50 protein-coding genes (1 of these 50 running past the window's edge) are annotated in these 57,671 nt (G+C 43.5%); 17 read left to right on the top strand and 33 right to left on the bottom strand.

Annotated features, from left to right (window positions below):
* The 3 genes from WJR50_RS11355 to WJR50_RS11345 all read left to right on the top strand — a co-directional run.
* Positions 1–667 carry the 3' portion of a hydrogen peroxide-inducible genes activator gene (locus tag WJR50_RS11355; RefSeq protein WP_341293392.1) on the top strand. 278 nt of this gene lie to the left of the window's left edge, so the window shows 667 of its 945 coding nt (coding positions 279–945); its start codon lies beyond the left edge, outside the window; it ends in the stop codon at positions 665–667.
* A gap of 72 nt (positions 668–739) precedes the next feature.
* Positions 740–1,189 carry a MarR family winged helix-turn-helix transcriptional regulator gene (locus WJR50_RS11350; RefSeq protein ID WP_341293391.1) on the top strand — a complete coding sequence of 150 codons (450 nt, stop codon included), beginning with the start codon at positions 740–742 and terminating at the stop codon, positions 1,187–1,189.
* Positions 1,190–1,262: 73 nt separating this feature from the next.
* A complete protein-coding gene (locus WJR50_RS11345) occupies positions 1,263–1,811 on the top strand; it encodes a YceI family protein (protein WP_341293390.1) in 549 nt (182 codons plus the stop codon).
* A 95-nt stretch (positions 1,812–1,906) separates the two neighbouring features.
* Here WJR50_RS11345 and WJR50_RS11340 read toward each other — a convergent pair whose 3' ends face one another.
* Positions 1,907–3,166 carry a glutamate-5-semialdehyde dehydrogenase gene (locus WJR50_RS11340; RefSeq protein ID WP_341293389.1) on the bottom strand — a complete coding sequence of 420 codons (1,260 nt, stop codon included), beginning with the start codon at positions 3,164–3,166 and terminating at the stop codon, positions 1,907–1,909.
* 109 nt (positions 3,167–3,275) lie between these two features.
* Positions 3,276–4,817 carry a SulP family inorganic anion transporter gene (locus WJR50_RS11335; RefSeq protein ID WP_341293388.1) on the bottom strand — a complete coding sequence of 514 codons (1,542 nt, stop codon included), beginning with the start codon at positions 4,815–4,817 and terminating at the stop codon, positions 3,276–3,278.
* Positions 4,818–5,110: 293 nt separating this feature from the next.
* Here WJR50_RS11335 and WJR50_RS11330 point away from each other — a divergent pair, with 293 nt between their 5' ends.
* From WJR50_RS11330 to cysM, 3 genes are all read left to right on the top strand, one after another.
* Entirely contained in the window at positions 5,111–6,328 is a 1,218-nt protein-coding gene (locus WJR50_RS11330; RefSeq protein ID WP_341293387.1) for a serine hydrolase domain-containing protein, read from the top strand.
* Positions 6,329–6,461: 133 nt separating this feature from the next.
* Positions 6,462–7,289, top strand: a complete 828-nt coding sequence (locus WJR50_RS11325; RefSeq protein WP_341293386.1) for a serine acetyltransferase — start codon at positions 6,462–6,464, stop codon at positions 7,287–7,289.
* A gap of 9 nt (positions 7,290–7,298) precedes the next feature.
* Entirely contained in the window at positions 7,299–8,177 is an 879-nt protein-coding gene (gene cysM, locus WJR50_RS11320) for a cysteine synthase CysM (protein ID WP_341293385.1), read from the top strand.
* Between the two features lie 24 nt (positions 8,178–8,201).
* On the opposite strand, the gene proB is transcribed toward cysM, so the two are convergent.
* Entirely contained in the window at positions 8,202–9,275 is a 1,074-nt protein-coding gene (gene proB, locus WJR50_RS11315; protein WP_341293384.1) for a glutamate 5-kinase, read from the bottom strand.
* A gap of 125 nt (positions 9,276–9,400) precedes the next feature.
* Here proB and WJR50_RS11310 point away from each other — a divergent pair, with 125 nt between their 5' ends.
* The 3 genes from WJR50_RS11310 to WJR50_RS11300 all read left to right on the top strand — a co-directional run bounded on the left by WJR50_RS11310 (position 9,401) and on the right by WJR50_RS11300 (position 11,754).
* Positions 9,401–9,745, top strand: coding sequence for a PadR family transcriptional regulator (locus WJR50_RS11310; RefSeq protein WP_341293383.1), 345 nt, complete (start codon positions 9,401–9,403; stop codon positions 9,743–9,745).
* Entirely contained in the window at positions 9,742–10,350 is a 609-nt protein-coding gene (locus WJR50_RS11305) for a hypothetical protein (protein WP_341293382.1), read from the top strand. Before WJR50_RS11310 ends, WJR50_RS11305 begins: the two co-directional genes overlap by 4 nt.
* A gap of 186 nt (positions 10,351–10,536) precedes the next feature.
* A complete protein-coding gene (locus WJR50_RS11300) occupies positions 10,537–11,754 on the top strand; it encodes an FG-GAP repeat domain-containing protein (protein WP_341293381.1) in 1,218 nt (405 codons plus the stop codon).
* 9 nt (positions 11,755–11,763) lie between these two features.
* Here WJR50_RS11300 and WJR50_RS11295 read toward each other — a convergent pair whose 3' ends face one another.
* The 14 genes from WJR50_RS11295 to WJR50_RS11230 all read right to left on the bottom strand — a co-directional run bounded on the left by WJR50_RS11295 (position 11,764) and on the right by WJR50_RS11230 (position 23,367).
* Positions 11,764–12,252, bottom strand: coding sequence for a hypothetical protein (locus WJR50_RS11295; RefSeq protein ID WP_341293380.1), 489 nt, complete (start codon positions 12,250–12,252; stop codon positions 11,764–11,766).
* A gap of 20 nt (positions 12,253–12,272) precedes the next feature.
* Complete coding sequence (locus tag WJR50_RS11290; protein WP_341293379.1) at positions 12,273–13,490, bottom strand: porin; 1,218 nt, start codon at positions 13,488–13,490, stop codon at positions 12,273–12,275.
* Between the two features lie 166 nt (positions 13,491–13,656).
* Complete coding sequence (locus WJR50_RS11285; RefSeq protein ID WP_341293378.1) at positions 13,657–14,406, bottom strand: MBL fold metallo-hydrolase; 750 nt, start codon at positions 14,404–14,406, stop codon at positions 13,657–13,659.
* A gap of 210 nt (positions 14,407–14,616) precedes the next feature.
* Complete coding sequence (locus WJR50_RS11280) at positions 14,617–16,161, bottom strand: twin-arginine translocation signal domain-containing protein (RefSeq protein ID WP_341293377.1); 1,545 nt, start codon at positions 16,159–16,161, stop codon at positions 14,617–14,619.
* A gap of 179 nt (positions 16,162–16,340) precedes the next feature.
* The gene (locus WJR50_RS11275) at positions 16,341–16,955 is read right to left on the bottom strand and encodes a hypothetical protein (RefSeq protein ID WP_341293376.1); all 615 of its coding nucleotides are present in this window, start codon (positions 16,953–16,955) and stop codon (positions 16,341–16,343) included.
* A 178-nt stretch (positions 16,956–17,133) separates the two neighbouring features.
* Entirely contained in the window at positions 17,134–17,592 is a 459-nt protein-coding gene (locus WJR50_RS11270; protein WP_341293375.1) for a hypothetical protein, read from the bottom strand.
* Between the two features lie 197 nt (positions 17,593–17,789).
* Entirely contained in the window at positions 17,790–18,563 is a 774-nt protein-coding gene (locus tag WJR50_RS11265; protein ID WP_341293374.1) for a hypothetical protein, read from the bottom strand.
* Positions 18,564–18,772: 209 nt separating this feature from the next.
* A complete protein-coding gene (locus WJR50_RS11260; RefSeq protein WP_341293373.1) occupies positions 18,773–19,192 on the bottom strand; it encodes a hypothetical protein in 420 nt (139 codons plus the stop codon).
* A gap of 188 nt (positions 19,193–19,380) precedes the next feature.
* Positions 19,381–20,070 (bottom strand): DUF4386 domain-containing protein, encoded by a 690-nt coding sequence (locus WJR50_RS11255; protein WP_341293372.1) that lies wholly within the window; start codon positions 20,068–20,070, stop codon positions 19,381–19,383.
* The gene (locus tag WJR50_RS11250; protein WP_341293371.1) at positions 20,070–20,702 is read right to left on the bottom strand and encodes a class I SAM-dependent methyltransferase; all 633 of its coding nucleotides are present in this window, start codon (positions 20,700–20,702) and stop codon (positions 20,070–20,072) included. The genes WJR50_RS11255 and WJR50_RS11250 overlap by 1 nt, the downstream gene beginning before the upstream one ends.
* Before the next feature lie 232 nt (positions 20,703–20,934).
* A complete protein-coding gene (locus WJR50_RS11245; protein ID WP_341293370.1) occupies positions 20,935–21,231 on the bottom strand; it encodes a hypothetical protein in 297 nt (98 codons plus the stop codon).
* A gap of 14 nt (positions 21,232–21,245) precedes the next feature.
* The gene (locus WJR50_RS11240; RefSeq protein ID WP_341293369.1) at positions 21,246–21,473 is read right to left on the bottom strand and encodes a DUF7660 family protein; all 228 of its coding nucleotides are present in this window, start codon (positions 21,471–21,473) and stop codon (positions 21,246–21,248) included.
* 176 nt (positions 21,474–21,649) lie between these two features.
* The gene (locus tag WJR50_RS11235; protein ID WP_341293368.1) at positions 21,650–22,237 is read right to left on the bottom strand and encodes a hypothetical protein; all 588 of its coding nucleotides are present in this window, start codon (positions 22,235–22,237) and stop codon (positions 21,650–21,652) included.
* A 413-nt stretch (positions 22,238–22,650) separates the two neighbouring features.
* A complete protein-coding gene (locus tag WJR50_RS11230; RefSeq protein ID WP_341293367.1) occupies positions 22,651–23,367 on the bottom strand; it encodes a DUF3667 domain-containing protein in 717 nt (238 codons plus the stop codon).
* Between the two features lie 452 nt (positions 23,368–23,819).
* On the opposite strand from WJR50_RS11230, the gene WJR50_RS11225 reads away from it, so the two are divergent.
* A complete protein-coding gene (locus tag WJR50_RS11225; RefSeq protein WP_341293366.1) occupies positions 23,820–23,996 on the top strand; it encodes a hypothetical protein in 177 nt (58 codons plus the stop codon).
* Between the two features lie 186 nt (positions 23,997–24,182).
* On the opposite strand, the gene WJR50_RS11220 is transcribed toward WJR50_RS11225, so the two are convergent.
* A complete protein-coding gene (locus WJR50_RS11220) occupies positions 24,183–24,923 on the bottom strand; it encodes a LuxR C-terminal-related transcriptional regulator (protein ID WP_341293365.1) in 741 nt (246 codons plus the stop codon).
* A 469-nt stretch (positions 24,924–25,392) separates the two neighbouring features.
* On the opposite strand from WJR50_RS11220, the gene WJR50_RS11215 reads away from it, so the two are divergent.
* Positions 25,393–25,971 carry a DUF4251 domain-containing protein gene (locus WJR50_RS11215; protein ID WP_341293364.1) on the top strand — a complete coding sequence of 193 codons (579 nt, stop codon included), beginning with the start codon at positions 25,393–25,395 and terminating at the stop codon, positions 25,969–25,971.
* 162 nt (positions 25,972–26,133) lie between these two features.
* Here WJR50_RS11215 and WJR50_RS11210 read toward each other — a convergent pair whose 3' ends face one another.
* From WJR50_RS11210 to WJR50_RS11175, 8 genes are all read right to left on the bottom strand, one after another.
* Entirely contained in the window at positions 26,134–27,846 is a 1,713-nt protein-coding gene (locus WJR50_RS11210) for a GMC oxidoreductase (protein WP_341293363.1), read from the bottom strand.
* On the bottom strand, positions 27,846–28,412 hold the full coding sequence (locus WJR50_RS11205; RefSeq protein WP_341293362.1) for a gluconate 2-dehydrogenase subunit 3 family protein: 567 nt from the start codon (positions 28,410–28,412) through the stop codon (positions 27,846–27,848). The genes WJR50_RS11210 and WJR50_RS11205 overlap by 1 nt, the downstream gene beginning before the upstream one ends.
* A gap of 168 nt (positions 28,413–28,580) precedes the next feature.
* Positions 28,581–30,872: a S9 family peptidase gene (locus WJR50_RS11200; protein ID WP_341293361.1), complete on the bottom strand. Its 2,292-nt coding sequence runs from the start codon at positions 30,870–30,872 to the stop codon at positions 28,581–28,583.
* Positions 30,873–31,054: 182 nt separating this feature from the next.
* Positions 31,055–32,080 (bottom strand): glycoside hydrolase family 43 protein, encoded by a 1,026-nt coding sequence (locus WJR50_RS11195; protein WP_341293360.1) that lies wholly within the window; start codon positions 32,078–32,080, stop codon positions 31,055–31,057.
* Between the two features lie 174 nt (positions 32,081–32,254).
* A complete protein-coding gene (locus WJR50_RS11190; protein WP_341293359.1) occupies positions 32,255–33,094 on the bottom strand; it encodes an Rpn family recombination-promoting nuclease/putative transposase in 840 nt (279 codons plus the stop codon).
* A 272-nt stretch (positions 33,095–33,366) separates the two neighbouring features.
* Positions 33,367–33,786: a hypothetical protein gene (locus WJR50_RS11185; protein ID WP_341293358.1), complete on the bottom strand. Its 420-nt coding sequence runs from the start codon at positions 33,784–33,786 to the stop codon at positions 33,367–33,369.
* 291 nt (positions 33,787–34,077) lie between these two features.
* Positions 34,078–34,296: a hypothetical protein gene (locus tag WJR50_RS11180; RefSeq protein ID WP_341293357.1), complete on the bottom strand. Its 219-nt coding sequence runs from the start codon at positions 34,294–34,296 to the stop codon at positions 34,078–34,080.
* A 176-nt stretch (positions 34,297–34,472) separates the two neighbouring features.
* Positions 34,473–35,141 carry a hypothetical protein gene (locus tag WJR50_RS11175; RefSeq protein ID WP_341293356.1) on the bottom strand — a complete coding sequence of 223 codons (669 nt, stop codon included), beginning with the start codon at positions 35,139–35,141 and terminating at the stop codon, positions 34,473–34,475.
* A 909-nt stretch (positions 35,142–36,050) separates the two neighbouring features.
* Between WJR50_RS11175 and WJR50_RS11170 the strand changes: the two genes are divergently transcribed.
* From WJR50_RS11170 to WJR50_RS11155, 4 genes are all read left to right on the top strand, one after another.
* Complete coding sequence (locus tag WJR50_RS11170) at positions 36,051–36,701, top strand: PQLLE family protein (protein ID WP_341293355.1); 651 nt, start codon at positions 36,051–36,053, stop codon at positions 36,699–36,701.
* Positions 36,702–37,027: 326 nt separating this feature from the next.
* Positions 37,028–40,258 carry a DUF1553 domain-containing protein gene (locus WJR50_RS11165; protein WP_341293354.1) on the top strand — a complete coding sequence of 1,077 codons (3,231 nt, stop codon included), beginning with the start codon at positions 37,028–37,030 and terminating at the stop codon, positions 40,256–40,258.
* Between the two features lie 6 nt (positions 40,259–40,264).
* Positions 40,265–41,719 (top strand): DUF1501 domain-containing protein, encoded by a 1,455-nt coding sequence (locus tag WJR50_RS11160; protein WP_341293353.1) that lies wholly within the window; start codon positions 40,265–40,267, stop codon positions 41,717–41,719.
* A 255-nt stretch (positions 41,720–41,974) separates the two neighbouring features.
* The gene (locus WJR50_RS11155) at positions 41,975–44,341 is read left to right on the top strand and encodes a TonB-dependent receptor (protein ID WP_341293352.1); all 2,367 of its coding nucleotides are present in this window, start codon (positions 41,975–41,977) and stop codon (positions 44,339–44,341) included.
* A gap of 333 nt (positions 44,342–44,674) precedes the next feature.
* Here the strand turns inward: WJR50_RS11155 and WJR50_RS11150 are convergent, their stop codons facing one another.
* Both WJR50_RS11150 and WJR50_RS11145 read right to left on the bottom strand, forming a co-directional pair.
* Positions 44,675–46,084 (bottom strand): SusD/RagB family nutrient-binding outer membrane lipoprotein, encoded by a 1,410-nt coding sequence (locus WJR50_RS11150; protein WP_341293351.1) that lies wholly within the window; start codon positions 46,082–46,084, stop codon positions 44,675–44,677.
* 7 nt (positions 46,085–46,091) lie between these two features.
* Positions 46,092–49,325, bottom strand: coding sequence for a SusC/RagA family TonB-linked outer membrane protein (locus WJR50_RS11145; RefSeq protein WP_341293350.1), 3,234 nt, complete (start codon positions 49,323–49,325; stop codon positions 46,092–46,094).
* Positions 49,326–49,768: 443 nt separating this feature from the next.
* Between WJR50_RS11145 and WJR50_RS11140 the strand changes: the two genes are divergently transcribed.
* Positions 49,769–51,421 (top strand): gamma-glutamyltransferase family protein, encoded by a 1,653-nt coding sequence (locus tag WJR50_RS11140; protein ID WP_341293349.1) that lies wholly within the window; start codon positions 49,769–49,771, stop codon positions 51,419–51,421.
* Here the strand turns inward: WJR50_RS11140 and WJR50_RS11135 are convergent.
* Positions 51,415–52,206, bottom strand: a complete 792-nt coding sequence (locus tag WJR50_RS11135; RefSeq protein ID WP_341293348.1) for a DUF817 domain-containing protein — start codon at positions 52,204–52,206, stop codon at positions 51,415–51,417. The two genes, WJR50_RS11140 and WJR50_RS11135, sit on opposite strands and share 7 nt — an antisense overlap.
* A gap of 15 nt (positions 52,207–52,221) precedes the next feature.
* Positions 52,222–52,554, bottom strand: coding sequence for a hypothetical protein (locus WJR50_RS11130; protein ID WP_341293347.1), 333 nt, complete (start codon positions 52,552–52,554; stop codon positions 52,222–52,224).
* 523 nt (positions 52,555–53,077) lie between these two features.
* Between WJR50_RS11130 and WJR50_RS11125 the strand changes: the two genes are divergently transcribed.
* The gene (locus WJR50_RS11125; protein WP_341293346.1) at positions 53,078–54,271 is read left to right on the top strand and encodes a hypothetical protein; all 1,194 of its coding nucleotides are present in this window, start codon (positions 53,078–53,080) and stop codon (positions 54,269–54,271) included.
* Between the two features lie 47 nt (positions 54,272–54,318).
* On the opposite strand, the gene WJR50_RS11120 is transcribed toward WJR50_RS11125, so the two are convergent.
* The 3 genes from WJR50_RS11120 to tnpA form a co-directional block, all read right to left on the bottom strand.
* Positions 54,319–55,761, bottom strand: a complete 1,443-nt coding sequence (locus tag WJR50_RS11120) for an alpha-L-fucosidase (RefSeq protein WP_341293345.1) — start codon at positions 55,759–55,761, stop codon at positions 54,319–54,321.
* Between the two features lie 72 nt (positions 55,762–55,833).
* Positions 55,834–57,150 (bottom strand): L-fuconate dehydratase, encoded by a 1,317-nt coding sequence (locus WJR50_RS11115; protein ID WP_341293344.1) that lies wholly within the window; start codon positions 57,148–57,150, stop codon positions 55,834–55,836.
* A 323-nt stretch (positions 57,151–57,473) separates the two neighbouring features.
* A partial coding sequence (gene tnpA, locus WJR50_RS11110; protein WP_341293343.1) for an IS200/IS605 family transposase occupies positions 57,474–57,671 on the bottom strand: 198 nt, incomplete at its 5' end.

Below are 57,671 nucleotides of genomic sequence, written 5' to 3'. Positions count from 1 at the left end.
CAAAGTGGGAATCATCCCTACTCTTGCACCTTACCTTCTCCCTCTGTTTGTAAGACAATTCAATGCAACATACCCTGAAATTGAGCTTCATATCACAGAATTGACTACTGAAGAAATTCTAAGCCAAATCAGGGATGGCAATATAGACGCAGGAATTATTGCTACTCCCGTAAGTGCCAGCGGACTAATATTTGAGGTATTGTTCTACGAACGTTTCTTCATCTACCTTTCTGAAGACCATCCCTTATATACACAAAAAAACATCTATCTGGATGAGATTAGCGGCAGGGACTTATGGCTGCTGAAAGAAGGGAACTGCTTCCGTAACCAGATCAATGATATCTGCCATCTGGGTAAAAAGACAGCGCAGGAAAAATTTACTTACGAAAGTAGTTCTATTGCCTCTTTGATGCGCATCGTAGAGCATCAGGGAGGGATTACTTTCATTCCTGAGTTGGCAACATTAGGTGTAGGAGCTATGCAGGAAAATATGCTCAGAGACATTAGCGGGCAGAAAGTAGTCAGAGAGATAAGCCTGGTGCATAGCCGTTTTCACTATAAGCAAAACATTTTCAACAAGCTAAAAGATAGTATATTGCAAAATATTCCTCAGCATTTACGGACTGCCGGAAAGTATGAGATCGTGGATTCTTTTATCCGTATGTGAAATTTTTTTTGTGAAAAATAAACCCTTTAGTTATATTAACCGTTGTATATACAACAAAAGTAGAGACAAAACATGAAGCTTGAGGAAGTAATAAAGCAGGACCAGTTTAAAAACCCATATTACAAAGCAATACTGAACATAAGGGTAACTGAAAGTTGGCTGTCCAGTCAGATCAATCAGCGTTTAAAAACTTTTGGTATTTCTCAGGAGCAGTATAACGTATTGCGCATTCTGAAAGGACAACATCCTAATCCTTCATCTTTACTTCTCATCACCGAGCGCATGGTCAACCGTATGTCCAATGCCACACGCCTGGTAGAAAAGCTTAGAAAAGGTGGGTATGTCACCCGTAAAGAATGCCCCAGTAATCGCCGAAAAGTAGATATCCTGATAACAGATAAGGGTTTGGAATTATTAGACCAGATAAAGCCTGAACTGGATGAGAGTATGGACAATATGAAGAACCTAAGTATAGAAGAAGCTAATCTTTTGAATGATTTGCTAGACAAATTCAGAGGGTAGCCATCCCAGCTAAAATTTTTTATCTAATTAATTGTATAGACAAATATTTTATAAACAACTAAATTCAATAATTATGGAAAATGTAGCAGAAAAAAAAGCAAGCTGGGTTTTAGATCCCATGCACTCAGAAATCCAGTTCAAAGTAAAGCACCTGGTAATTTCCACCGTTACGGGTAGCTTTGGTAAGTATGAAGCCAGCTTCAATAGTGAAAAAGAAGATTTCTCTGACGCTCAGATTAGTTTTTCAGCAGATGTCAACAGCATCAGCACCAATAACGAGCAAAGAGATGCGCATTTGAAATCTGATGATTTTTTTAATGCTGAACAATATCCTAAACTTAGCTTTACATCTAAAGAATTAAAGAAAACCGGAGATGGAGCGTACAAATTAGCAGGAGAGATGACCATCCGCGATATTACAAAACCTGTAGAGTTGGATGTAGAATATGGCGGAACCATGGTAGACCCTTATGGCAATACCAAAGTAGGTTTTGAAGTAAGTGGAAAGATCAACCGTAAAGAGTTTGGCTTAAGATGGGATGCCGTTACCGAAGCCGGAGGTGCAGTAGTAAGTGATCAGGTAAAGATTATTGCTAACGTGCAGTTCGCCAAGCAGGGATAATGTTGTAGTAATAAGCCGGAAGTGGGAAGTCCGAAGCTGGAAGTTGAAAGTAAACTTCGGTCTTCAGACTCCCGACTTCGGTCTTCTAATCTTACTTATCCCCTCACCTGTCCTTCACCGTATATTTGCCACTTGTAGCTGCAAAGCTCCGGTAGAGCCATTGGTCCACGAGCGTGTAATTTTTGTGTACTGATTCCAATTTCAGCGCCCATACCAAACTGAGCACCATCGGTGTAGGCAGTAGAAGTATTGGCATAAACCGCCGCGGCATCTACTGATTGCATAAATTCTTCAACCGTCTTTTTATCCTCAGCGATGATGGCTTCACTATGCTTGGAGCTATATTTCGCAATATGACCTAAAGCTTCCTCCAGGTTTTGTACAGTTTTGATGGACATTTTGTGTGCTAAAAACTCTGTTCCGAAATGCTCTGGCTGAGCCTGGTGTAATAGAGCTACCGGGTACTTGTTTTCCAATTGCGCATAGCTTTCCGCATCAGCAAATATTTCCACCTCTTTGGTGATTAGCTCATGCGTGAGTTCTTCCAAATCTTCTACTCTATCCCGATGAATAATAAGGCAGTCCAGTGCGTTGCAGACACTTACACGTCGTGTCTTGGCATTAAAGATGATTTTCTTACCTTTTTCCAGATCTCCACTTTTATCAAAGTAGGTATGTACGATGCCCGCCCCGGTTTCTATCACTGGCACTTTGGCATGATCACGTACAAAATTTATCAACCCTTGGCTTCCTCTGGGAATGATAATGTCTATAAAACCCACAGCTTCCAGCATCACCTGTGTGGCCTCCCTTCCCGCTGGCATGAGGTAAAGCATGTGCTCGTCAATCTGATGCTTTTTAAGAACCTCATGGATGATCGCAACAATTGCGATATTGGAAAATTCAGCATCACTTCCCCCTTTCAGTACACAGGCATTACCGGATTTTAGGCAAAGTGCAAATACATCAAAAGTAACATTTGGACGTGCTTCATAAATGATCCCTACCACCCCCATAGGAACGCTTATCTTACGCAACTGCAAACCGTTTTCCAAAGTCTTCTCTTCCAACACTTTTCCTAAGGGGGAGTCTAGCTTAGCCACATTACGCATATCAGCCGCAATGCTTTGAATACGTTCCAGAGTGAGCATGAGGCGGTCATACTTTGGATCATCGGCATCCATGCGATCCAAATCTTTCTGGTTGGCTTCCAGAATAGCTTCAAATTGTTTAACCGCCTGATCAGCTACTTCATTCAGTACCTGATTGATTTGTTTATCGCTCAACAGATAAGCCTTACGAGCAGCTTTTTGTACTGCCTTCAGATGTTCGTTGATATTCATTTCAGCAATCATACCCTAAAATTAATAAATCATAACTTACAAAGAAGCTTAGACCGGGGATATTGACTTATCTTTTTAAACAATCAAATAAAAAGGCCACTCCAAAAGAGCAGCCTCTGTTTTATATGGAATCTACCGCCAGACGGTATGTCGGGTCTTCAATGATATTGACATCAATAACTTTCTCAGCATTTTTGAGTAATACTCTGCAATCATTGCTGAGGTGTTTCAGATGAAGAGTTTTACCGGCTTTACGATAACGCTCCGTAATCTTATTCAATGCTTCTATTCCTGACATATCGGCTACCCTACTCTCAGCAAAGTCAATAATAACTTCCTGAGGATCATTCAGCACATCAAATTTTTCATTAAATGTAGCCACTGACCCAAAGAATAACGGACCATAGATTTCGTAGTGTTTCACACCCTGCTCATCAATATGCTTACGGGCACGAATACGTTTGGCATTCTCCCAGGCAAATACCAGCGCTGAAATAATCACGCCAATAAGTACGGCAAGGGCAAGGTTATGCAGGAATACTGTCACTAAAGTAACCAAAACCATTACGATAACATCAGATGTAGGCATTTTGCCAAAGCTTCGCATACTGGCCCATTCAAAAGTACCGATGGCTACCATAATCATCAGTCCGGTAAGTGCTGCCATAGGCAACTGCTCAATCATACTGGCACCAAACATGATAAAGAAAAGCAGCATGACCGAAGCCACAATACCCGAAAGTCTTGCGCGTGCGCCAGAAGATATGTTGATCAGGCTTTGTCCGATCATGGCACAACCACCCATACCCGAGAATAATCCCGATAGCATATTGGCTGCTCCCTGAGCTACACATTCTTTATTTCCCCTACCACGGGTTTCGGTAATCTCGTCAATCAGATTTAACGTCAGCAGGCTTTCTATCAGTCCTACTCCCGCCACAATTAGTGCATATGGAAAAATGATCTGTAGGCTTTCCAGATTAAAAGGGATTGCGGGAATATGGAAAGGAGGAAAGCTACCCTGAATAGAAGCAATATCTCCAACCGTTTTGGTTTCTATACCAAAACCAATCACAATGCCTGACACCACCAAAATGGCTGTCAAAGAAGCTGGAACTACTTTAGTCAGCTTGGGTAGCCCCCAAATGATGAGCATGGTAATCAGTACTAGGCCAAGCATCAGATACAATGTAGAGCCACTCATCCACTCCAGTGCGCCTGCTGCATTGATCACCTTAAACTGATCCATTTGAGAAAGGAAAATGACGATAGCCAGCCCGTTTACGAAACCAAACATTACTGAATGGGGCACCAGCCGGATGAACTTTCCGAGCTTCAATACACCAGCCAGCATCTGTATAACTCCTGCCAAGATTACTGTAGCAAAGATATATTCTACACCATGCGATTTGACCAGACTTACCAAGACCACCGCTACAGCTCCGGTAGCACCGGAGATCATACCGGGCCTCCCTCCTAGTACAGACGTAACCAAACCCATCATAAAAGCGGCGTACAAACCGGTGAGCGGTGACAAACCAGCAATCAGGGAGAAAGCCACGGCTTCTGGAATTAAGGCCAGCGCTACGGTTAGTCCTGATAAAATTTCGGTTTTGTAATCTACCTTTTGGGTTAAATCAAATAACTTAAAATACTGTTTCATAACTTTGATAACAGGACTCCCCTGCCAGGGGCATCCTCTGGTACTTTCAATTAATAATTTCAATGGAAATTCAGATCGGAATGACCTGTAGGTTGCTATTAGCGTTTCTTCGCAAATAAGTCGCAAATGTACGCATTTATTCAAAGAAATAAATGCAATTATGAAAAATTCACATTATGCAGGATAATTTTTTGTGAAAGACACAAACCAATAATCCCGCCAATAAAGTTCAGACTTGAAAGAAAATAATTAGTGTTATTTTAGAAAAATTTTTCAATACCAAACAGCCTACTATGAGCCTTACCATTAAAAATTTATTCCTACCGCTACTATTATTCGTCAGCTTCTCTCTCCATGGACAGGAGCTTCCTCCCATTGATATTCAAAAAGCAGGTTTTTCTGAAGAAAGAATCGCTCGCTTATCCGCCTACCTCAATCAGGAGATTGAAAAAGGAGACTTAGCCGGTGCAGTAAGCCTGATTGTAAGAAATGGAGTGACCGCCCACTACCAGAGCTATGGTTTAAGCCACTTATCAGAAAGTGATCCCATGCAAAAAGACCAGCTCTTCTTTATACAATCCATGACCAAGCCCATCATCAGTGTTGCTTTTATGATGCTGTATGAAGAGGGACATTTTGACTTAAATGACCCGCTGGAAAATTACTTACCTGCCTTTGCCGATATGCAGGTACAATCTTCAGAGAATGAAACCGATAGTTTAAAAGAGCCTATCCGTATCTGGCATCTGCTCAGCCATACTGCTGGCTTATCCCATGGACTCGGTAGTAGTGAGCTGGACAAAAAATACCGCGAATCACTTTACATGCAGCAACATCAAAATATAGAAGACAGAGTAAACGTATTACCTAAACTTCCATTGGTAGGTCAGCCCGGTGAACAATGGTATTACAGTGCTGCTCCTGATGTATTGTCTTTGCTGATTGAGCAGTTTTCTGGTATGAATACTGCCGAATTTTTACAAACACGTATTTTTGATCCATTGGGCATGCAAGATACCGGCTATAATGTAGCGGAAGATAAAAAAGAGCGTGTAGTGGGTTTGCATATCAAAAATCAAGCAGGCGAACTGAGCCTAAGTGAAAGGCAAACACCTACTACCGGAAATACTATTTACGGCGGAACGCATGGGCTTTTTTCAACAGCAGAGGACTATATGCGTTTTTGCCGGATGCTGCTCAATAAAGGTGAACTGGGTGGAAAGCAGTTACTAAGCCCAAAAACCGTAGAATTGATGACCATCAACCATGTAGGAGATTTTTTCGGAGATGGTTATGGCTTTGGGTTGGGCTTTTCTGTACGGACTGAGCTGTCTGAGCCAAAAGCATTGGGGTCGGTGGGGACCTTCGGCTGGTCGGGTGCTTATAACACTTACTTTTTCATTGATCCACAGGAAGAGCTGATAGGCATCCTCATGACTCAGTTTGCCCCCTACACAGATTTCTACAGTAAAAAATTTCAACAACTTGTATATCAGGCTATTATTGAATAAGATAATATGTAATTATTTTCAATTGCTTAAGCATCAGAAATTTCTTTGCTTATGCAGAAGCAGATAATCAAACTTTTTACAAATTCAGGTCGTATTCAGAGTGACTAGTATTCTTTCTTACATTTATTAGCGTATGGACTCTTCATTTGCCAAAAGGCTTTATCGTTCACATCAGGAGTGTATCAAATGTCCTTCTACCAAAGCTATCATTACTTTTTACCATGAGTTGATGGGGATACTCTTCCCTCCCTATGCCCAGGAAAATGTAGGCTCTTTTGATGATTTTGAAGAAAGAATACGGGCAATGAAGCTGGATATGGGTAAAATTCTGTATACTAACTTAATACATGAAAGTGATCAGCCGGAAAATATAGCAAATGCTTTTTTTCAGGCTATACCCAAAATTTATGATGACCTGCAGAAAGATATTGATGCTACCTTTGAAGGTGACCCTGCAGCGCAAACCAGAGATGAGGTAGTCCGCACATATCCAGGTTTCTACGCCATTGCTGCCTACCGAATAGCTCACAAGCTTCACCATTTAGGGGTAAAAAGTATCCCCAGATTGATCACTGAGTATGCCCACAGTATTACCAGCATAGACATCCACCCTAAGGCAACCATCGGAGATTACTTTTGCATAGATCACGGTACCGGTGTGGTAATCGGGGAAACAACAGTTATTGGTAATTATGTAAAAATCTATCAGGGAGTAACATTAGGGGCATTGAGCGTGAATAAGGAAGATGCCAGTGTCAAGCGCCATCCTACTATTGAGGATCACGTTGTGGTGTATTCCGGGGCTACCATTCTGGGAGGCAATACGGTGATAGGCCATCACTCTATAGTTGGCGGTAATGTATGGCTTACCCGCTCCATTCCGCCTCACTCCAAAGTGTACTATCAGGCCCAAATGCATAATAGTGAACAAGGACAAACCGATTTAATTATTTTTAAATAACCCATACCCATGACCCTTTTTGACCTGATTGGCAATACTCCTCAAGTTAAACTGGAGTACATCCCTAACTATAAAAACATTGCTATTTACGGAAAACTGGAAGGACAGAACCCGGGGGGAAGTGTAAAAGACCGCGCAGCCTATGGGATGATCAAAGGAGCGCTTGATCGGGGAGAAATCAAGAAGGGAGATAAACTGGTAGAAGCAACCAGCGGCAATACAGGTATCGCTCTGGCGATGATTGCTCAATCTATGGGAGTCCACATGACACTGCTCATGCCAGAAAATGCTACTCAGGAACGTATTCAAGCCATGAAAGCTTACGGGGCTGAAGTTATGCTTACCCCTGCTGACAAAACGATTGAATATTCACGTCAGCTTGCTGAGGAGATGGCTGCCAATCAAGGGTATTATATGCTCAACCAGTTTGCCAACCCGGATAATTATGGGATGCACTACAAGACCACTGGTCCGGAAATCTGGCGAGATACAAAAGGTAAGGTAACACATTTTGTATCGGCTATGGGCACTACCGGAACGATTATGGGCGTTTCCCGATATCTGAAAGAACAAAACCCCAACATTCAGATAGTAGGAACGCAACCTACCGAAGGTTCCAGCATACCGGGCATCCGGCGTTGGTCGCCAGAATATCTGCCCAAAATCTTTGAACGTGAGCGTGTTGACAGAATTATTGATGTGAGCGAAGATGAAGCCCGAATCATGGCCCGTCGTTTGGCCAAAGAGGAAGCAATACTTTCTGGCATGAGCAGCGGCGGTGCTTTGCAGGCTGCTCTAAAATTGGCCGAAGAACTGGAAGAAGGCGTAATTGTCTTCATCGTCTGCGACCGGGGCGACCGTTACCTAAGCTCTGATCTTTTTGATTAGGTTGTTGCTTAGAGCCATTGTGTATTAAGGAAACAAATACAAATAATCGTAATGCACCAGAGGCCTCTGTCCCTGATTACCCATGAGTTGTTTAGCGCTTTCTGCATCATATTGGGCTTTGCCCAGTCCAAAAGTATGGCCTGACTCATCTTTCAGGTTAACAATATCATTTTTTTCAAACTCCCCTTCTACCTTCACAATACCAATGGGTAATAAGCTGGTGGCTTGGCGTGAATCTACCAATGCCCTTTTGGCTCCGGCATTTACATAAACATTACCGCTGGCATATCCCATCGCATGTCCGAGCCAACGTTTTACTCCAGTTACTTTCTTTTCCGGTATAAAGCGGGTACCTACTTCTTCTTCCCTGACAATACGCTCTATGATTCGCTCCATATGCCCTCCGGCAATATGAACACTGATCCCCATATCTGCCAGTTTCTGTGCCATGGCTGCTTTAGTCAGCATACCTCCTCTGCCAAAATCTGATTTTTCCATGCTTATCATCTGGCTCAGATCCATCCCTCGGTCTACTTCTTTAAGTAATTGCGCCTCAGGCTCTTTAGGATTACGATCATAAATACCGGCTACATTGGAAAGAATAATTAACTTAGGCGCATCTACCATGGCAGCTACAAGACCCGCCAGCTCGTCATTATCGGTAAACATCAGCTCGGTGACAGACACCACATCATTCTCATTGATAATCGGGATTACTCCATGAGTCAGCATACCTTCCAGACAGTTGCGCATGTTCAGGTAATGCCTGCGGTCTCTGAAATCTTCTTTGGTGACCAGTACCTGAGCACAAGTCAGTTGATGTTCCATCAGGATGCGGCTGTAAATATTCATCAGATGAGTTTGCCCTACCGCTGCCAATAGTTGTCGCTGTGTAACCGGATCTGTTTTTTTCTCCAGAGTAAACCGCCCTCTGCCGGCTGCCACTGCACCGGAAGAAACCAGAATAGGTGAAAACCCTGACTGATGCAGGCTGGCTAACTGACTGCAGAGCGACTGCAACAGCTCAGTATTGACTTCTCCCTGGGCACGGGCAATCACATTTGATCCAATCTTGACGACGACTTTCTGTTTACTCAAGGCATATGGGTTTTATCAAAGCAAAGGTATAAAGAATCGTTTTTTTGCAAATGCAAATCCATGCATTAGCTAAAAATTTAATACATAGAATTTTGATGTATTTTAATTCTTTGTATATTGTGCTTATGAACTCTAGCGAACTGATCAAAGGCACACTCACTACCATTATCCTAAAGCTTCTGGCCGATGAGGGTAAAATGTATGGCTATGAAATCACGCAAAAAGTGAAGGAAATCTCTAATAATAAGATACTGATCAAAGAAGGTTCGCTGTATCCAGCCCTGCACAAGCTACTGGATGATGGACTGGTAGAAGTAGAAAAGGTGCATATCGGCAAACGCGTACGCAAATATTATCAACTTACCCAGCAGGGAGAGGTGCAGAAAGAAGTACAGTTCGCTGAATTGCAGGAGTTTCTGAAAACCATCCAGCACATAGTCTTCCCTCAGTTCAACACTTTCACTTCATGAGACTGAACGAAGAGCAGGTTATACATATCCAGAAAAAGATAGAGGAAGCAGGCATCACTATGGAAAGCCTGAAGGAGGACCTGTTGGATCATATTTGTTGCGTGATTGAGCATGAAATAAAGAAGGGGAAAAGCTTTGATGCTGCTTACGATAAAGCTATCGTTCAACTTAGCCCTAATGGGCTAAATGAGATACAAGGGGAAACTGTATTTCTGTTAAACTTTAATAAAATTATTCGTATGAAAAAGATTATGTATGCCATCGGTCTGCTGGCTTCTATGAGTGTAAGTATTGGCTATTTGTTCATTATTTTGCGCTGGCCCGGAGGACCTAATATGTTTAATTACGGAATTCTGGCATTCGTATTAATTTTTTTACCACTGCTGGCAATTGACCGTTATAAAGTAAATATCAGTCAGGCATTATCGGAAAAGATTAGGCTTATTCTTGGCTTTTCCAGTGCCTTTTTAACAGGTTTATCAGTAGTCTTTAAATTGTTACATTTACAAGGTGCCACCATATTAATAATATTGGGAGCTATGCTCTTCGCCTTCGGATTTCTTCCCTTTCTGTTCTTCAGAATGTACAAAAGATCTATTGAATAGCATTTATCCGTATGCTGAAGGTCATAGGATTAGCTTAATTCGTACTTTTTTATAGATTAGTGATAAACGAATTTTTTTAACTAAGTAAGTACGTTTATCACCATGAACAAACAACAACCAATCAACACAAAGACTAATTTTGTAAAAGTTTCTACTTCATTTTTTTCGCTCCTATCCGTTGTATGTATGATTTCCTCTTGTGAGGCTCCGGCATCTACTACTCAAGCTACTGCTGAATATATAAGCACTGAGCCTTCTGAGATTGAAACTGAGCATGTCATCATCGGGCACCTTGGAGCACAGCATCTGGCCAATCTGGTCTATCGCAAAGGATCGGATGGCGATAAGCTGGTGGGCTGGGGACGTACACCCATCACTGAGTGGCCTATCGGTTCAGCATCAAAAAAAGTAGTGGTAGAGGAAAACCCTGAGCATAGATATTCCAATGGAGGCTGTGCCATGGATCTGGATGATGATGGTGTGGATGAAATCGTAGTTGCTCGCGGACATATTTCAAATCTCAGAGATGCCAGTTTGATGTGGTTTGATGAAGTGGAGGGTGAACAATACTGGAAAGGATACGAAATTGCGAGTCTCTGGGAACAGGGCTTTTCCGCACCTCATGACATTGAGCCTTTCATCTTTGAAAACTCAGATGGAAAACTGACAAAAGCAGTTATCGCCAATAAGTCCAGAAGAGATATGTATATGTTTATAGTTCCGGAAGACCCAACACAGGAATGGACTACTTATCACATAGGTACTTTTCCCCACAGAAATCAGTCGGGTATGGAAATTATTGACATCAATGGTGATGGAAGAGAGGATATCGTGAGTGGTATGTTCTGGATAGAAGCACCTGAAAACCCAGCCCAGGAAAACTGGGAGTTTCATCAGTTTGGTGACTGGGAAAATAGTGAGTGGCGATGGGCAGGCATGAACAAACACGGTGTGGCTGATTTTGATGGCGATGGTACTTTGGAAATAGTCGTTTCCGAAGCAGAAATTCCTGACGCTCGTCTAAGTCTTTTTGACCCTGAAACCGGAAACATGGAAAATACTTGGCGTCAGTACCCTATTGACAGTGGACTGGATGCACCTCACAGTCTGGTAGTACTAGACTTGAATGAAGACGAAAAGCCAGACTTTCTGGTAGGTGAAATGACTGCCGGAGGCTGGGATTTTCCTTATAACCCCAATCCCAAAATTTACGCCTACATCAATCAGGGCAACAGGCAGTTTAAAAAGGCTGTGTTTTCAGAAGGCTGGGGGGTACACGAAATGCGTTTGTTACCCAAAAAACTGGATGGAAAAACAGTAGTCTATGCTGCCGATGAAATTCAGCCTCAGAAGTTTGATGCCATGAATACGCACGTGAGTTACTGGAAAATTGCTTCTCCCTGATACTTCATTTTACATGCTTTTCAAATGAGTACAGTGAAAGGCAAACTGCTCATTGGTAGAACTATATTCCTGCGCAGGTTTTGATACTACTATTAGCTGCTGAAAAGGCACATTTTCAGTTACTCTTTTTCTGATGATACCCCCTTTTTCTTCAAGTTCAATCGGTGTGCGCTGAAAGAGCAGTAACATACTGTCCGGGCTATCAATTTCATCTTCTCGTAGCCAGTATCCGCCAAACTGGAGTACCACTACATCCTGGGTGCGGGCTGCTCCGGGCACGCCCGAAGGAAAGTTTTTAAGGAAAGCTGCTGCCGGCCACACATTGCGTGAAATATACGTCAGCACTTCTTTGTTCTGAATCCTATAGATGTCAATCTGCTCAATACCGGCAGATTTGATACTGCTGGCAAAAGGTGACCAGCTCTGCAAAAAAGCATCTTCCTCTAATCCGGTCTGAAATCCTACATACTGTATGATGTAAGGTTGTGGATAATCCATAAATATCTTTTTGTGCAAATTTAAAAGGAAACTTCATACTGTACCCTAAATCGCCAGCTTTGAAGAGAATCTCCTAGGTCTCCTTCTTCAAATTCAAAATAGGTGACATCCGCGGTGAGCTTATTGGCATGCTCATTAAAGAAGCAGTTGAGAGCCAGAGCAAACTCTTCTCTTGCATATTGAGGAAAACCAATTGATGGTTGGAAAATCGCATAACGAAATGCCGGTTCAAATAATGGCTTGCTGGTGGCAGATTCATGGTTTAGTACATAGCCTGCCTGCCAGAATCCTCCTCTTAGCCGGGTAAATGTTTGATTCACATGATCATGAATGTTTTTCAGGTGCATTTCGCTATGCCAGCTGAATGAACGGTACATAAAAGCTGTCTCAAACAACCACTGATTGATCGTATACTGCCCAGGTTCACCTTCTTCAAAACCGAATAGACTTCCTCCCCCAGAAGAAGAAAACCTAGTATACCGGCTTCTGTTACTTGCTCCGGCCAATGCTACCGAAGCCAGAGGATCTTCACGGTCTTCCAGGTCTGAGCCTACCATAGGTACTGCTTCTCCTAAAAAATTCCACTGCACACGGGCAACGTACATCAGGTTTTCATCATCATTTTCCCGATTATTGATACCCGAACCGGTAAGCAAAGCCAGGTTATAATTAAAGTCAGCAATTTTGGATTTTTGGATATGCCCGTACACCGAGATACCTTGCTGCCGGTCTAAGGTGAAAGGACGATTAATGATAGAACGCTCCATCATTTGCTGTCTGCCACTGGAAATCACCCTTTCTCGGGTATATTCTGTCTTCCATTGCCCCAATTTGAAATTTAGCCAGGGCCACTTCTCTATCATTACCCTAAAGTCTAGTAATCTTGATGCACCTAATTCATATTCAAAATAGTATTTCAACCAGGGCTGAAAGGTATGGCCTCCTACCTTCAAACGTGCGCGGTTGATTTTAAAAACCGTTTTACGTTCAGGATCAAAATCTTCAAAGGTAATAGGGTCCTGATCATTAGGCGTGGCAAACCTGAACTGAAGCCTGCCGCCAATCTGCAACTGAAATTTATTGTCAGGCGCAGTAAACTGAAAACCCCTGGAGGTGTACTCAATCTGCGTGTCTAGCGAATCTTTTTCTATGCTTTCCTCTTTTTGAAAAGCCTGGGCAAAGTGAACTGTACCTATACAAAAAGTGCATAGTAAGGTTGTTCGTAGTTTGTTAAACATGTAATGGACGTAAATAATAGTTATGCCTATGCTATCTTCAGGCAAAAAATAAAAAAGCTGAGTTTTGAGATGTTGCTCAACACCCAGCGGGATATCCCCATTCTGCTGGGGTAAAAATATAAATTTTTTAGCTGAATTCAGCAGTCCATTATCTAATTACAAGCACTTAATTGGCCGGATACCACTCCCCTAAACGGACTTCTATGTCTTCATCTCCTTCGTTAACCAGTCTTTTAAACTCTTCCACATCACTAAACTGTCCTCCGCCTCCACGGTAGTGAAAAGGGTAGACAATATCAGGTTTGAATTCCAGCACAGCATCGGCAGCCTGCTGCACATCCATGGTATAAGGCAAATTCATGCAGACAAAAGCTACGTCTATATTTTCAAGAGAACGCATTTCTGGAATGTCCTCGGTATCGCCGGAGATATATACACGCTTACCTCCCATAGTGAGTATGTAACCATTTCCTCTGCCTTTAGGGTGACGAGAATCATCAGTTTCCGGCAAGTTGTACATCGGCAAAGCTTCTACACCTATAGATTGCCAATCCGTTTCCTCTCCATTGGCCAGTGCATGGGTTTGCTTAAATTTCACCTCTCCCAACTGATCAATTACCGCCTGAGGCGCGATCAGTTCTGTATCAGAAAGGTCTAATGCAGATAGGGTTTCTGCATTCAGATGATCTCCGTGAACATCGGTAATCAGTACGAGGTCGGGCGCCTCAAATGAGGAAAAAGCTTCAGCTCCGCCATAAGGGTCAGTGAAGATTGTTTTGCCATCCCACTCCAGCACCATCGTACTGTGGAGAACGGGATTGATCGTAAGCGCTCCTTTATCGGTAGAAATTTTATCCTGGGCGATCAACAGACCGGAGATAAACATCAAGCTTGCTAAGCTGAAAAGTAATTTCATAGTTAGTAGTGTTTGGTTTAATGATTTTACAAAGACCTTTACATAAACACAATGTGCCTGATTTTGTTGGATATAACGCACTGTAGAATATAAAACTGGATTTGGCAGTCGTCTATCGTCAAATTTACAACAGCATGTATATATTTTCAATTAAATACATGGTGGAGCCTTCTCAGTTTCTATCTCATAGATTTATACTTACTCCTCATATTATTTCAGCTGACGTACCGCATCACCAAATGCTCGCAAACTGGAATATCTCATTTCATCATATTCTCGGGATGCAAGTAATCCACTAGCCCCGGCTTCCACAGCTTTGTAAACTGCTTTTTGCAGACGCACAGGGTCGGAAGGAAAAGGTTGTGGGTTACCATCCTTTCCATGCCACATCACATCAATACCTAATCCGGCCACTACTTCTGTTCCGTCTTGTATGCTATCTACACAGCGTTTTATTTCGCTATAAACATATTCGGGGCCCATTCCTTCCACAGCTAATTTATCCAGAGCAATCTGAGATTCAGGTGAATAACCCATGGTTTTGTAAAGGTAATTGAGCGTTTCCTCACGGGTAAAATCATTAAACATCCTTTGCTGCCACTCCTCTATCACCCACCAACGTAGCCGGGGGCCGTAGATATCATGGTAGAGAATAGGTTTGATGAAATCTGCGGACTTCGTCATCTCATCATAGCTGATAGCCGCACGATAGAAAGGATCCCAGCTGGACCTTTGATGGTCTACATGTCGGCCAACAACTACCGCTGAATTGATCTTCTTCACCCGATCGTAGATCTGCTGCTGGTTTTCTTCATCCGCCTGAAACCATTGATAGTTCCAGCCAAGGAGCTCAGGATACTGTTGCAGATACCTCCAGATATGGGTCATCACTGTTTCTGTTTTATCAGCAGTACCCGTCTCTACTTTCTTGATGTATTCATAAAGTAAACGATAGCCCTCCCGCGCACGCTCAGGATCAATACCCTTACTTCTGTTTCTTTGCTGACAATGTTCGCAAAAACAGGAAGGAACTTCTCCTTTGAAAAGTAATAGAGACAAAGGGCCGGTCCTTTCGGCACCATACTGTAAGCCGTCTATCTCATAAGCGTTAAACATATCTTCCATGGTGGCAAAGAGCCATTGCTGATAATCAGGATTATTCCAGCAGGCGATATCTCCTTTGTTGCCATAAATGTCTACTACTTTCACCATATCATAATTGATGATCTGGTTTTCACCTGCTCCTCCTCCTGATTCCAACATCCTCACATATATTTTCATGTTTCTTTCTCTGGCAGGCTTGAGTACTTCTTTGAATATATCTCTATGCTGATACTCCAGAGCCGGATCAGGTTTAGCATGCCTCAACTTTGTGTCTTTAAAGGCTTCTTCATTATGTTTTACCCAAACCGGCGGCAGCTTACGATCAATCAGATTTTTCGGGGGCTTGATATGATCTTTTGCCAGTACCTGATAAGGCTTATTGCCAATCCCGTAATAGGTATGACTATAAATCATAAGCGTATTGATCTCAGCTTCATCGGCAAGAAAATCCATTACTAGCGCTATGCCTTCATCAAACATACTATGCGCTGCCATCTGAATTCCTATGATACTTTGGTCTGTCAATCTGCCTGCCAATCCTGCTTTAGAAATATTGCCGGCATGTAAATGCGGCATCAGGCCCAAAGTTGTAGCTGCCAGTGCAGATTTTTTAATGAAGTCTCTTCTGGAGCTTTCCTGTAAGTTTCCCAAAATAAATTAAGGTTAGAAAGATGAAAATACCTTATGCCATAAGGCAAGTTTGGCTTGAATATATAAGACAAACCCTATGACATGCTTCTCACCTAAGATAAGCGAATTTTGGAGGTTTTAGAAGAATGTTTTGATAGAAAGCCTGAATCTATAACAAGCTGTACTGAGAATAGAAAAAATTACTTTGGAAAGTACATAGCGGGTATGGCAAATTCTGAAAAATCCAGTTCCACAGGATCAATCTGAGTAGCCTGAATGACCAATCCTTTGGTTGAGGCGGTAGCCTCTGACTGGTACTTCAATATGATGCCCTCCAATGAGCCATCTTTGATGAGAGTATTCCGGTATCCAAATATTTTGCCTAGTAAAGGTAAATTCTTTACTGCCAAATCTTCAGCTACCCACAAATAACTCCTCAACTTGGTTTGGGTATAAAAATCCAGTTGAAGCATTTCATATTTTTTACAGGGATAGCCCAGGAGAGTATCTTCGGCGTGAATAAAGTTTACTTCAAGGGGAAGATAAGCCTCAGAAGCAGCTTCCATGCCCAGGGATGTTTTTGTTCTTTCTCTATGATGTACACTAAAGCGGGAAGAGTCAGCAGTATTGACAATAATTTCGGTTAAATTCCTGCCATCCCTGCCTTCTCTGTCATGGAGGATGAATTTGTAAAAAGTGTCTTTATAAAAGTACTCCTGCTTTCCAATATATTTTGAAGGTACAAGCTTTCCATGTTCATCCTCACTCAAAGACTCGTAAATAATCCTTCCCTCAAAATAATCAGGCTGCTTCATTTGAAATGAAACTGCCAAAAAAAATATAAGAATCAGCTTTACATGATGCATTAAATTAAAAATCGTTAGCTTCAAAAAAACTTTGGTCTCCTGAAGAAGCTTATTCTTGCATGACATATTTGAAGCTAAATATATTCCAATGAATTAGACATAGCTAATTAGATTTTAGTAGCTCAGCTTATTCCTCTACCCTTTGGTACACCAGGCCCGGACCGTCACAGGCCCACCATGTGCCAATCAACTTATCTTCATTTTCCAGGTATAAAAACTCTTTGGCTTCTTGTGAACAGTTTCCGATCAGCTCATTATCTGAGGCATAGCTGAGCTCCAGGTACTCACCATCTTCAAGCACAACAAAAGCATAGGTTCCACCTGCCTGCTCTTCTACGCCACCCACGGTTCTGGATTTAAGGAAGGTACTATCAGTATACAATACATAATACTCCTGCCAGGGCATATCACTTCCGGTAGTGGGAGGTACATTGGCAATACTTCCCGACATCTGCACCAATTTCCATTTCTGCTCCACTTCTCCTGTATCAGATTCCTCAGGTGCGCTCTCCATATCCACACCATTTTCTAATGAGCAGGCGTTCAAACCCAGGGTGATGATTAGTGTCAATAGTAAATACTTCATACGTTCGTATTTTAGAATATCTTCTACCATCTCTGACACGCTGACAAGCCTGAAAGTTGGAAAACTCCAAATAACACCTCCTTTACTTGCTTTAGAGATGCTTAAATAGACAGCTCAGGCTTTCTTCCTACAAACCTGATAACAGCTCCGATTCCTTGATGATATTTACCTTCTTGAAGAATAACTTCCTGAAATTTTTATAGGTAAAATTGACTCAGGAAGCTTGGATTACCTCTTTCTTCCTCATAAAAATATATTCCTATCAACTGCTTTCTCTTTTCAGGATGAATATCTCCCCTGATATTCATTTGCTTTCCCCAAATACAGTTTTTGAGAATACTGATCAATTGAGCATCTACTGAATCGTTATAACCGCTTAGCACTTCTACATTTTTAATTGTCAAATCGCTATTAAAACTCATGGCGTATATGCCAAAACTTTTGTCTAATCTTAGACTTTTAAAACGATCAAGAGAATCCGAAAGCCCCCTGTTTCTTAATTCGTTATTCCAGAAGCTCAACTTGGGCGCACTGTTCAGGCCATTTGCCTTGAAAGTATTCAAAATCTGAAGCTCCTTTCTTTGTTTATCCAGCTGGATTACGCTTTTGTCATTCAAATATACCAGTCCTGAACACATACCTATACCGTACTTTCCTTCTTCGTTTTTACGTGCATATACAATTAATCTGGTATTTTCGGGAATAAATATAGCACAAGAGCTACCCATTTCTCCATCGCTACGACCATATACGTAAATTGACTTTAAAGCTTCTCCTTTATACAATTCGTCAATCTGAATATCTGACTTATAAGTCTCTGCTTCTCCTTCATTGCTGTACACTTTGGTGATCTTTGCCACTGCGACAAAATCAGCTTTCAGGTATTTTTCAATGATGCCCGGAGTATCACAACTACAGGCGAAAGATTTTACTGTGAACAGAAACGCTATGATAAAAAGACTACCTTTCATTTGTCTGTTGGTTATTTTCTATACCCGAGCAAGCGTCCGCTTGTGCCTCTCTAGCAGCTATTTTCATTTGATCTTTTCCATTTGTTGCAATACATCCGGATAACAATCGGCTATTATCATCTTACGGCTCTGCTTTTCTAAATAAGTTAAGATAATCTCTTTAAATGCTCATTATTCAACTGCTAGCCTGCCAAGCCAAGCTCATTTATTCAATTCACCGAAGGCTCTTTATTGTGCAGGCTGTTTGCTTTCCTCAATTCAATGACTACCAGGCCTAAGATAATCATTACTTCCAGCAGGAAATATGTGATTCCCAGATTGGTAAGTGCTGAGCGCAGATAAATCACCAGACCAATGGTAAGAAAGCAATACATTATGTTTGCCACGGCAATCCCTTTCAAAAAAAGTCTCCATTTCTCTTTTACTTTCAGAAAACAGACAAAAGAATACACACTGTAACTGAAGGCAAGCACTGATAATATATACAGTATTCTTGTAGGCACGCCAAACACATTTTCAAAGCTGGTCAGCACAAATCCCAACATCAAAGCAGTCAACAAAGCACCCATACTATCCATTAAGAAAAGGTTTTTGGGACTTACTCTTTTTACCAAACTATTGATAGGCATATCACTGTATTTATGTGTTTAATAATCGTCTTACACTTTTTGTTTCAGCCGTTGGCACAGAAAATAATAATAGCAGCATTTTACCCTTTATCGCTTCTTTCAAATGTCTCTCAACTGCACAAGCGTCCGCTTGTGCGCTCCACATGCTAATTTTCATTGACGGTATTCTTCAATACACAAGCTACGCTTTACGCTTCCTTCGCCAGCAATACTTTGCCATCAAAACCTTTTGTAAGCAGCCATATTGCTAAAATCAATTCCTGTAATGCAGTAGGCACATTCAACAGGATATAGGGAGTGCTGATAATATCCATGATTTGAAATAAAATCAATACACTAGCCACCACAGACAGGAGATTTCCTATTACACCCCATACCGCAAGCCAATTAGGAATTAATCTTGTCCGGATAAACAGTATATACAGTATGATATTGCCCGCACACAACACAAGTATCATAAACACGTGATTGATGTAGTCACGCGTGGCTTTGAGTACATTGCCTAATGCCTCCAGATATACAGGTGATTGCGGAAGATAGCGTGCATACTCCTGACTTAATGCCAGGATAGATAATAAGGCGATCGTTCCCACGATTACCAGTGTGGCGGCAATGATCCTAAAACTCAGAAAGCCAATCGCTAAGCTTCTATCAAAGCTTTTGAGGATGGGGTACAAGAAAATCCCGATTCCCATATAAGCCAGCGCCATGATAAACTGGAAAGAGGCTCCTATGCGCACCTGATGGGCGTTGGTTGCTGCTTCATTCAAGTATTCTGCTGAATCAACTTCCGGAACCACACTCAATACACCGGCCAGCATACCTGCTAAAAATAATGCGCCTACACATCTTATTTTCAGCTTGATTTTTTGCATCATTATCGGGAGGCAAGGACGAAATACTGATTGGAAGTGTTGGTCAAAAGCTCGCATCCCTCAATATGGAATCCTCCTCTAGAGATGAGGTTTTCCAGATCGGTGCGCTTAAACTTTTTGATGGGAGGCGTCATTCCAATACTGCTCAATACAGAAAACAAAGCAGCCTGAACAGGCTTTTCACCCATACAGGGCGTAACAGAGATAAAAATTCCTCCCGGCTTCAGCAGTGCATATAATCTTTGCATCACCTGCGCCGGATCATCCAGTAAATGAAGGAGATACAAGCACAGCACCACATTATAGGCCCCTGGCTTCAGCTGATCGTCAAAAACCGTAGCATGACGATAGTCAATATTATGGATCTGTTGTTTTTCCGCCTTTGCTCTGGCGATTTCAATCATGCTGGAGGAGATATCAATAGCATGAATCTCTGCTACTGCTGGGGCGAGAGTATTAGCTGCCAGACCGGTGCCGCAACCCACATCCAAAAGCAGATCGCTGGCTTTTAAATGACTTTTACTTCGTTCAATGATTTGCAGGAAGGTCTTCTGATCTCCTTCCTCTGCCCGGTCGTAATGGCTGGCCGTTCTATCCCAAAACCTTTCTGCTTTGGTGGGGATATCCATTTTCATTGGTACTGATCTTTGGGGTTAATGCTTTCTCTTACTGACTAAGATATGGAAAACTAATTTAAACTCCCCACGCCCTTTATACAAACCAACAAACCCACACAAGCTTCCTGCTTTCTTATCAAACCCACACAAGCTTCCTGCTTGTGATTCCCATACTCATTCTTATTAACGACATTCTTAATATTCAAGCAACGCGTTACGCTTCGCTAAACGCGCAGCAGTGGGTTCTTTATTAAATTATTTTCTCCTTGATCTCTTCAAACTTCTGATTTAATAAAAGCTGAAGGAGTTTTTCAACTTCGTTCCAGTCTGTTGCTTGATATTTGGTTTCTTCTCCATCAAAAACTACTGAAAGCGATAAATCCTTATTTACTTCAATTATATTTTCATCCTTGGTAATTATAGAAACCCAAAAAGCAGCATGCTCCTCCTCCATCTCTTGAATGTCTTGGATGGCTTTTTTTATATCCATTTCATCTATATCATCTTTCTGATATCCTGCAGCATATTGAATATAAGATTCAGTCATAAATTATTTTTATGTTATTCATATACTGAAGCACCCTCAAGAATTGTTTTAAAATTTTCCCATGTTGGAATATCTGCATTGATGTTTAAATTCATATTGTCATAAAAACCTTGAACATCTTTGGTATATGCAATCATTGCTTCTAAAAAATCCTCAAGCGTCTTATTTTCCCATTCAGTTTTGTTCATTTCTAAGTCGTTCAGAAATCCTTTTAAAAACTCTATGAATTCTGTTCTTGTCATTTTTCATTTATTTAAAATATAAAGTAAACAAATCCCCTAAACCCAGCGCAAGCGTCCGCTTGTGCGCCTCAAATACTCTTTGCCCCCTCCTTAGTGTCTTCACCATCGGGCTTAGACCTCTCAAATAGGAAACCGAACATATTTATGAAGACACAAACAGGAGCACATGAGTCTATTTATTCCACCACTGAGAGGGTTACATCATCAAAATATACTTCTCCCGTAGTACCGCCGGTGTATAATAAAAATATAAAGATCGTGTGTACATCGGGCTCAAGATCATTCAGTACAATGCTATAGTTTGTCCAGTCAAATGTACCTTTGATATCGGTATTGCCTTGCGTGGTCACAAATTGCCCATCTTCAGGGGACAAGCCTTCACGATCGGCTCGCATCACAATGGCAACTCCCTGTCCCTCTATTTCATTGCCTTTGATCATGGCCGAAAGCTCAACATCTTTGCCATGGGGGATATCCCCTTCATATACCTGCGCCCAAAAACCCCACACTTCTTCCTCAGCATTCTCATCATTGTCTTTGTAGATTTGTAATGACTTTGATCCCGATAAAGCCTCTTCTTCTGTCCAGATAAATTCCAGTGCTTCTCCCTCCACTTCATTGATTACCCATTCGGCAGGCCAGTTAGTGCCTTCCTCAATATCGGAGTTTAATAATAACTGAGGCCATGCCTCATCCTCATCTTCCTGGCATGAAATGAATAAGAGGGAAAGAAATACAGCGAAAAGTACTTTTAGAGTGCTCATAGGATTTGCCATTAGGTTGGTATTTTATTAGATTGGTTTGTGCCTGATGAGATAATACCTATTGCGAGCCACAACAGACACCTGTCTATTCCCTAAGATAAAAGAATTGCACATATTTCTGATAAAAAAATTCGTTTTTAACCTAAAGATGATGAGTATGAGTCTGCATTTCACTCAAACAGAACAGGTTTATGAAGATGCCGACATAGGCAAGGAGCTAACCTACACTAAACCCAGCGCAAGCCTCAGCTGGTGCGCCTCTAATACTCTTTGCCACCCACGCGCCCAAACCTCTTCATTTGAAAAATAAAATATGTTTATGAAGACACAAAGATAGGACAGCAAACAACAGCATGGACGAAGAGGTAAAGCCAGATTCAGTTAAGCTTAATTGGTTTATTGATCTGAGTTTATCATCTCATCAGGCTTTCAAGGATGAAACCTATGAGCATCGCCAGGAAAAAAAAACTTATGGTCCCGAATAGGTAGGACAACAGACCTTTCACGTAACTCATTAGCTTTCGTTGATCAAAAAACTGCCCAATTGCCCAGGAAGCGTATAAAGTACCAATTACGCCCCCTACATGAAACACCCTTAAACTGCTTAGTCGCTCAATAATCCCAAAAACCGAATAAATCAGCATCCCAATTCCCATCACAAAGAATATAAGTACAAGAATTTCAAAATAACTATACTTCCATTTTCGGAACAGAAGCTTGGTCCAGAAAGCAATAAAAAATGCCATGATGATATTTGCGTATCCGTAGTTTGCCTGAATCCACTTAAAGATCACTATAACTATAGCATCCTGGGCCGCAGTAGAGTATTCAACATACCCATCTTCAAAGTGCAATACCCCTTGGGCTATGCTGTAAATCAGGGAGCAAATGATGATAAAAATGATGGGCTTCACCAGCCTGCTTCTGTCTTCAAAAAGAAATGCTCGGATACTTTGATTGGGCCTCAGCAGCAGTTCCCGTACAGTCAGCAGAATTCCTTTGTCAAGGTTTAATACGCTTCCTATTTCTCCCCGTATGTATTTACCGTCTATTCTGGCCAGCTCTGGTGATTTCCCACAGTTTGAACAGTATTTACCGTCAATCGTAGTATTACAGTTTGGGCAGTTCATCTAAACTCTATTTTCGGGATTTCTGGCTTTAGTTAACAGGCTATCACAATCAGACTTATTCCGATGAAAGTGCAGCCGAGGCTTTCAGGCTTTTCATCTCTCCTAACACTATATATCGCAGCAGCAATATTTGCACAACCTATTCCGGTAAAACACCTTTCATCCGCTTGTTCATCTCACATTTAAATCACGCTAATGAGTGGAGATAGGATGGCTTGGTCTTATCTAATTTTTTCTTCCAAGATAAAAGAATTGCACGTATTTCTGATAAAAAAATTCGTTTTTAACCTAAAGATGATGAGTATGAGTCTGCATTTCACTCAAACAGAACAGGTTTATGAAGATACCGACATAGGCAAGAAGCTAACCTACACTAAACTCAGGGCAAGCATCCGCTAGTACGCCTCAAATACCCTTTGCCCCCTCCTTGGTAAGAAGGTAAATATAAAAATATGGCGCTCCATCCTGACTTTTTAGTACGAAAAAATGAAGAAAGCACGATGCATCCTTACATTTCAGTAGTAAAAAATGAGAATATGTCGTCACATCCTGATTTTTATCAGGTAAAAAATGAAGAAATCACCACGCATCCTGACTTTTTGGTACGAAAAAATGAAGATGTGACGTGACATTCTGACTTTTATAAGGTAAAAAGTAAAGATATGAGGTTACATCCTCACTTTTATCAGAGAAAGTAAATACAATCCACTCCTCATACAGCCATACACTTCATATTTTCAGCAAATCTATCCATGATTCTGGGGATAAAGCAGAATATACTTCCGCTTTACGCCCCAAGCCTCAAGATTTTACCTTTAAATCAACTGGTACTGATGGGCAAACTGCACCAGCGCAGGCGTACCTTTGAGACCCAGCTTGCGCATAATGGTTTTGCGGTGGGTATCTACCGTATGCTTGCTGATGCAAAGCTCATCGGCGATCTCCCCGGAGGTCTTTCCCTTGCACACCTCCCTTACCACCTCCTTTTCTCTCCGGCTGATGGCATTGACTACGATGGGAGGCTCCGCTTTCCAGCGTACGATCAGCGTATTCTGATGATAAAGGCTCAGCGTGGGAGGGGAAGTCTTCTGCCAGTGCGAAATGTCATAGCAAATACCTGCACTGTACACAATATTGCCGATGTCGTCCGTGCTAAGCACATGATTTTGCTGTATCAGATGTACCCAACGCCCATCGGCATGCCGCAGCCGGTAGTCAATGTTCATATTATACTCTTTTCTGAAGGCAGGAGGCTGGTCTAAGATCAGCTGCCATGCCTTGAGCATTAGTTTCATGACGGGTTCATGCTCTTCAGGGTGCACAATCTGGTCCAGAAACCGCAAACCTTCGCACATGATATCTTCAGGCGCGTAACCGAGTATCCTGTAGATATTTTTGTCAATGTGTTGGTAAACTGATTGGACATGGTCATAAATGTAAGTGAAGCTGTTTCCGATTCCTCCGGGTGTGGGCTTCCACGAAGGACTGGAAATAGTGTTAGGAGACACGAAAGCCTGTTTCTCCCAACACTTTTGAAGCTGGCAAAACGAGGACATAGCTGGTTATGGTTGATAGTGAAAGTCTGACAATTTGGAAACCTATAACATCCTCAGCGCTGACAGATAATAAGTGTCCATATAGTACAATAAATTGTTATAATAGGTATAATATATTATTTATCAGAGAATTTGCCAAATAAAGTATCGGAAAAAATATGCTACTCTGTGAAAAAGGGCGAAAACACCCTACTGGAGTAAGTATTTTCTGGAAAAACTGCGACTTATTTACCGTAAAATGGGGGTCATGCCGTACAAGGGTCTCTATTTAGCCCTAATAAGGCCCACAAACTATTACTATTTTTTAATATACTAAATTTTATCATTATGCAACTATTTATAACAAATGATCGTATCACTGCATATTTTTAAAAATAATCTATATTCATTTTATAAAATTATTATTTACAATCAGGTGAATTATATGTACCTGAACTACGTTATCATAGTAGACAAAATAGGAGTTAACATGAAAAATATACATATATATATTACAGCAATATTATTGTTCTTTATGGCAGGCAATGTTTCTGCACAATCCAAAGAAGATAGAAGAGAAGCCAGAAAACAGGAGCGTATGGAGAAGAAGCGTATGAAAGCTCTGGCGATGGAACAAAGTAAAGAGCAAGCTTTTAACCTGGCACAGAACAAAACCTTCGTACTGGAGGCAGATGCCCTGTATGACCGTTATATGAACCGTTACAATATGGTTTCTAACAGTTTTATCATGGTTGATGGTGACAGAATGGTACTACAAACTGCTGCACCCAACGGACATTTCGGTTATAATGGTTTGGGGGGTATTACTTTGAACGGTAGAATCCTGGATTATGAAATTCTGGAAGGAAATGAAGATAAACCTGTAAGAATTACCGCTCAGGTTAGCACTACTGCTCTAGGACATGGTACATTGAATATGACCTTCTCCGGAAGTAATAATGCACGTGCTACCTTTAGAGATAACTGGGGTAACAGGATCACATTTTCCGGTCAGTTGAACAGTCTGGATGATTCTGTGATCTATGAAGGTCAGACGATATTCGGTTAATACATTAAATCTTTAGTGGTTAAAAATGGGACGGGTGAGCTTACGGGCTCATCCGTTTTTTTATGTCTGCTATTCTATACTCAAACCTCAATATACCCACAATAAAAAAGCCTCCCCCTGCATACAAGGGAGGCTTATCAAGAAGTTTAATAACTATTGACCTTATATGTTGAGCTTTTTCATCTCCTGCACCGCAAAATCTACTGCTCTGGCCGAAAAAGCCATATAGGTAAGCGAAGGATTCTGCGTACTGGTAGAAGTCATGCAGGCGCCATCGGTTACAAACACATTTTTGCAGGCGTGCAGCCTGTTCCACTTATCCAATAGTGATGTTTTAGGATCATTACCCATACGTACACCTCCCATTTCGTGGATATCCAGTCCCGGAGCCTGATGGCTGTCATTGGTTCTGATGTTGGTGAAGCCCGCATTCGTATACATCTCGGTAAACTGCTCCTTGAAGTCTTCCACCATCTTGTCATCATTGTCATCATACTCCACATTGATCTTCAAGAGCGGAATACCCCAGGCATCTTTCTGCTCGGTGTCCAGTGCTACGTAATTACTTTCTTTAGGAATGGTCTCACCCATCATATGTGAACCTACACGCCAGTTGCCCCACTCGGGATTGAGCAGATTTTCTTTCAGCGAGCTGCCTAAGCCGTCATAATCTCTTTCTACCTGCCGTCCGGCACTGAAGCCCGCCGCATATCCTCTTAAAAAGTCTGTCTCCTGCTCATACACATTGCGGAAACGAGGAATATAACCGCTGGTAGGTCGTCTGCCCACAGTAGCGTTGTCCAATTCACCATCATATTCAGCTGAGATTCGGGCACGGTAGTTATGAAAAGCCACATATTTACCCAGCAGTCCATTGTCGTTGCCCAATCCGTTAGGAAAACGATTGGAAGTAGAGTTGAGCAGCAGGTGATTGGTATGCAAAGCGCTGGCATTGACGAATATGATCTGCGCATAGAACTCCATCATCTCCTTGCTTTCGGCATCAATCACGCGTACGCCGGTCGCTTTTCCTTTTTCCTCGTCATAAATGATAGAATGTACTACCGAATGCGGGCGAAGCGTCATGTTACCCGTCTTGGCTGCCCAGGGTAAGGTAGAGGAGTTGCTACTAAAGTATCCACCGAAAGGACAACCCCGCTGACAGAGTGCTCTGTTCTGGCATTGACCTCTGCCCTGCTCCAGATGTATGGCTTGCGGCTGTGAAAGGTGGGCACAACGGGCGCTGATGAGGTTACGGCCTTTGTACTGGCTTTCCAGCTTTTGCTTAAAGTACTTTTCCACACAATTCAGCTCCCAGGCAGGCAGAAATTCTCCATCGGGCAGGTTATCCAGACCATCTTTGTTCCCGGCGATACCGGTAAACTTCTCTACATGGCTATACCAGGGTGCCAAATCTTCATAACGGATAGGCCAGTCTACCGCGAAACCATCGCGCGCAGGCCCTTCAAAGTCATATTTGCTCCATCGCTGCGTCTGACGTGCCCACAGCAGGGACTTTCCTCCTACCTGATAGCCTCTGATCCAGTCAAAAGGTTTCTCCTGCACATAAGGATGTTCGGTATCCTTGACAAAGAAATGTTCGGTATCTTCCCGGAAGGCGTAGCAGCGACTGATCACCGGATTTTCTTCCTTTACTTTCTCCCGGATGTCTCCCCGGTGTTCAAATTCCCAGGGAAGCATATTGGTGGTAGGATAATCTTTGATATGCTCTACATTTCTGCCTCTCTCCAGCACCAAAGTTTTCAATCCTTTTTCACAAAGCTCTTTGGCTGACCATCCGCCACTGATTCCTGAGCCAATGACGATAGCATCGTACGTACGTTCCTGTTTGCTGTCTATATTTAAATTTGCCATTACATTACAATTAAACCTTCGGTAGAAACACAATTCTGGTAAGGGCCGGGTACCAGTTTATAGGGGAATTTTTCGGTCATAAAATACTCCGATGCCATATAGCCCTGAATGGTATAGCGCTTGGCCAGATTGATAAATGCCTGTATATCCTGTAGCGGAGCCATATTTTCACCTTCACTTTCTTCCATCGCTAAAATGGAGGTGAGCAGTTCTTCATTCTTCTGCTGCTCTCCTTCTTCCAAACCACGACCAAGCTGCGCTTTGGCGAAGGGAATAAGTTGGTTTAATCCGTTTACAAAAGTCTCCTGATTTGCCTGAGGCTCGCAGTCATCCATCATAACCAGCACAAAGCGGTACAGGTTTAAGGATTCCGCACCGGGAGCGTCTTTGGCGGAAGGAATGATAGTTTCAATTACTTTTGCCAGCAGATCCTGATGATCCAAATCTATCTGTAAGTTGTCTAATGCCACGGCTTCTCTTTCCGGACCAAAATTACAGGAGGGAATGAGCGCAATACCTCCCGCAAAGAGCGCCGCCTGTTTTAGGGCTGTTCGTCTATTCATCATATTTATAAAATAATACTCAATTATACTTCTATCTCAGGCAAAGCCTGAAGTTAAGCATTTAAGACTTTTCTATATAACTTTTTTCTGTGAGTGATAGTGCTTTTTCAATATAATTTCCCAAAGTTCCGCACCTTATGTGCTCTGATCAGGCTATAGCAACATCAGACATTACTCCAATGCGATATCCCAGAGCGGTTCCGCTCCCAGCAGATGTTCTACAAAATAATTCCAGCGCTTCTTCAGGAAATAATCACTATGCTGCCCACTGTAGCCGTGCCGCTGGCTGGGCAGGATCAGCATATCAAACTGCTTGTCGGCTTTCACCAAAGCTTCTGCCAGTTTAAAGGTAGCCGAAGGATTCACATTATCATCCAGCGCGCCATGTACCAGCAAGAGTTTTCCTTTGAGGCTTCCGGCCATGGTGATGTTGGATTGCAATTGATAAGTAGAATCCACCGGCCAGCCCATGTACATCTCCGGCCACCAGGCTTTTTCCATACGGAAGTCATGATCTCCCGAACTGGCTACGCCTACTTTGTACACTTCGGGAAACTGCAACAGTCCGTGGGCCGCATCGTAGCCTCCGGCGGAATGTCCGAATATCCCTACCCGGCTGGTATCTATCCAGCGGTATTGCCTACCCAACTGCTCAATGGCCAGCACATGATCGCTTAGGTTCTCTCCCATATGTTTGTAAGACACATCATGAAAGGCTTTGGACCTGCCGGCACTTCCCATACCATCTACCATCATCACGATAAAGCCCAGCTCTGCCAAAGCCTGATTACTACTACTCAGCACTCTGCTGAATGATTTGGGAAACACCTGTGTATGCGGTCCGGTGTAGCTGTGGTCAATGATGGGATACTTTTTAGCAGGATCAAAGTGCGTGGGTTTCCACAAAGCACCATAAATAGTTGTTTTCCCATCTCTGCCTACGGCTTCAAACACCTGCGGAGGGTTCCAGCCCTGAGCTGTCAAGTGTTCTACATCGGCTTTAGCAATCTTAGCTTTGATTTTACCACTCTTTGCCTCCCTCAGCACAGTCGTAGTGGGCTGGGTAGCGGTAGAATAATTGTCAACGAAGTATTTTCCATTCGGTGAAATGCTGATCTCATGATGGGTGTCTTCGGGCGTTAAATGTTTGAGCTTTTTGCCCTCCAGGGTGATGCTATACAAATGCTCATGGTAAGGATTGCAGCCTTCTTCCTTGCCGGATGCCATAAAGTACACGATTCCCTTTTCCTCATCCATATGCTCCACATTGTTTACATAGTATTCACCCTGGGTGAGCGGATTGATCTCATCATTTCTGAGGTCATAGGTATACAACTGTTTCCAACCGCTACGCTCGGAAGTAAACAGCAGTTTATCCTGCCCCTCTATCAGCATATAGTCAAAATTATCAATGTTGGTCGCACTGCTTTCTGTGATAAGGGGCCTTAGCTCATTGGTTTTGAGGTCAAGTTCCTGTACATAGGCTTTCTGAAAGCCTCTTTCGTTGTATTGTGCATATACTTTTCCTGCTTCCTCTGCCCAGCGAAAAGATACCGCATTGATATGGGTTAGCCTGGGAAAGTCGGGCTTTATTTCTTCTCCACTTTCCACACGGAAGAAAACCGGAATCATATGCACCATGGTAGTGTCGCCGGGAGAGCCACGGTAATAAGAAAGCAGCCGCGGACGGTAGAGCGAATCCACACTCCAGTCCAGCAGGTACATTTTGTCAGCATTCCGCAGATCACAGATGTTGGTCTGTATCCATTGGGAATCGGGTGACCAGTTGACCGAGAATCTTTGCGGACGTTCACCATTTTCTCCTTCCATCAGATCAAACCAGCCGTAGTAGCTGCCGTACTCATAGTTTTTTTCTCCTGTTGTACTGAGTTGCCGCACTTCTCCGCTCTCAGTAGATTTGAGGTAGAGATTATAATCTTCGGCATATACGATCCACTTCCCATCCGGTGATTCGGATTCAAAAGCATTGTCTTCTTCCTCTTTCTCTTCAACAGGGGTGATCTCATAGGCACTCAGCTTCAACAGGTATTCCTGATCATCTACTTCAAAATGTATGCTGTCCTGATGCTGATAGTTTAGGTAATTAAAGGGTAATGAATCAGCACTAATCTCCTGCGCTAATACTTCACCCAAAGCATCGGCCACTCGTTCATGATCAAATAGTGGTTTGCTTTCAAAGTCGGAGAATTGTATTTGCTGAAAGGTCTTGCCTTGGGGACTGTGCAATACATACCAGAAGCCACTCTTATCAGGAAACCAGTGCGGACTGACAGAAAGATTAAAGGCAGTCTTTTGATTTACATTAGACCACAGATAACTTACTGCCCGCTCATAATCTTCCTGTGTTACTTCCTGAGCAGATAAGGGCAGCCCGGAGAACCCTAAACTGAGGATGAAAACTAGACCATTTAGTTTGTTGAGCAGGGAGCAGTGCAAAGTCATGGTAGATCAGGGATGTAGGTTGAAAATCTATCTACAAAAGCGCATAAACATAAGGGTTTTGCTGTAAATGAGGAAATGGGTAAGCACAGAAACATGAGCTGAGACTTACAATGCCAACGTTTGCCGAAGTACTATCAGATATCTACCATTTAATTACCGGCTCTGTACTTCATCCCCTCCGCCTAAGGCACATAAGGCCTTACCACCTTCAGCGCATCACCCGACAAATCTACTTCAAACAGATGGGGTACCCGGTGATACCTGCCCTCCACCACTTTATGGCTGTGCAGGCACATCAGCTTTTTGCCTTCAAAGGTGGTGAACAGCATACCATGACCAAAGTTGGGTGGCGTGATGGGTTCTTCCTCCTGTATCCAGGGACCATCCAGCGTGCCGCTTTCCGAATAGGCTACGCCCTGCACATAATCATCGTATTTCCAGCTCGTCCACAGCATACCCAATCGTCCGCTACTGGTTTCAAACAGAAAAGGACCGTCGGTGACTTTGTTGGGCTTATCCTTACCGTTTTCGTCTTTCTCTCTGCTCCAGGGCGAATCGCTTGCTTTGAAGAGTAACTCTCCCTCTCCCACTGATCCGCTTAAGTCGGGCTTCAGTTCAATCTTTTCAATGGTGCCGTTGAGGTTCTGCAGCCATTCATAGCAGTACACCATATAGGGTTTGCCATCAGTATCTACCCAGAGCGTGCCGTCTAAGGTAGGCTGGTCTGCCGGAAGGTAAGTAGGATCTTCCATAGGCACATAAGGGCCGTCCGGAGTGTCGCTCTCCAGTATATGACTGGCGCGCCTTTCAATCACATTGCCCGCTACGGTATCTATCATCACATCCCGGTTGGTGAAGGTGGCGAAATAATAGTATTTGTCCTGGTACTGATGCAGTTCCGCCGCCCAGATCATCGGCCTGGGTCCCATCCAGGAATCAGGATCGGTCTCGGCTACTTTATAAGGGCCTTCCCAGGTCTTTAGGTCTTTACTTTTCCATAACCATCCTCCCGTACCGGTCATATAATACATCTGGGTGTTCTCGTCGGCCAGGATAAAAGGGTCACTGAGGCGGATAGAATCCAGGGGAATGTCTTTTCGGACGGTACGTTCCCGCTGCGCATGGCAATTTGTGCTAAGCCATAAGCACAAGACCAGGGAAAATGGAATTGCGAGCCTGTGAGAAGAGGTGTGTAGTTGTAGTGTCATCTTGTTGTGCGTTCAAAACCTACAAGCTATAACAATTCAGCAATAATTGCTACACCCAGGCACAAATCATGCACTGCTACATCTGCTCTGTGAGGCCGCGCCTTGGGAAACTTACTACACTATCTGGTTCATTTTGAATGAAACGCAAAATGGATCACTTCAGCAAAAATTCACTTAAAGTTTTTCTATTTGTTCTTCTCTTAAGCCAGTATATTTAGCAATCATTTCTATGGGATGTCCATCCTTTTTCATCTGTCTAGCAACATCAATCATTCCCTCAATTTTACCTTCTTTTTTAGCAGTTTCAATAACACTATAATTATCTCTATAGACTTTCAGGCTTTCTTCATATGCTTTCATATCTTCTGGTTTTAATTTAGCTACTTCAGCTTCTGAAAATAATTTCTCAAATACCTTCTCTTGTAATTTAACGGGTCTATCTTGCAAATGGTGCAGGTTCTTTAATACATACATCCACTTGTCAAATTGGCTTATTAGTTCATTCTCTTCTTTCCTGAATTTGGGCATTTCCAGATAAATAAAGGTCAACTTTTCATAAAAAACCTCATGGGTCTCTTTGTCAATCAACTGAACCTCTCGTAAATATCGCTCTTGCTCACTCTGATCAGGAAAACTAAAATTTAAAATTCCTATTGTATATACTGCCTTCAAATAGTAGTCCCATTCCTTACCTTTGGGAGCCTGGCTTTGTATGGGAAAGGTGGAATAGAAAATACTCCGATCTTTAAAATACTGTTGCTTCACATTCTGCAACTCTATGATAAACTTCTCTCCCTTTTCATTCTCGCAATAGAGATCAAAAATCGCCTTTCTATCAGCTTCCGTATTACCTAAATTCTCCGTATTCAAATACGTCAAATCCTGAATACGCTCTCTATCGTCTAATACTTGATTCAGAAAATCAATGAGTAACTCTTTATTGAATTCCGTTCCAAAAAGTTTCTTGAAGCCAAAGTCAGTAAATGGATTGATATATTTCTCTTTGCTGTCCATATATCAAAGATAGGTTTTTAGATTTCAAAGATCAGCTATGAAAATATAAAATTAGATAATGCAGCTTCGGTATTTTTCATCTAGGGAGATAACGAATATATTTGAACTACAGCCCTGTTGGAACATCATTAATAGCACGGCTGGGGCCGCCCCGGCAAACCGTGATGTTCTTACAAATGCCGATGATGAATAATATCTGCGGTGCTTACCACATTTACCCTGAATCCAGTTCAGGGTTTACGCTGCGCTAAACTTGCGGGATAGGGAGATAATCATCTACTATAATGATGAAGCTCTTCAAAAATTTTGAAATCCTGAGTACTGGCTCTTTCCTCAAAAATCTCCAGCAATACAGCACTCACCTCATCACCCGACCAGGCTACTTTATGATTGTTAATCCTATCTTTATCCAAGGCTTTATGAAATGCCTCATTAAATGAGTTTACTGAGCCAAAGTATTTGATGATCAGACTTTCTCTTTTTTGGATTAAGGTGATCTCCTCCTGGGTAAGTTCATCTTCCTGAAATTGATCAGGCGCAAAGCTGGCTCTCTCTTCGCAGGAACAACAAAGCATAAGCAATGCCACCAATAGCTTTGTAGAGCTGATAACTACTTTTCTGGACAATCCTCCGCCCATACTGATTGACCAATTGTTTGTTCTAAATGTATTTTTAATCAGAAAGTTATTCATGGCAAATAGCGTTTAGGTTAGTATCAGGCTTTTACTGTCAAGCCGTTTCTGCTTATTTGTATTACCTAAGATAACTTAAATTCCCAGCTGGTTCAAGTTTGAGTGAAACGCTAAATGGACCACTTTAGCAGATAACTGATTTGTAAAACTACTGCCCTGTTGGAGCATCACGATTTGCCGGGGCGGCCCTAACCGTGCGATTAATGATGTTCTTACAAATGCCGATGATGAATAATATCTGCGGTGCTTACCACAAGTTACGCTACGCTAAACTTGCGGGAGAGGGGGTTTTTAAACATTTTGATACCCTCCTTTTTGAATATAAACTTGCCTATCTAATTCAGTTACAAAAGAAATAATTATTACTGCTTCTTTGTCATTTATTATATGTCTAACTACATCTTTCATTTCATCAATGTTTTGTTCGGCACTAGTATAATACAAAGCTTCTCCTTGATTAATTATTTGTCCATTATCAGTAACTTTGTACTTAAACTCAAAATATTTCATATTAATAATCTGCTGTTTGCTTGTTAGAATTCTGTTCCAATAAATATTTTCGGTATAAAACTTGAAGAATTTAAGTGCTAAGTGCTTGTCTGTTGGGGCTTAGTTTTCTAAGAAACTGATACTTACTAGAAACACAAACAATCATATATTTTGTACCCCTTAATACCAGTAGTTTTTTAATCCCATTCAATGTTCAATATTTCTTGATTTTGAACATCATAAATCTTTCTGTCATTTCTAGAACCAAATTCAAGTCCCCAAAATGTCAAACATTCTTCGGCAGAGTATTTTTCTCCGTCTCCAGCTGGGGAAATCCATTTATCTACACCACCTTCTACCCAATTTGCTTTTTGAATCGGCATACAAATTCTGCTTGGCATCCCAGATCCAGTTTTCCCTAAAGTCCCAATATGCTTTATTAATTCAGGGAACACTTTGCCAACAACTGATGTGAAGAGTTTACCAGAGCCATAAATGACGACAACTGTATCATCAAAGTAAAATCTAACTTGAGTATAGTCCCAACAATCAGTTTTAGACTCTATTTTCTGAAATGCTTTTACAAGAGGTTTAAGAACTATACTTTTCCTACCATTGAATATTAAGTCAAATATTAATCCATCTTTAATTATTCCTGTCAATTTTTGAAAATATTGATTAGTGAAAATTTCTACAATTGTATCTACTATTCCACCAGCTTGTGGACCACCAATGTCTTGTGAATTAGTAATGTAATTTTCTTTTAATTCAAGTTTTAGAGTATCTAGATATTCTTTTTTTAGCTCTGATGATGAGCCAAAGCCACTTCCTTTGTATTTTATTATAACAGCTACTTCTGATTTCATTTTGTTTTACTTACAAGTAACAATTAGATAGTGCATATTATAGCCAGCTACTTTTTGTCATTTTAGGGTAAATCTTTTTTTTAACTTTTATCAGCTCCAATATAAATAAAACCTCTTTTTTGAGTATTTTCCAATAACTATTAATAAAAATTTTAAAACCTTCCTGTGCAACTACACTCATCAATAGTACTACTACCTTGATGCACACGCAACCAAAAACTCTCCCATAAGCTGGCACTAAGTATTGATATGCAGTCTGTAAGGCTTAAGTTTTATACAAAGCTTAGCATAGGCTTAATGCAGTGTTCCGCCCTGGTTTTATACATTCTCATCCTTAAAGCATTACCTTCCCTCTAAAGCTTACTTCCTTTATTCCCTACTACTCACTTGGGTTGGCTGGCTTAAGCTTTCTAAGCGGGCTTTTCCTTACATTTCGCACTCGGGCAAAACTGTTTGTGCAGGTCCGCAGAAAGGCTTTTTTGGGTTAATAATTGATTGTGCAGCTGGTGCACAGTCGTATATTCCTGGTCAAACCTCATTGTGCAGCGCTGCACAATGATTTCTGCCTGGTAAAATATTACATTGCAGGCCAAAAATATCAGTTTTGACCAGGTCGGAAGGACTGTGCAGCCTGGAAAAATCATGGCTGCCACTCAAAAAGTCTTAGGGATGTAAGTGCCATGTAAGTTCTGCCCGGCAGGACTCATTGTGCAGTACCACACAATCATTCCTGCCACCTTATAAGTGTTTGTGCAGCCCGGCAGTGGCACGCCAAAATTTGCACGAATATCCCAACTTCCTTGCATGCTCTATGAAATGCAGTATCATCTCACTTTTGCGGTGTATACTGCCGCCAAATTTGTTGGAGGAATCTGAGAATTCATGTAAAAATCTAAAACGCTGATGGTCATGCAAAAACGAACGGTTTCCTCTGAACTAGTGCAGGCGCATATCGCCATTGAGAACGCCCTGAGTCATGAGCCTATCCTGAAAAAACTGGCGGCATTCAATTACAACCAAAAGCGAATGCTGGAAGGTAAAGTACTCAAAGAAGAGCTAGAAATGCTGGAGTCGGTCAAGCAGGACAAATACGGTCAGCAGTTTAGCAGCACCGATAGTATCTATGCCCAGCAAAAGGAGATCATGCAACGCTATAAGCAGCACTGCAAGCGGGCCCGCATGGCCTTTGAAGGTCAGCGCGGTATACTGGAACAATTACAGCTACCCGGCAAGCGTAAGGGGGATTTCCATGGCCTGATGGGCCAGATCAAGGCCTTCTATACCAAGATAGAGCAGTATGCGGAGCAAGTCAGTAAATTTAACATCAGCCCGGAAGAAGTGGCCCAGACCAAAGCCATGCTGGAAGCCCTGTCTGCCGCCCGTTTGCAACAGCAACAAAGCAAAGGAGAGGCGCAGCATGCCACGCACCAAAGGGATGCCAAGCGTAAGGAGCTAAGAAAGTGGATGTCACAGTTCCGGAAAGTAGCCCGCATCGCCCTGGCCGATGAACCTCAACTACTGGAAAGCCTGGGCATACTCGTCCCGACTCAGAAGGTGTAGCATTGGAGATTACAGATCGCAGAATTAAAATTGATCATACGTTAACCTTCAGGTCATGCCGTAGGCATCTTGACCGTACCCCAAAGCTTCTGAAATTCAGGGTGGTTAAGATTCCCGGGCCCCGGGGGCTCCGCCTGTGGCTACGGAATGACCCTACCCTGGTGCGCTTTTGCGACGCAGGGCGTGTAACGCGTACCCTTACGCTTGTCTGCACCCCATCAGCATAGCCCGATACTTTCCCTGCACTTTATTATAGCCATCATTTCCTATTGCGCGAATAATCGCTTATTTTAATGAGCATGAGCTTAGAGTATTAAGCATTTTTTATGCGCAACAACCTGAAATTTCTGTACGTCACCACAATAGCCATGGGCTGTCTGTCGGCCTGCCAGGTGGACAAACCGGAAGAGATCGTGGCCGTGGAAGATCGTCTGCCCGAGAAAGTCAGCTATAACTTTCATGTCAAGCCTATCCTCTCCGACCGCTGCTTCGCCTGCCACGGTCCGGATGAAGAAAAGCGGGAAGCCGGTCTACGGCTGGATGTGGCGGAAGCTGCTTTCGCCGAACTCCCCGAGAACGCAGGTAAGCACGCCATCATCGCCGGTGATCTATCCGACAGCGAACTCTATCACCGCATCATCAGCCATGATCCCGAAACGCAGATGCCCCCTCCTGCGTCTAACCTCAGCCTGAGTGCCGAAGAAAAAGCCATCCTCGTCCGCTGGATAGAGCAGGGCGCTCAGTACGAACCGCACTGGGCCTTTATTCCTCCTCAGGAAACGGCTGTACCGGAAACCCATGCATCCTGGGTGAAAAATGACATTGATCCTTTTATCCTCAAAACCCTGGGGGAAAAAGGCCTCAGTCCTTCCGCAGCAGCCGATAAAGAAACGCTGATTCGTCGCCTGAGCTTTGACCTCACCGGGCTTCCGCCCACGCTGGAAGAGATAGATGCATTTGTCGCCGACACTTCTCCTGATGCTTACGAAAAGCTGGTAGATCGGCTGCTGGCCTCACCTGCCTATGGGGAACGTATGGCTGCCCACTGGCTGGATGTAGCCCGCTATGCCGACAGTGATGGTTATCTGGACGACAAGCACCGTGATTTCTCCCCCTGGAGAGACTGGGTGATTGAGGCCTTCAACCGGAATATGCCCTACGATGAGTTTGTCACCCTCCAACTGGCCGGTGATCTGCTCCCCAATGCCAGGCAGGAAGACATTCTCCCTACTGCCTTTAACCGACTGCACAAGCGCAATACCGAAGCAGGGATTGTCTTTGAAGAGTACCGGGTAGAATATGTGGCCGACCGTACCAATACTTTAGGCAAAGCCTTCCTCGGTCTCTCCCTGGAATGTGCCCGCTGCCACGATCATAAATACGATCCGGTTTCGCAGGAGGATTACTACAGCATGTTCGCTTTCTTCAACAGTACCTTTGAGTCGGGCAGCCCGGTCTACGGTCCCGACCAGACGCCCGGTCCGGCGCTGCTGCTCAGTGATGAAAAGACCGATGCGCAGATCAATGCACTCAGGCAGTTCATTCATCAGCAGGAAAAAAGCTTAGAAGAAGACAAAGATCAGCAGCGTTTTGCGCAATGGAAGCAAAGCAAACCACAGTTGAGCAGAGACTTAGCCCGAAATATACAGCAGGGTTTACAGGCTTACTATCCGCTGGATGATTTTACGGACCTGGGGAAAGGAAATACGCAGACTGCCAACCTTGTCAATTCCGGTAAACCCGCTACGCTAAAGGAAGCAGTCATCAAAGAAGGCGTGAAAGGCCAAGCTTTCTTTGTCAGTGATTATAATTCTATCGCGCTTGGCGAAAAGATCGGCTGGTTTGAAAGAACCGAGCCTTTTACGGTAGACCTCTGGGTATATCCCGATACGGTATATGAAGAAGCGGGCGTCTTTACCCACTGCGAAGATGTACGACTGGGTTTGAAAGGTTATTCTCTCTATCTCCGCGACAACAAACTGCAATTCATCATGGCCCACTCCTGGCCTCAGAACGCGATAGAGCTTACTACCCAGGAAGCTATTCCTGCTAAACAATGGAGCAGGATCAGCATTACCTACGATGGTTCCAGTCGTTCCGAAGGCATCAGCATTTACCTGAACGGGCAGGAAGCGGAACGCAAAGTGGTGGTAGACAACCTCTACAAAGGCATACTCTACGAACCCAACATCCATACCTATGCTTTCCGGGGCTTCCACCTGGGCAGCCGGGATAAGATCACTCCTATGAAAGAAGGTGGTCTGGACGAAATCCGCATCTACGACCGTCAGCTGACCGCACTGGAAGTGCGTTATCTATGTCAGCCTGAGCAAACAAGGGAAGCATTGGAACAGGAAACAGTATCAGAACAGGCTTTAGCTGAATACTACTTTGCTCATCACAAAAATGCTGCTCAGGCGAAGAAGCTTGATCAGGCACGCCATGAGCTGAATGCTTTGATGAACAGTATTCCCGAGATCATGGTGATGGGCGATCTGCCTGAACCTCGCACCTCTTATCTGTTGCAAAGAGGCAATTACAATCAGCATGGCAAAGAAGTACAACCCGATACACCGGACAAGATATTCAGCTTTCCCGACAGTCTGCCCCGTAACCGTTTGGGATTGGCCCAGTGGATGTTTGCCGATGACAATCCGCTTACCGCCAGGGTGATTGTCAACCGCATCTGGCAGTTGCATTTTGGCAAAGGACTCGTCAAAACCTCCGATGATCTGGGCAATCAGGGTGATCTTCCTACCCATCCCGAGCTACTGGATTACCTGGCAATCTGGCTGCAAGAACATGCGTGGGACCTCAAAGCCCTGCACAAGCTCATTGTGATGTCCGCGACTTACCAGCAAAGCTCTAAAGTCACTCCGGAGCTGTTAGAGAAGGATCCTGAAAACCACTACCTGGCGAGAGCACCCCGCTTCCGTTTGCCTGCGGAGATGATACGCGACAATGCGCTGGCGATCAGTGGCCTTTTGGTAGAAAAGACCGGAGGCGAAAGTGTGTACCCTTACCAGCCGGAAGGCTTGTGGGATGAGCTGAGCAATAAATCGTGGCGCTATCCTTATCTGCAAACCGAAGGCGAAGGCCTGTACCGCCGCAGCATCTACACCATCTGGAAGCGGACTTCCCCTCCCCCTTCCATGCTCATCTTTGACATGCCGCAGAGAGGAGAATGCAAAGTACGACGCACCAGCACCAGCACGCCTTTACAGGCTTTGGTGCTGCTCAACGATCCACAGTTTGTGGAAGCTTCCCGTGTGCTGGCGGAGAAAGTATTGCGGATGGATACTCCCCGCACGGAAGACAAACTGGAAAAGACCTTCCGCCTGATTACCGGACGCAAACCTCAAGCGAAAGAGACCGCGCTATTGCAGGCGCATTACCAAGATGAGTATGAGAAATTTGCGCAGCATCCGGAAGACATGCAGGCTTACCTAAACGTAGGTGCGCAGGAGGTAAAGGCTGACAATCCAACAGCACTTGCTGCGTTGGCAGTAGTCGCCAACAGTATCATGAATACCAACGAAGCATACACCCGAAAATAAATGGCAATGGATAAGCATTTTTCCTCACAAAGCAGAAGACAGTTTTTGAACAAAGCCTCACTGGGCTTCGGCTCTATGGCGCTTTCCTCTCTTTTATCTCCCCTTTCTTCTCTGGGCAATACCTCTGCCAATCAACTTGCTTCGCCAATGGGGGGTGTGCTGGGCAACGGACATTTTCCTGCCAAAGCCAAACGGGTGATCTACCTCTTTCAGAGCGGTGGACCTTCGCAGATAGAAACGTTTGATTACAAACCCGCCCTTAAGAAATGGCATGGCAAAGAGATACCGGATTCTATACGAGGCACACAGCGTAACTCCGGTATGGTCGCCAACCAGTCTACCTTTCCGCTGGTGCAGTCCATCTTTGACTTCAGGCAGTACGGTCAATCAGGAGCATGGGTCAGTGAGTTGATGCCATATACTTCCAAAATTGTAGATGAGCTTTGCATTGTCAAATCAGTCTACACCGAAGCCATCAATCATGAACCGGCGGTGATGTTTGTACAAACCGGATCACAACAGAGCGGACGTCCATCTATCGGTTCGTGGATGAGCTACGGACTGGGTTCCAGTAATCAGAACCTGCCCAACTTTGTGGTATTGGTATCCAAAGGAGGGGGCGCGCAGCCGCTCAACTCTTCGGCCTGGGGCAATGGCTTTCTGCCGTCCCACCATCAGGGCGTACAGTTCCGTTCCGGCAAAGACCCGGTGCTTTACCTCAACAATCCCTACGGCATCCACCAGCACGACCGTCGCCGGGCACTGGACTACATCAAAGAGATGAACCAGATACAACAGGAACTCAGTGGTGATCCTGAGATAGAATCCAAGATACAGCAGTACGAGATGGCCTTCCGTATGCAGACCTCCGTGCCCGATGCGGTAGACCTCTCCAACGAACCGGATTATATCTATGAGATGTACGGAGAAGATGCCCGCCAGCCCGGCACCTATGCGGCCAACTGTCTGCTGGCAAGGAGACTGGCGGAGAAGAATGTCAACTTTATACAACTCTACCACATGGGCTGGGATCAGCATGGTAATCTGCCAGGAGGGATCAGTCGGCAGTGTAAAGACACCGATCAGGCAACTGCTGCCCTCATCATGGACCTGAAGCAAAGAGGATTGCTGGAAGACACGCTGGTGGTTTGGGGCGGTGAGTTTGGACGCACCAGCTTTTCACAGGGCAGACTGACGAAAGAGAACTACGGGCGTGACCATCATCCCGGCTGCTTTACGATGTGGATGGCCGGAGCAGGCGTCAAAGCCGGAATGGTGTACGGAGAGACTGACGAGTTTAGTTATAACGTAAGCGAGAACCCGGTACATGTACATGACTTTCAAGCCACCCTGATGCACCTGCTGGGCATAGACCACGAACGCCTCACCTACAAATACCAGGGCCGCCGCTTTCGCCTCACCGACGTACATGGAAAAGTGGTGCAGGGGATTTTGAGTTAATAGTCCCTATCCTGGATTTAAGAAATCCTTTTGTTTCATACGATTCGCTGCGCAAAATCATCCTCAATGGGGCGTGAAAATTATGCAGATGTATAGAAGTCTCTCAGAACAAAATTGCCCCGGGCTAGTTCTTCCAATTATTCACGTTCCCTTATTGATCAGCGTCACTGGGTTATAGGATACAAGAACAATTCAGAGGGCGTTATACATACTTATTTACAGGAATAAAGTAGCATTTTAAAGTATCTATATACCATGACTTCGTACGCCCTATTGAAAAAAACTTTTCTACTTTCCACGGCCATTGTATTTTCCCTCTTTAATGCTACGTTCACGATGGCCCAATCTGAGCAGGGGCAATTCAGGATTAAAGGCAAAGTACTTGATGATGCTTCCCAGGAACCGATACCTTTTACCCAGGTAGCGCTCTTTGAAGGAGAAACTTCCGACCCTGAAGCGTATTCCACTACCGACGAAGAAGGTAATTTTACTTTGAGAGCTAACCGAGGCAAGTATACCCTCAAATTCTTTTTGGTAGGGTATGAAGACAAAGAAATATCAGATATAGAAGTAAACAATCATGTTGATCTGGACAATATCACACTGACAGAAGAAAATCAGCAACTGGAAGAGGTGGTGGTACAAAGTACCAGAGCGATGATGCAAACCAATGTAGAAGGCATTACCATTAATCCGCAGCAAAATCTATCCAATTTAGGAGGTACCCTCCTTGACATCCTTCGCAATACCCCCTCCGTTAGCGTAAGTGATGATGGTTCTATTTCGTTGAGAGGCAGTAACGGTACCAATGTGCTGATCAACGGCAGAAATTCTTCCTTAACGCAGAATCTGGACAGGATTCCAGCCAGCGCCATTGAACAAATCAAAGTGATCAACAACCCAAATGCAAGATACGATGCCGAGGCGGAGGCTGGTATTATTGACATTGTACTCAAGAAAGGAGATGAGTTAGGTACCCATGGCGGTGTGGATGCCGTATATGGCACAAGAGGCAGGATGAGTGTCGGCGCCCAGTTCAACCATCGTGCAATTAACTATAATGTATACGCCGGTTACAATCTGAGAAGGTGGCGTGATGTCGGGATCAGAAGAAGTGAGCGGGAAATTTTTGGCGATGGAGAGTTCTTAAATCAGGAAACTGATTCGCGTGAAAAGGATCTCGGACATAACTTCAACTATGGCGCTGACTATTATTTTGGGAAAAATACGTTGAGCTATGAAGGTGTCTTCAATACAAGTTTGAATCAGCAGGTAAACACTTTGTATTCTCGGCTTTCTGAACTCAATACTGACGATCTCTTGCTGGAATATGTAAGGAGAAACGACGAGTCCGAAACTGATGATGGGACAGACAATGCCCTCATCTATGAGCGCTCTTTTGATCAGAAAGGAAGATCATTCAAGTTTTCAGCCAGCCAGTCGTACACCAACCAGTACAAAACGCAAAATATTGATATCTTCAGGAATACCGCTACTCCCGACCCTGATGGATTAGATGGTCAGGAAAGAGCTGTTACCGATGAAAAGAGGTTTAACTATGTTTTTCAAGCCGATTATATCCATCCCCTGCCTAAGCAGATGCAATTGGAGACAGGGCTAAAGTCAAACCTAAGGAACTTTGAGTATGATTATGATTATGCAAGATTGGATGAAGCCAACCAGACTTTTGTAGAAGACCCCGCCATCAGCAATCGCTTTGACTACCAGGACAGAATTCATGCGGCATATGTGATTCTTTCCAAAACTTCCGAAAAATTAGATGTAACCGCAGGATTAAGAGGAGAATATACCAGCCTGAGCACCTACCTTTACAATACTGACGAAGAAAACAGGCAGGACTATTTCAATCTGTTTCCAAGTTTGCAAACCCTCTACAAGCTTACGGAAAAACATGCGGCCAAACTGACTTACAGCAGAAGGATAGACAGACCCACAGCATGGAGGTTGAACCCATTTCCTGATATTACCGACTCATTGAATGTAAGAAGAGGAAACCCCAGCCTCCAGCCGGAAATGATCAACTCCCTGGAGTTGGGCCATATTTATGAAGGTGTCAATGTAAGTGTTACGACCAATTTTTTCTACCGGCATATCAGCGGACAACTAGACTACATCACTACGGTGGAAGATGGTATCTCATATTCACAACCCGCTAACCTGAACAGTGCCAGCTCTTATGGGGCAGAATTGATCGGGCTGACGGAACTTGCCCCCTGGTGGACACTAAGTGGTAGTTTGACCGGCTTCAGAATCAATGTGGATGGATCTAATGTAAGTGAAGAGTTTGTCAACAGTGGCTTCGCCTTCAATACCAAAGCCACTTCAGATTTTAAGCTACCTTACAATTTTCTCTTACAGTTGGTTTTCAACTATGATTCCCCCGAAGTGGAAGCCCAGGGAAGAGACTTAGCTCAGTATTATGTAGATGCCAATATTCAAAAGCGTTTCTTTGAAAATAAAGCTAATGTATCTTTAAGTTTGAGAGATGTTTTTGATACCCTGAGATTCGCGGGCAATAGCCTCACGAATACCTTCTCCCAGTCATTTTACGCCAAAAGAGAGACGAGAATTTTGTTATTGAGTGCCCGATATAGCTTTTAATCTATCCAGGTCAGTATCAGGAATGATTAAGCAGTATACACAGATGATTCTAGCTATAACCAGCTAAAGATTCCTAAAGCTTGTTGGCTCATTGAGTTCACTCACACTTATACTGTTAGGGAAACCATCAACGTGTTAAACATCTTATTGAGTCAAACTGCAGGGTAAGCTGAGAATTATTGATTATCCCATTAAAAAACAGTCATGAATTCTTGAATTTGTTTTTACATTCTAATACTGTAAGGACAAATTTATTCCAGATGGGGTAATTCAAATCTTTATCAAAGCATAAAAATGAATAAGGGGAGACTAAATGCCTCCCTCCTTTTCAGTTTATTGATTAATAGGCGTAGGCACCAATATTCCCGGAGGATCAGGTGCGTTGCTGTTGGCATTGATTTCGCTATTGGCATAAATAAAGCGTTCGGGATAAGCCGTAGCACTACCGATATTCAACGGAATAGGCACTGCGATATCCTGATCGGACTTACGCAGACGACGAGCATCATTAAAAGCGGTGAGCTGACCAAAACCTGAAACATACCTTTCCTCTATCACTTCTCTTAAAAACGCCCTGTCAGCAGCTAAGCCATCGGGGTTTTCAATACCACCACTGGTAAAATCCGCTGCTACAAAAGGCTCATAAGTATATGCTAATGTATCTGCCAGAACGTCAAATGTAGCAGCTTCATCCAGTTCTGATCTCAGTTCATTGAGGTAAGGTAAACCATCTGATAGATCACCGGTACGGGCAGCAGTTTCAGCCAGTATTAGCTGATTCTCAGCATAGGAGATCAGAGGCATAGGTTCTACCCTTCCGGCAAAACCTGTTTCTACCGCTCTGCTTTCATCAATGGTAAGATAAGCCTTGCGGGCTTCCTCATTGGTTTTGGCGTGATTGCGGGAATCAGGGTTATCTACATCCAGCAATTGCATCGCGAAGCTATTGCCCGTACCAATATCACCGGTACGACTTCCATTAAGCAATTTAAAGAACAGATTATCATTGTCCTGATTGGCATCATCTATTGGCTTATAGAACATCGTGTTCTCCGGCGAGGATATACCATTCTGAGCAGCACTGAACGCTTCAGCGTATTGCTTGGTCAAGACATAGTAACGAGCTTTCAGGGTCCAGGCAGCTTCTATCCAGAGTGTAGGATCACCTCCATAAAAAATATCAGCTTCTACATTAGGGCTTCCATTTACATTTTCTAAAGTCTGGATAGCATCGTCCAGCAGCGCCTGTAAATCAGCAAAGACCTGCGCCTGAGGATCAAACATAGGGTCATCAATATCTGGCTCAGCCGCTTCACGATAGGGAATATCACCAAAGAGCGAAGCCATATTGCCTACGATATGAGCTTCAACGACCTGAGATATGCCCAGGTAGATGGGATCATCACCCAGTGCTTCCTGTACAAAGCGTAACTGATTTAGTGCGCCCTGATAAGCATCCTCCCAGGTGGCCTCAGACTCGGCTGCCGTGATGTTGTATTCGTAGAGCGTCTTGTAAAGCGACTGGAAACCAATCAACTGTCCACTCCACATACTGGCGATCCTGGGAAGATGGCCGTAATTCATCTGCACATCTACCAGTAAAGCTCCTTTCAAAAACAAGCGGGGGTCAATATTATCCGTGGTGATTTTGTTCGGATTATCATTGATATCATCTACCAGATCCTCACACCCAAAGGTCATGAGCATGGTCAGACTCAGAAATATGTATAATAACTTTTTCATAACAGTTCTAGTAATTGATTTTCAAAGTAAAAAGAACAGAGCGGGTGCTGGGGTTGGTAAAGTAGTCAATACCAAAACCATTGTTTACCCCAAACTGGTTAATCTCAGGGTCAATACCCAGGATATCAGTCCAGAGGAACAGGTTACGACCCGTGACCGAAAACTCTACCGAATTTAGTTTGGTCACATCTCTCAGCCAGCTGTTGTTCAGCACATAGCCCAGCCTGATTTCTCGCAGGCGGGTCCAGGTAGCATCCGCAACTGCAAATTCATTCATCACACCATCACCAAAACCTGCGCCACGACCACGGTACCAGGCTTCATCCAGCAATACCGGACCTGCTCCAAAGTCTTCAATGGCTCCTCTGACAGTAGTCCCTGAAGGTATCACATCACCTGCCACATTGGTAAGCTCCTGCGTAAGCGTAACTTCATTTCCCACGTCAGCATGCGTTCCAAAATTGCGCAAAATAAATCGGGTTCTTTCGGCAAAATCACCTCCCTGCGAGTGTTCAAAAAGTATATTGAAGTTGATGTTTTTATAACTGGCACGTAGCCCTAATCCACCTCTCCAGTCAGGATTAGGATCACCGATCACACCCTGGGTATTGGCAATCTGCGGAAATCCATTGTCATCAAGCAGGAGTGTACCATCATCATTACGCTGAGGTCTCGTGCCCCACAGCACACCCAAAGGATAACCGGGTACGGCACGAGAGCTAATAGACTGGGTAGTTAAATCTACTGACTCTGTTCCCTGCAAACTGATTACTTCATTTTCATTGGTATTAAAGTTGGCGTAGGCGTTCATCGTAAAATTATCCCCCTGGAATACAGCATAATCTAATTCTGCCTCAAAACCTTTGTTCTGCATCGCCCCTGCGTTGGTATACTCACTGAGGAAACCAGAAGAGGGTGTAGTCGCTACTTCAAAAAGAAGGTCATTGATTTCATTCTGATAGTAGGTCATGCTGAGAGACAGACGATCCTGCAAAAACCTCAGGTCGGTACCTATCTCCCACTCTGTCTTGATCTCAGGCTTGAGGTTAGGATTACCTTTGTCATCATCCACCCGGAAGCCACCACCAAACTGAGAGATGTCCAGCCCATCATCATAAGTACTGTAGATAAAGCCGCCCTCAGCCAGAGTCTGGAAGCGGTGCGCCTGTGGCTGTACCCCTACCTGCCCCCATGAAGCTCTCAACTTACCAAAGCTCAGAAAGCCACTATCATCAATTCCACCCAGTTCGGTAAATTGCCAGGCCACATCAAAGGCAGGATAAAAGAAATTACCCTGTACACTGGAAGCCGCTTCAAGGGTACCTGATGCATTGAAATACAACTGATCAAAAAAGTCAAAGTTAAATACTGAGTAAAGACGGTTGGAACGTATAAAGCGCTTAAAGTTCTCAATACTAGAAACCTCATTACTGGTATTGAGGTCGGTAGTCAGCAAATCAACATTTGCCTGAAAGTTGGTCAGTGTGCTGTAGTTAGCGCGTCTTACTCTGTTGTTGTAGTTCCAGCCAATGGTTGTGGTCAGACCCACCGCATCGCTTAGGTTGAATTGTGCTTTACCAATTGCGTCAAAGTTAAACTCACTTTCCGTAATGATGTCTTCATCAAAGCGGCCAAACACCTCACCACCGGAGCCAATGGGATAGAAATAATTTCTCCGGTCAGTATAAGTGTCTACCCCGCCTCTCAGGGTAAAAACAAGCCAGTCATTAGGCTCAATATTGATGTCGCTATTGGCAATAAACCGATCTACCAGCGTATTACTGACCTGCTCATTGGTGGTCCACAGAGGATTATTATAAATAGGGTTATTTGTTGAGCCCAAAGGTCTGCGGTAGGCACGATGCCTGCGAGGATAAGCAGTACCATCTTCATCATAATATGTACCAATGTAGTCCTCAATAGGGAAATCAGGTGGATTTCTTAACAGCCCCAGATAAAGTCCTGCCACATTTGAGCTCTGCTGAATCCGGTTTGATTTGGTATTGGTGTAAGCAGCACGGGAAGAAACATTAAGCCAGTCGGCAAAGAAAGTCTGGTTATTCAGACGAATGTTGGTCCTGTGATAATCACTATTTTTGATGATACCTTCCTGATCCAAACTGCCCAGGCTGAAAAAGAAAGTTGACTTCTCGGAGCCTCCGCTGATGGAGAGATCATTCTGGAAGAAATATCCATTCTGAAAGACCTCATCAAAGTTCTTATCCACATAAGTTTCTCTTGAATTCTTGTTGATAATAGGGTAATACAAAGTGCCGTCTTCGGCTTCAAAATACTCTCCTGAGGTATCCACTTCATCTTCTCCTCCTGCTCTGTCTGCTATTTTGTCACCCCAGGATTCTCTCACGCCAGGGTCCCATTCGCCATTTGTACCTTGCCCAAACCTACTTTGCATGGGATGACGGGTGTTTACTTCGTCTATGGAATAGGTGGAAGAAAAACTTATTTTAGGCCTGCCTGCGCTACCTTGCTTAGTAGTAATTACGATTACACCATTAGCAGCACGAGAACCCCATAATGAGGCGGCGGAGGCACCTTTCAATACTTGTATACTTTCTATGTCGTTGGGGTTAATATCATTGAGGCGTGACTGTTGCGAAGTACCTCCCGAACGGTTAGCACCATTTCCACCACCATACACCGTATTGTTGTTCAATGGAACACCATCTACAATGACCAGAGGGTTAGAAGAACCCGTGATGGTATTGGCTCCCCTGATCTGGATAGTAGACCCGGCACCAGGATCACCATTGGAGCGGGCAATACGCACACTTGCTGCTTTACCGGCCAGGCCATTGATTACGCCTGTTTCACCGGACTGCACTACAGACTCAGCATCTACCCGGGAAGCAGTAGAGCCCAGTTGATCACGATTTTCCTTAAAGCCCAGTGCATTGACTACCACTTCTCCGAGTTGCTGAATATCTTCCTCTAAAGTGACATCAAACTGCGTCTGGTTGTTTACCGGAACCGACTTTTGTGTATATCCGACAGAACTAAACGTTAATGATTCTGCATTCTGAGGAATATTGAGGCGAAACATCCCTTCAATATTTGTGGTAGTACCGATCGTGGTACCTTCCACAAGCACAGTGACTCCGGGGAGTGGTTCTCCACCTTCATCACTTACCGTACCGCTGATACTCACCTCCTGGGCAAATAAGGGCACTGACATCAGCCCTAAAAAAAGGCTAACGGTAATGTATTGTAAAAAGATTTTCATTAAAAAGGTAGTTTGGTTAAAAGATGCTAATTTACCTTTTTTGCCCCCGCTGTCAAACCTCAATAAATATACTGGAAGGCAAATCACCCAATATGGGTGAGAAATTATCGCATTTACAAGACTACCATTTTTTACTTTTTTACGATTAATTATAAAGATGAGAAGAGTATTCTTAAGGCGAATCTTCTGAGTATGCTATCATTCCATTACCATTTTTGTGCTCTACACTACTTTAACAAGATAAAAACCGTTTTTTATCTCTGACATAACATATTATATGCTACAAATTAATATCCTTGAAATATTATAATATCATTTTTTTATTTACCCAATGAAAATTTTTTCATTTTAAGCTGATATTTTCATTTTATGGGGCAATTCTAGCAATTCCCAACTACATCTGATATTTTAGGCCTTTCTTCTACCCTATCTAGCCTTATTCTATGAAAAAATTACTCCTTACACTCTCATTTGTATGTCTCTTATTCAGCTGTCAGGACAGTCAGCAAACTTCTGAAACTGACCTCCCGGAGAAACCGGAACTTACCCAATCTGCACAAGCCAGAGGCGGTATGATAGCAGCAGCGCATCCCTTAGCTGCCGCTGCCGGACGACAAATGCTGAGTATTGGAGGAAACGCGGTTGATGCCGCAGTGGCAGCCGCATTTACTCTGGCAGTAGTTGAACCCAGTATGAGCGGCCTGGGAGGACGCCTGCAAGCCATCGTTCGCCTTCCCGACGGAAAAGTAAAAGGCGTAGATGCTACCACACAGGCGCCAATGTCTTATGATGCAGCAAATGCCCCTCAGGGAAGTTATGGATATCCTACCATCGGTATACCCGGTGTGGTGGCCGGTTTGACCAAACTGCTGGAAGAGCACGGTTCGCTGCCCCTCATTAAAGTGATGGAACCAGCAATCCGCCATGCGGAACAAGGATTCGCATTATTGCCCGGAGAGGCTAGCCGTCACGCACTTGCGCTTGAAGAAATCCAGGAATTTGAAGGCACTAGTGCCTATTTTCTGAAAGAAGATACCACAACTTACGCAGAAGGTGAGATACTGGTGCAAAAAGATCTGGGTAAGACACTGAGAGCCATTGCCGAAGGGGGTGATGACGCGTTTTATCGGGGAGAGATTGCCGAAAAAATCATTGCTGACATACAGGCCAATGGTGGAGTGCTGAGCCTGGAAGACCTAGCAAACTACGAAGCCCTTGACGCAGACATTCTCTCCAGTACCTACAGAGGAAATGAAGTGTATGCCCTCTCTATGCCTTCTTATGGAGCTATTACGCTAGAAATTTTAAATATTCTGGAAAATATGCCCATGCAGGAAGCCAATGAAGCAGACTGGGCTAGTAATATGTATCTGGCGGTAGAACGAGCCTATGAAGATCGCAGGAACCAGACTGAAGATTCTATTCCCATTCTTATTTCCAAAGCGTATGCTCAAAAAGTAGCTGATCAGCTTTCAGTACCTAACGTATTGAGCCGTTTACAGTCTAAAGGGATTCAACTGCCGGAAAGCTGGCTGGCCAAGCAGGGACATACTACCCACTTATCCACTGCCGACCGCAATGGAATGATGGTTTCACTTACCCAGTCACTTGGCCCCAATATGGGGTCTAAAGTGGTCAGCCCTGGTTTGGGATTCTTGTATGCGGTAACCCTGGGTGGATATCTGGGAGATTTTGAACCGGGTCAGAGAGCAGCATCCCATATTTCACCCATTGTAATCACAAGAAATGATCAGCCTTACTTAGCCCTTGGTGCAGCCGGAGGCTCTCGGATCATCTCGGCCATTACTTCAGTAAGCAGCAGAGTAATAGACCAGAACATGGCCTTGCCGGAAGCACTTGCTGCTCCTCGCGTACATCCCGATGATGCAGACAGTGTGTATGTAGAAACGCATAGCGGAGAAGGCTGGAAAGATGAAGTACTTGAAGCCCTGGAGGCCAAAGGTTACCTATTGAATGAAGTCCCTGAAACTGCCCGCTTTGGTCGCGTACATGCTGTGGAATATGACGCGGAAAGCAAACAGTTTATCGGAGCAGCTGACCCGGACTGGGAGGGTGCTGCTGCCGGGGTTCAGTAAGCTTTTTTCGGAATCTTTTTCTCTACTCCATACTTCAGGTGCTTGAGGTTAGCTACGATGATGATGCTGATGATCACAAGTAAGAACCATGAACTGATCTTGCTCAGGTGTACCAGTTGCCAGGTGTTGCTCTGGTCAGGATACTGCCATGCACCAAAGAAAGTAGAAATATTTTCAGCGATCCAGATAAAGAATCCGATGAGCAGAAAAGAGAGTATGGTAGGAATAGGATAGACTTCTCCCCTAACGGTAAAGCGCACATATGACTTACCGAAGATCAAAAAAAGTGAGGCAGTAATCCACCAGCGTATATCGGGCAGAAAATGATGGGTGAAGAAGTTCAGGTAAATAGCCAGCGCTAGAGGGTATGTCCAGTAGTCGGGTGGCCAGTGCATAAAACGCAGTTCCAGCCTGCGCCAGGCCTGGCAGATATAACTCGCTACACTGGCGTACATAAAACCACTGTATAAGGGAACACCTCCGATCTTGGTAAGCGCTTCCTCAGGATAAGACCAGGAACCCATCTGCACTTTATACAGCTCCAATGCCAGGCCAATGACATGAAAGAGGCAGATCACTTTCAGTTCATCCCACGTCTCCAGTTTGGTATAAATCATGAGAAACTGTATCAGCACACAAAGGATAAGAATAAAGTCATATCGATAGAGACCGGGAATCTCTATCAATTTAGAGATTGCCAGCGAAGCAAATATTAATACCGCAAAGATACAGGAGAGTGCCTGCTGAATACCGAAATGGAAAAGTTGTCGGATAAAATGTACCAATGAAATATTCTACTCTTAAAGTTGGATATGTTTTTCTTCTATTACTTCCCAGAACTCATCCACCTTACGCTTTTTCAGGGAAACCATTACTACGGCAGTGCTTTTTGACTTATAAGCTTCCGGTATACGTGAGCCTTTATATAGTTCTACTTTATCAATCCAGCGAGGATCAATGAGCTCTCTTTCCTGATAATCCAATTCATATTGTTGTCCTTCCAGCTCCATAACATAGGTGGGCTCAGACTTGAGCTTTTTGGTGAGCTTGGTATTTAACTCATTTAAGCTGGCACCTGATTTAGGCATAATAATCACTGCCACGATCAACGCAATTAGAAAATGATAGATCATAAGTAGTATTTTTAAGCTGCTTTCGTACAAAGTAGCATTGCTATTTACACAAAATTGTAAGCCGCCTCCATAGGTAATCCTCCAAGTATTACATATGTACAGCTTTTAAGTAATAGTGTATCATTTCCAAACCTCATAATACACAAGTATGATTGTCAAAAACGATAGTGAATACCTGTACAGAAGAGTAATATTGGTTAGCCTGACACTGAGAATACACATTGTTTCAGCCACAAAGAATTATGCATCCACACCATTTCTGCAAATAATTTACTATATTCCCTATAACTTCAGTAAGCCAGAAAGTAGCCTGCTTCTACCTCCAACTTAATATGATACAGAAGTAAGCTTACAGTTTGTCAACAGATTAAGATAGCTCCATCTCCCGTAAAGTTCCGCCTACGAATAGCAACAAGCCGAGGCATATTCAGCCAATATTGGATGTCATAGGTGCTTGTTCTAGCCACAGCACTTTGGGAACGCTATGGTCCACCATCAACCGAATACTCAAACTCACAATACTATGAAAAACACTACACTTATTCCCAATCAGGAAACTCAGAAGAGCAGAGAAGAAGAGAAAAAGGAGCTGATCAACAGGTTGATCAAGCGGCCTGAAATCTATAGCAAGCAGGATACCCATAAACTCTTAGGCGTAGTGAATGGTGATCTTTTTGGGGCGGATGAGCTGGTCAGTGTTATAGACCTGAAGCTGGCTATTCTGAGGATATTTGACCAGAATGAGGATTATAAATTTGACAATGCCAGCTCTGGATATCTGGGAAAACTTAACAATCTAAGTCAGAACAGGAGGAACAAGAAGTTTATCAAGAAACTGAAGAAAAACCCTTTGGCCATGCGGGTAGTGGCTGAAGGTGATTCCTGGTTTGAGCATCCGGTCTCTGATGATGTGATTGACTGGATAGACTACCTGGGAGGCAAAAATATGGCTATTTACAGCCTGGCGCGAGGAGGCGACTTCCTGACCAACATACTGGAAGAAAGAGAATATATCACTGAGTTGTCCATTATCTCCCCCGACGTATTTCTGGTCAGTGCAGGAGGTATAGAGCTGGTCAATCATCGCAGAGTTACTTTGATGGTAAATGCAGAAGGTGGCTGTGTGGATGAAGCTTTTAAACAGCAACATCCGCTGATTAGAAAAGTACTGGGAGATGAATCCCTAAATCCAGAGACCAAGGCTAAAATTGAAAGAGGCTTGCATTTTTTCAATTCAGAGTATTTTGGGCTTATCGCTATTCTGGAGCTTAAGTACAAATATATGATCAAGCAGCTTCGCAAGAAGTTTCCTAACCTCAAACTGATCTGCCACGGTTATGACTACCCTATTCCTTCTTTCAGAAGAGGCCCCTGGACTAAGCCTATTGCCCGCCTGATGCGGATTGTGGGAGACAATGGAAGACATTTTAAGCAACCCATGCTGATCAAAAGAATACTGAAACAGGAAGATCAGAGTGATATCGCCTTTACTATGCTATATCTTTTCAATGAGATGCTGCATGAACTGGTACATGATTCGGTATTTGGCCCGGAAGTATATATGGTTGATTGCCGGGGCTATGCCAAACCGGAAGACTGGTTTGATGAGCTACACCTGGAACCCAAGAAAATAGAGAAGGTGGCTGAAGTTTTTGTACAGTGTATGCATAATTCTGATCCTCAGCAAAAGGTATTTTATGTACGCCCTACCGCCTAAAAGAAAAGAAAAAGCCTTCCACACCATCGGAAGGCTTAATGAGATGCTTAGGCGATTTCCTGACCGCTTATTTTGAACACCCAGGCAAAATCCACATTACTGCCAGCCTCTGAAGGTACGGTAATAGTAAGGCCACTTGTTTCATCGTGAGTCCACTCCAAAGGCTGATCATAGCCCAGCAGATATACTTCTGATCCATCTTCCGGCTTCAGACTTTTGAAATTAAGCTGTCCCTGTGGTGCTTTTAGCGTGATACCATAATAAGTGGACTCCCCTTTTTTCTTGGTAAAACGAATATCTTCACCTTCTTGATAATCGTTTTGCAAACGCTCGGTTTCATAAATTGCCTCTCCATTGATGTCCAGCCAGTCGCCCATCGCCATAAGTCTTTCTACGCTGGGAGCAGGAATTGTGCCTTCCGGAGTAGGTCCTATATTCAGCAAATAGTTTCCTCCTTTGGCAGTAACGTCCACCAGATTGTGAATCAACATTTCTTTAGACTTCCAGTTGTCGTCACTTTTTTTATAACCCCAGCTATCATTCATGGTCATGCAGGCTTCCCAGTCAAACTCGCTGGTACCTTCCAGAATCTCCTGCTCGGGAGTACCAAAGTCACCTACATAATCTTCACTACTGTCATTCATGCCCTGCATTCCCTGACGACCTTTGTCTACCCTGTTGTTGATGATGAGGTTAGGATTAAGCTTACGCAAATGTGTGTACATGCGCACTCCATTTTCATGGGTCCATTCGGGAATCCATTCTCCATCAAACCACATAACATAAGGATCATATTTTTCTACCAGCTCTGTCACCTGAGGGAAGAGGTAGTTGTCTACATATTGCTGAAAATTAGGGTTTTCCTTTTCATCCGTATTGTAGTCTGGATAGTGGGGAGCCTGAGCATCGGGATGATGCCAGTCCATAATGGAATGATAGAAACAAAGCTTAACTCCATGCTTCTCACAGGCAGCCTTCAGTTCAGCCAGCAGGTCGCGCTGGATAGGTGCAAAATCCATCACATCATACTCGCTAACTTCCGAATCCCAAAGGGCAAAACCATCGTGATGCTTGGAAGTAATGACAATGTATTTCATACCGGCATTCTTGGCAATCTCTACCCATTTGTCAGCATCGTATTCTGTCGGGTTAAACTGAGCTGAAAACTTTTCATATTCTTCTACCGGAATCTGGGCGGTATTCATGATCCATTCCCCTACGCCTTCTACTTCTTTGCCCTGATATTCTCCGGCGGGAATAGCATAAGGTCCCCAATGGATAAACATACCAAACTTGGCGTCTCTCCACCACTCCATGCGTTTGTCAAAATCTTCTTCAGACTCGTTCAAAATGTCTTCATCAGTTAAGGTAGTGCTCAATATTGGCGTATTCTCTACCTGCTCACTTTCCTGTCCGCTATTGGATTGGCACTTGCCAAAAAGCAATATAACCACAGCTATCATAATGAATTGATACAATACTTTTCTCATATTTTCTCTCGCTTGTAGTGTATGTTTAGATAGCACGGAAGCTAAACATTAATTTCAAAAAAAACACAAGTGCTAAGACTTTCTCAGCATTTCACCCTGCCATATGCTCCCGTTGGGAAAAGCATAGGCAGTCATAGACTCACTTTTCATGCTGATGCTATAACCGGCTGCAGTGGGCGGCATGTAGCATGCATTTCTGATCACTACCGGATCAATGAAGTGCTCATGAAGATGGTCTACGTACTCAATGATGCGGTTTTCCATACTTCCACTGATCATAATGTAGTCAATCATAGAAATATGCTGCACATATTCACATAAGCCTACGCCTCCGGCATGAGGACAAACTGGTATGTTAAACTTGGCAGCCATCAGCAATACGCTCAGGATTTCGTTCATACCTCCCAGCCTGCAACTATCCAGCTGGCAGAAATCAATAGCTCCGCTTTGTAGAAGTTGTTTGAAGATCACTTTGTTGTGACAATGCTCTCCTGTGGCGACTTTTACCGGGGCTATCGCGTCCCTGATCGCTTTATGGCCCAGTATATCATCAGGACTGGTAGGCTCCTCAATAAACCAGGGGTCATATTTGGCCAGTTGCTTCATATTGTGTATCGCCTGGGGTACATCCCACTTCTGATTGGCATCCATCATCAGCTTAATGTCGTACCCTATTTCTTCCCGGATGATCGCTGCTCTGCGCATATCATCTTCCAGATTATTACCTACCTTCATTTTAATATGCTTCCAGCCCTCTTCCTTTGCCTCTCTGCAAAGTGTTCTGATTTTCTCTTCCGAATAGCCCAGCCAGCCAGCGGAAGTGGTGTAAGCAGGATAACCATGCTCCTGGAGGTAAGCGATACGTTCAGCTTTACCCCTTTCTTTTTCTTTTAGCATGAGAATGGATTCTTCAGAAGTAATCACATCGCTGAGGTAGGTGAAGTCTATGCAGGAGACCAATTCTTCAGCACTCATATCACAGATTAGTTTCCAAAGCGGCTTGTTTTCAGCTTTGGCATACAAATCCCATACTGCATTCACAATTGCTGCGGTGGCCAAATGAATTACACCTTTTTCAGGTCCCAGCCAACGCAACTGACTATCTCCGGTAACCATTCGCCAGAAACCTGCCATATCACTCGTAAAATCACTAAGCTTCTTCCCCTTCAGTAGATATGACATGGCTTTGATAGCCTCCACGCAAACCTCATTCCCCCTTCCAATGGTAAAAGTGAGACCATGTCCTTCAAGAGTGGGTTCATTAGTTTTCAAAATCACATAGGCTGCTGAATAATCAGGATCGGGATTCATAGCATCAGAGCCATCAAGTGACTTACTGGTAGGAAAGCGAATATCCATCACACTGATGGATGTAATGTAGAGTTCCATAGGAAGGCTAAGTTTTAAGGTTGATGTTATTACGATGCCCCATGATAAGAATGCTGTATTAACATGGGATTTTTTTGTTTAAATATATGTAGTAAGCAGTATTTTGTTCTTAACTATCTTTACTATGCTTGATATTCTTGTTGCCTGATCCAGGAAAACATATTGACAACAAAAGGTGAAAGGCCGTAAAAAATGACGCTATCTTTGAGGGGCTTATTTGAAGGAGGTTTTGCATTTGCTGTACTTATCTAAGTAGAGATAATTAAACTACATACCGGCTGAAAGCCCGGTAGATTTGGGTTCGTCTAAAGCCGACTAAAGAATTACGGCTCGTCATGTATTTTGAAATCTTCATTCGGTGGTTCTTTGTCCTGATTTTTGATGTATTCCTCTATTACTTTATCCGTTACATTTCCAGTACTTACTGCAAAATAGCCTCTGGCCCAAATATGCTGGCCCCAAAACTGTTTTTTCAGCTCATTGAATTCCTGAAGCATTTTCCGAGAGGTTTTACCTTTTAG

This window comes from Catalinimonas locisalis (assembly GCF_038039535.1).
Lineage (GTDB): Bacteria > Bacteroidota > Bacteroidia > Cytophagales > Cyclobacteriaceae > Catalinimonas.
Note: the sequence above shows the minus strand (reverse complement) of the source record. Positions and strands in the feature narration are given on the sequence as shown.

What these genes read in the sequence shown, in the direction of transcription:
- WJR50_RS11295 (WP_341293380.1), bottom strand. Translation starts at nt 12,252, where the DNA reads ATGGATTATCCACAACCTTACATCATACAGTATGTAGGATTTCAGACC.
- WJR50_RS11190 (WP_341293359.1), bottom strand. Translation starts at nt 33,094, where the DNA reads ATGGACAGCAAAGAGAAATATATCAATCCATTTACTGACTTTGGCTTC.
- WJR50_RS11215 (WP_341293364.1), top strand. Translation starts at nt 25,393, where the DNA reads ATGAAAAATATACATATATATATTACAGCAATATTATTGTTCTTTATG.
- WJR50_RS11150 (WP_341293351.1), bottom strand. Translation starts at nt 46,084, where the DNA reads ATGAAAAAGTTATTATACATATTTCTGAGTCTGACCATGCTCATGACC.
- WJR50_RS11255 (WP_341293372.1), bottom strand. Translation starts at nt 20,070, where the DNA reads ATGATGCAAAAAATCAAGCTGAAAATAAGATGTGTAGGCGCATTATTT.
- WJR50_RS11245 (WP_341293370.1), bottom strand. Translation starts at nt 21,231, where the DNA reads ATGACTGAATCTTATATTCAATATGCTGCAGGATATCAGAAAGATGAT.
- WJR50_RS11275 (WP_341293376.1), bottom strand. Translation starts at nt 16,955, where the DNA reads ATGAAGCAGCCTGATTATTTTGAGGGAAGGATTATTTACGAGTCTTTG.
- WJR50_RS11160 (WP_341293353.1), top strand. Translation starts at nt 40,265, where the DNA reads ATGGATAAGCATTTTTCCTCACAAAGCAGAAGACAGTTTTTGAACAAA.
- WJR50_RS11175 (WP_341293356.1), bottom strand. Translation starts at nt 35,141, where the DNA reads ATGAAATCAGAAGTAGCTGTTATAATAAAATACAAAGGAAGTGGCTTT.
- WJR50_RS11125 (WP_341293346.1), top strand. Translation starts at nt 53,078, where the DNA reads ATGAAAAACACTACACTTATTCCCAATCAGGAAACTCAGAAGAGCAGA.
- WJR50_RS11180 (WP_341293357.1), bottom strand. Translation starts at nt 34,296, where the DNA reads ATGAAATATTTTGAGTTTAAGTACAAAGTTACTGATAATGGACAAATA.
- WJR50_RS11310 (WP_341293383.1), top strand. Translation starts at nt 9,401, where the DNA reads ATGAACTCTAGCGAACTGATCAAAGGCACACTCACTACCATTATCCTA.
- WJR50_RS11265 (WP_341293374.1), bottom strand. Translation starts at nt 18,563, where the DNA reads ATGAAAGGTAGTCTTTTTATCATAGCGTTTCTGTTCACAGTAAAATCT.
- WJR50_RS11335 (WP_341293388.1), bottom strand. Translation starts at nt 4,817, where the DNA reads ATGAAACAGTATTTTAAGTTATTTGATTTAACCCAAAAGGTAGATTAC.
- WJR50_RS11195 (WP_341293360.1), bottom strand. Translation starts at nt 32,080, where the DNA reads ATGACACTACAACTACACACCTCTTCTCACAGGCTCGCAATTCCATTT.
- WJR50_RS11205 (WP_341293362.1), bottom strand. Translation starts at nt 28,412, where the DNA reads ATGATGAATAGACGAACAGCCCTAAAACAGGCGGCGCTCTTTGCGGGA.
- WJR50_RS11250 (WP_341293371.1), bottom strand. Translation starts at nt 20,702, where the DNA reads ATGAAAATGGATATCCCCACCAAAGCAGAAAGGTTTTGGGATAGAACG.
- WJR50_RS11200 (WP_341293361.1), bottom strand. Translation starts at nt 30,872, where the DNA reads ATGACTTTGCACTGCTCCCTGCTCAACAAACTAAATGGTCTAGTTTTC.
- WJR50_RS11155 (WP_341293352.1), top strand. Translation starts at nt 41,975, where the DNA reads ATGACTTCGTACGCCCTATTGAAAAAAACTTTTCTACTTTCCACGGCC.
- WJR50_RS11300 (WP_341293381.1), top strand. Translation starts at nt 10,537, where the DNA reads ATGATTTCCTCTTGTGAGGCTCCGGCATCTACTACTCAAGCTACTGCT.
- WJR50_RS11145 (WP_341293350.1), bottom strand. Translation starts at nt 49,325, where the DNA reads ATGAAAATCTTTTTACAATACATTACCGTTAGCCTTTTTTTAGGGCTG.
- WJR50_RS11225 (WP_341293366.1), top strand. Translation starts at nt 23,820, where the DNA reads ATGGCGCTCCATCCTGACTTTTTAGTACGAAAAAATGAAGAAAGCACG.
- WJR50_RS11325 (WP_341293386.1), top strand. Translation starts at nt 6,462, where the DNA reads ATGGACTCTTCATTTGCCAAAAGGCTTTATCGTTCACATCAGGAGTGT.
- WJR50_RS11305 (WP_341293382.1), top strand. Translation starts at nt 9,742, where the DNA reads ATGAGACTGAACGAAGAGCAGGTTATACATATCCAGAAAAAGATAGAG.
- WJR50_RS11345 (WP_341293390.1), top strand. Translation starts at nt 1,263, where the DNA reads ATGGAAAATGTAGCAGAAAAAAAAGCAAGCTGGGTTTTAGATCCCATG.
- WJR50_RS11220 (WP_341293365.1), bottom strand. Translation starts at nt 24,923, where the DNA reads ATGTCCTCGTTTTGCCAGCTTCAAAAGTGTTGGGAGAAACAGGCTTTC.
- WJR50_RS11140 (WP_341293349.1), top strand. Translation starts at nt 49,769, where the DNA reads ATGAAAAAATTACTCCTTACACTCTCATTTGTATGTCTCTTATTCAGC.
- WJR50_RS11350 (WP_341293391.1), top strand. Translation starts at nt 740, where the DNA reads ATGAAGCTTGAGGAAGTAATAAAGCAGGACCAGTTTAAAAACCCATAT.
- WJR50_RS11340 (WP_341293389.1), bottom strand. Translation starts at nt 3,166, where the DNA reads ATGATTGCTGAAATGAATATCAACGAACATCTGAAGGCAGTACAAAAA.
- WJR50_RS11120 (WP_341293345.1), bottom strand. Translation starts at nt 55,761, where the DNA reads ATGAGAAAAGTATTGTATCAATTCATTATGATAGCTGTGGTTATATTG.
- WJR50_RS11210 (WP_341293363.1), bottom strand. Translation starts at nt 27,846, where the DNA reads ATGGCAAATTTAAATATAGACAGCAAACAGGAACGTACGTACGATGCT.
- WJR50_RS11130 (WP_341293347.1), bottom strand. Translation starts at nt 52,554, where the DNA reads ATGATCTATCATTTTCTAATTGCGTTGATCGTGGCAGTGATTATTATG.
- WJR50_RS11170 (WP_341293355.1), top strand. Translation starts at nt 36,051, where the DNA reads ATGCAAAAACGAACGGTTTCCTCTGAACTAGTGCAGGCGCATATCGCC.
- WJR50_RS11290 (WP_341293379.1), bottom strand. Translation starts at nt 13,490, where the DNA reads ATGTTTAACAAACTACGAACAACCTTACTATGCACTTTTTGTATAGGT.
- WJR50_RS11165 (WP_341293354.1), top strand. Translation starts at nt 37,028, where the DNA reads ATGCGCAACAACCTGAAATTTCTGTACGTCACCACAATAGCCATGGGC.
- WJR50_RS11235 (WP_341293368.1), bottom strand. Translation starts at nt 22,237, where the DNA reads ATGAGCACTCTAAAAGTACTTTTCGCTGTATTTCTTTCCCTCTTATTC.
- WJR50_RS11285 (WP_341293378.1), bottom strand. Translation starts at nt 14,406, where the DNA reads ATGAAATTACTTTTCAGCTTAGCAAGCTTGATGTTTATCTCCGGTCTG.
- cysM (WP_341293385.1), top strand. Translation starts at nt 7,299, where the DNA reads ATGACCCTTTTTGACCTGATTGGCAATACTCCTCAAGTTAAACTGGAG.
- WJR50_RS11260 (WP_341293373.1), bottom strand. Translation starts at nt 19,192, where the DNA reads ATGCCTATCAATAGTTTGGTAAAAAGAGTAAGTCCCAAAAACCTTTTC.
- WJR50_RS11230 (WP_341293367.1), bottom strand. Translation starts at nt 23,367, where the DNA reads ATGAACTGCCCAAACTGTAATACTACGATTGACGGTAAATACTGTTCA.
- WJR50_RS11270 (WP_341293375.1), bottom strand. Translation starts at nt 17,592, where the DNA reads ATGAAGTATTTACTATTGACACTAATCATCACCCTGGGTTTGAACGCC.
- WJR50_RS11185 (WP_341293358.1), bottom strand. Translation starts at nt 33,786, where the DNA reads ATGAATAACTTTCTGATTAAAAATACATTTAGAACAAACAATTGGTCA.
- WJR50_RS11330 (WP_341293387.1), top strand. Translation starts at nt 5,111, where the DNA reads ATGAGCCTTACCATTAAAAATTTATTCCTACCGCTACTATTATTCGTC.
- WJR50_RS11240 (WP_341293369.1), bottom strand. Translation starts at nt 21,473, where the DNA reads ATGACAAGAACAGAATTCATAGAGTTTTTAAAAGGATTTCTGAACGAC.
- WJR50_RS11115 (WP_341293344.1), bottom strand. Translation starts at nt 57,150, where the DNA reads ATGGAACTCTACATTACATCCATCAGTGTGATGGATATTCGCTTTCCT.